Below are 54,490 nucleotides of genomic sequence, written 5' to 3' on the forward strand. Positions count from 1 at the left end.
TCGTCTATTCGCTCAGCGGTGCGATCTGCGGCGTGGCCGGACTGCTGATCGCCTCGCGGCTGAACTCTGCGCAGCCGGCGCTGGGCCAGGGCTACGAGCTGGACGCGATTGCCGCGGTCGTCATCGGCGGCACCTCGCTGTCCGGCGGCACCGGCACCATCCTGGGCACCATCATCGGCGCTTTCATCATGAGCGTGCTGACCAACGGCCTGCGCATCATGAACGTGGCCCAGGAATGGCAGACGGTGGTCACCGGCGTGATCATCATCCTCGCGGTCTATACCGACATCCTGCGCCGGCGTTCGCGCTGAGCTGCCTCATTTCCGGCTTTCGTTCGCTTCGATTCCTACAACGACAGGAGACACCACCATGATGAAGAAAACTGTTTCGCAGCTGGCCCTGGCCATGGCCGCCAGCTTCGCGCTCGCGGGGGTCGCCAGCGCCCAGGAGGTCTACATCCCGCTGATCTCGAAAGGCTTCCAGCACCAGTTCTGGCAGGCGGTGAAGAGCGGCGCCGAGCAGGCCGGCAAGGACTACAAGGTCAAGATCAGCTTCGAGGGCCCCGAGTCCGAAGCGATGGTGGACAAGCAGATCGACATGCTCTCTGCCGCCCTGGCCAAGAAGCCGGCCGCCATCGGCTTTGCCGCACTGGACAGCCAGGCCGCACTGCCGCTGCTGAAGAAGGCCCAGGCCGCGAAGATCCCGGTCATTGCCTTCGACTCCGGCGTGGCCGGCGACATCCCGGTCACCACCGCCAGCACCGACAACAAGGCCGCCGCCTCGCTGGCCGCCGACAAGATGGCCGAGCTGATCGGCAAGGCCGGCGAGGTGGCCGTCGTCGCCCATGACCAGACCAGCCGCACCGGGGTGGACCGGCGCGACGGTTTCGTGGACCGCATCAAGTCCACCTACCCGAACATCAAGGTCGTCAGCGTGCAGTACGGCGGCGGCGACCACCTGAAGTCCACCGAGATTGCCAAGTCCATCCTGCAGGCCTATCCGAACCTGAAAGGCATCTTCGGCACCAACGAGGGTTCGGCCATTGGCGTGGCCAATGGGGTGCGTGAGATGAAGCGCAAGGTCGTGATCGTCGGCTACGACTCGGGCAAGCAGCAGAAGGACGCGATCCGCGACGGCCTGATCGCCGGATCCATCACGCAGAACCCGGTGGGCATTGGCTACAAGACTGTCGAAGCAGCGGTCAAGGCGCTGAAGGGCGAGAAGCTGCCCAAGGTCATCGACACCGGTTTCTACTGGTACGACAAGACCAACCTCAACGACCCGAAGATCGCCGCGGTTCTGTACGACTGAAATCACTCGCCATCGAGGCCTCCCCGGGCCGTGACACCCCACACCGTTCGGGCTGAGCCTGTCGAAGCCAGCGCACATCTCGACGCGGGCACTTCGACAGGCTCAGTGCGAACGGGTTGGAGTTTGCGGCGGACCTGGAGCCCTCATGCATGAACGACGCTGTCATCACTCTCACTCACCAATCAAAGAGGAATCTGAATGAAACTGCTGCGCTACGGCCCCCTGGGCCAGGAAAAACCGGGCCTGCTGGATGCCGATGGGCGCGTGCGGGATCTTTCCGCCGTGGTGACCGACATTGCCGGCGAGGTGCTCACGCCCGCGGGTCTGCAGGAACTGGCTGGGCTGGACATCGCCTCGCTGCCGCTTGTGCCCGGCACGCCGCAGCAAGACCTGCGGCTGGGCGCCTGCGTCGGCAAGGTCGGCAAGTTCATCTGCATCGGGCTGAACTACGCGGATCACGCGGCCGAGTCCGGCGCCAAGGTGCCGGACGAGCCGGTGGTGTTCAACAAGTGGACCAGTGCCATCGTCGGCCCGAACGACGACGTGGAGATCCCGCGCGGCAGCTCGCGCACCGACTGGGAGGTCGAACTCGGCGTGGTGATCGGCAAGGGCGGGCGCTACATCGCCGAGGCCGATGCCATGTCGCACGTCGCCGGCTACTGCGTGGTCAATGACGTCTCCGAGCGCGAGGTGCAGCTGGAACGTGGCGGCGGCCAGTGGGACAAGGGCAAGGGCCACGACACCTTCGGCCCCATCGGCCCCTGGCTGGTGACGGCAGACGAAGTGCCGGACCCGCAGCAGCTCGCGATGTGGCTGGAGGTCGACGGCCGGCGCTTCCAGAACGGCAACACCAGCACGATGGTGTTCGGCGTGAAGAAGCTGGTGAGCTACCTCAGCCAGTTCATGAGCCTGCAGCCGGGCGACATCATCTCCACTGGCACGCCGCCAGGCGTCGGGCTGGGCCAGAAGCCCGTGCCCATCTACCTGAAGGCCGGCCAGACCATGCGCCTCGGCATCCAGGGCCTGGGCGAACAGCAGCAGCGCACCATCCAAGCCTGACGGGCCACGCCATGACCACCATCCGTTCCATGCGCGTGCTCGACGTGCGCTTCCCCACGTCCCAGCACCTGGACGGCTCCGACGCGATGAACCCGGACCCGGACTACTCCGCGGCCTACGTGGTGCTGGAGACGGATCAGCCAGGGCTCGAAGGCCATGGCCTGACCTTCACCATCGGCCGCGGCAACGAGATCTGCTGCGCCGCGATCCGCGCGATGGAACACCTGGTGATCGGGCTGGACCTGGGCTGGATCGCCGAGGACATGGGCCGCTTCTGGCGCCATGTCACCTCCGACAGCCAGCTGCGCTGGATCGGCCCGGACAAGGGCGCGATCCACCTGGCCACCGGCGCGGTGGTGAATGCCGCGTGGGACCTGTGGGCCAAGGCCGAAGGCAAGCCGGTGTGGCAACTGGTGTCCGACATGACGCCCGAGCAGATCGTCAAGCTGATCGACTTCCGCTACATCACCGACTGCATCGCGCCCGACGAAGCGCTGGCGCTGTTGCGCGAGCGTGGCGAAGGCAAGGCCGCGCGCCACGTCGAGCTGCTGGCCAACGGCTACCCCTGCTACACCACCTCGGCCGGCTGGCTGGGTTATGACGACGCGAAGCTGCGCCGCCTGGCGCAGGAGGCGGTGGACGCCGGCTTCTCGCACATCAAGCTGAAGGTGGGCCGGGACCGGGCGGACGACATCCGCCGCGTGCGCATTGCCCGCGAGGTGCTGGGCCCGGACCGCAATCTGATGATCGATGCCAACCAGGTCTGGGACGTCGACCAGGCCATCGACTGGCTGCAGGACCTGGCCTTTGCCAAGCCCTGGTTCATCGAGGAGCCCACCAGCCCGGACGACATCGAGGGCCACCGCCGCATCCGCGAGGCGGTCAAAGGTTCGATGCAGGTGGCGACCGGCGAGATGTGCCAGAACCGCATCATCTTCAAGCAACTGATCATGCGCGGCGCAATCGACGTGGTGCAGATCGACGCCTGCCGCCTCGGCGGCCTGAACGAGGTGCTGGCTGTGATGCTGATGGCCGCCAAGCACGGCCTGAAGGTCTGCCCGCATGCCGGCGGCGTGGGGCTGTGCGAGTACGTGCAGCACCTCTCGATGATCGACTACCTGTGCATTGCCGGCACCAAGGAAGGCCGGGTGATCGAGTTCGTGGACCACCTGCACGAACACTTCGTCGACCCCTGTGTGATCCGCGGCGCGGCCTACCTGCCGCCCACCCGGCCGGGCTATTCGATCGAGATGAAGCCCGAGTCGCTGTCGCACTACACCTTCCGCGGCTGAGAAAAAAAGGAACCTGAATGGACCTGCACCTGCAAGACAAGGTTGTCATCGTCACCGGTGGCGGTGCCGGCATCGGCGGCGCCATCAGCCTCGCGCTGGCCCGCGAAGGCGCGGTGCCCATCATCTTCGGCCGCAGCCCGCTGTTGCCGGAGTTCGCCGCGCGGCTGGACACACTGTGCCCGCGGCACGCCTTCTTCCAGCTCGAACTGGCGGACGACACCGCCTGCGCTGGCGCCGTGGCTGACACGCTGAGCCGCTTCGGCGGCATCGACGCGCTGGTCAACAACGCTGGCGCCAACGACGGCGTGGGCCTGGACGCCGGCCGCGCCGCCTTCATGCGCTCGCTGGAAGCCAATCTCGTGCACTGCTACGTGATGGCGCACCTCTGTGTCGAATCCATCAAGCAGCGCCGCGGGTCCATCGTCAACATCTCGTCCAAGACCGCGCTCACCGGCCAGGGCGGCACCAGCGGCTACGTGGCCGCGAAGGCCGCGCAGCTGGGCCTCACGCGCGAATGGGCGGCGGCACTCGCGCCCTTTGGCGTGCGCGTCAACGCGGTGCTGCCAGCCGAAGTCATGACGCCGCTCTACCAGCGCTGGCTGCAGACCCTGCCCAACCCGGACGACGCGCTGCAGAACATCACCGACCGCATCCCGCTGGGCCACCGCATGACGACCGATCAGGAAATCGCCGACATGGTCGTCTTCCTGCTCTCGGACCGCTCGTCGCACACGACCGGCCAGTGGCTGCACCCGGACGGCGGCTACGTGCACCTGGACCGCGCGCTGGGGAAGATGTGATGCGCCACTGTCTGCTGCTGGACCTGAAAGACGACCCGGCGCTGATCGCCGAGTACGAAGCCCACCACCGCCGCATCTGGCCCGAGGTGGCCATGCACCTGCGCGAGCAAGGCGTGCTGACCATGGAGATCTACCGCCTCGGCACCCGGCTGTGCATGGTCATGGAGACGGACGACGCGGTCTACAACCCCGAGCGCATGGCCCGGGCCCAAGCCGAAGACCCGAAGCTGCGCGAATGGGAAGACCTGATGTGGCGCTTCCAGGCGCCCACGCCGTGGACGCCAACGGGCGAGAAGTGGGTGGCGGCCCAGCGCATCTTCGACTTCTCGGTACAAGGCTGACACGCTGCCTATCTCCTGAACCGTGCCTCCGAGCGATTCCGGGCTCGATTGCTTCGCGATGAAACTCGGCGTGCGCTGAGGAAAAAATCCCCGTTGGCGAATTGGCTCCTTGTATATGATCAACGATCACAAGAGAGCCTGCGGGGAGGACAATGCTTCGATTTGCATATGGCGCAATCATCATTGCGCTGGTGTTTTGCGCTTCCTCGGCATTTGCCGAATCTCCCGATTGTAAAAGTGAGCGTGGCAGTGCCGAGGTTTGCTTCACTTCTGGCGAGATGCGAGTGGATCAGGGGGCGGGAGGCTGGGTTTCTCCAATCAGACCGTTGACAAAGATCGATCTGGCCAAAGATAAGGTTCCGATTGGAAAAGGGTATCCATCTCCGGTTCGGACGTATGAAGGTAATCTACTATATAGGCACTTCGACGATACCGGAAATACTTACGACATTGTGGAGTTTGATCCCGTCTTGCGTCGTTCCACTGTATTGGTCAAGGGGCGAAATAACCCCGGCATCATTGCGATGAATCCAGAATATATGGTGTTGAACGGATCGGGGCACCCGCCGTCCACCCCAGTCGAGGTGATCAAAAGATCAACTGGGCAAGTCGTCAAGCAATTACGGTTGGGGGACCCGGTCTATGCTGGTTATATAGAAAACAAACAGTTGATTGTTCTGCAGTCAATTTCAAGTTATTTTGAAGAGAAGGGGCTGCGATTTACGAGGTTTCAACTGCCTAGCCTCAAGGTTTTGGGTGTTGTGTCGATTTCGGGTAATCGCCTGCTCTCCGTGGGCGATGAAGGGCTTGTCGCGCTAGGGTATCGAGAAGGTGGCCCGCAACTGATATTTTATAACCGAAGTTTGGAAGAATTGGGCCATATAAATATCCCGCCTCCGGTCATGAAATTGAACGCCTCTTGCGAGCCGGCGGGCTTTAAGCGGGAGGGCGATCTCGCCGTGATTTCGGCGAATTGTGGCGAAATCCTTGTGTTGAACTTGGGAAAGTTCGCTGTCGAAAGAGTTTTGCCTCGCTATGCCAACTTCTATTCTCTGGCATTAAGGAATGGGTTGATCTACACCACCACTGACCGGCAGGAAGGTGTTGTTGTCTTTGAAGCAGCCAGCGGAAAAGAATTGGGCCGACTGCCCGTATCTGCGACGAATATTCTGCTGAAGCAAGATGTACTTTTAGCCATGGGTCAATATGTCACCGGATCAAATGAATGGCCCGTTAACCTCTATAAGATAGACGATCAGATCCTGAGAAATGGCATGTGGCGAGAGCAGTCAGTTCTGTCCGCATGCATGGAAGCGGGGAAGATTCTTGATCAGACAGAAGATCTCTATGCCGCCAGTGATCTTTGTAGGAAGAGCGGTATCGATGCGCTGCTTGAAGGCCAAGAAGCGGTGTCTGCAAAGCTGCGTCCGCTTGCGATTGACTATGCGTCTTGGCTCACGAAAACTCTCCACCGCTATGGAGACGGATTGAGGTGGTTGTCAAAGTTGAACGCTGGTCCTGAAAGGGCGAACGATGTCCGCGATGCTTCTTTTAAGAAGGAATTCTTCGAGAGGCCAAAAGCCATTGGTATAGATTCGAAGCAAATTCAGGGTGAATTCTCGACCGCAGTATCACGAGGGCACGCGCGCCTGCCATCGTTGAAGTTTGATTTGGGAAAAAGAACAGATGGTGGGGATCTGTATTTCTTTCCGCGGTATGTCTATCAACCGATTTGGGGCTGCTATCAGAAAGACGAAGGTGTGAAGCTTCAAGTCTATGAGCGGGCGACGTTCAAATTCCTTAAGGAGATCAAAATACAACCGTGTGATGAAATGCAGCAGGACACGGTATTGAGTGTTTCTGAGGACGAGGGTAACGTATACGTTCGTACGACTTTCAGGTACGAGGATAAAAAGAGAAATAACTACTTTGTTGTTTCAAAGAAGGATTGGGTTATCCTCTATGCCAAAGTGTTCGATTCGAGTTTGGATAAGTTCCCCGTCATACAGGGCGTGAACGATGGTGATCTTAACGAGCACCAAGCCTCAGTGGAGACGAATTCATTCTTGGTGAAGCAGCAGTACAAGGGTGAAGGCTCGGGATTCCTCCATTCCTTCTATCGCAAGGGCACGACGCAAGCGGCGGAGCCATTCGTGACGTTTACCGTCAATGAAGGGGGATTTTCATCGCCTGAAATTATGCCTGTGCCGAACTCTGATCGTGTCATTGTCGTTCGTGGCGCCGATGGCAATGGTGGTCGCCCTTTTCAATATTTCGATCCGATCAAGAGCGAGACTAAGACGTTCGCAGTTTTTCCAAGCCCGCACGGCTGGATGATCGATCGATCAGGTTTCTACGTCCATGATGGATCAAACATCTTTGTCTTCGATCTGGTGCAATTTTCTCTTCGGGAAGTTTGGCCTTGCACGATGAGGAGTAATTGCGATGAGGATGAATCGCGGATTTCCGACCTCTATGTGAATGACGGCGAATTGATCATTCGCACTGAAGCCGGCACCTCGTATTTGGTCCCTGTCGGCAAATAGGTTGTCGTCAAGCCGTCCTCCGCAGACGGGCGGCGTTTGTGACGGTGCTTTGTGGCACTCACGCCATGGACGACCGCAGGCGAAAAGTGAGCGCGAGCGGCGTGAGCCGCCAAGGGAGAGTGATCGCCGCCCTGACTGCTCCAGGCTCTTTTTCAGGTCGCTGGTGCGTACATGAACCTGGAACGTGTCGTCGCTTTACCAAAGCAGCGACATGTGCCATGGCACTTCCAAAGCGGACATCACGCTAAAACCGTATCGGATACACGCGCGTCGCCGCTTTTTCCCCCGGTGAGCCAAGAAAATTGTTCGGAATGGCGAATTCGGCAAGTTTTTTGTTCGCAGGCCGAACTCACCCCTCGCCCTCTGGCGCGTCCGCCACCAGGAAGTCCCGCAGCAACCTTGCACTCGGCCCGATGCGCTTGCTGTGCACCAGGAAAATCTCCAGCGATGCGGTTTCCACTTCCGGCAGCACGCGTACCAGTTCGCCCGAGGCGAGCAGCGCTGCGGCGTCGTAGGCGGGCAGGCGGGCGATGCCTTCGCCGGCCAGCACGAAGGCCAGGCGGGAGGCGGCGCTGTCGGTGACGATGTCGCCCTCGACTGGGATCTCGATGGTTTTCCCGTCGTGGCGGGCCGAGAGCGTGCGCTGGGACGGCGGGTAGACCACCCAGCGCTGCTGCGACAGCGCGGCCACCGTGGCGGGCGTGCCGTGGCGGCGCAGGTAGGCCGGCGAGGCGCACAGCATCGTCGGCTCCAGCACCAGGCGGCGGGCGACCAGGTCCGAGTCCGCCAGCGGGCCGGCGCGCACGGCCAGCTCGATGCCGGCCTGCACCAGGTCCACGTTGCTGTCGTTCATCGCCACGTGCAGCCGGATGGACGGGTAGCGCCGGCGGAACGCCAGCAGCGCCGGCAGGATGCGCCGCTGGCCGAAGTGGTGCGAGCAGGTGATGCGCACTTCGCCGCGCGGCTCGGCGCGCAGCAACTCCATGCCGCGGATGCCGTCCTGCGCTTCGTCCAGCATGCGCTCGCAGTGCACGCGGAAAGCTTCGCCCGCGGGCGTGAGGCTGAAGCTGCGCGTGCTGCGCTGCGCCAGCGGCACGCCGAGCTTCGCCTCCAGGCTGGCCACATGGTGGCTCACCACCGCGCGGGTCAGGCCCAGCGCCCGGGCGCCGGCCGAGAAGCTGCCGCTGCGCACGACGGTGGCGAAGACCGCCATCGCGCGAAGCTCGTCCAGGATGGGCGACGGGTGGGTGCTCATGGCTTGATTGTCTTATCTCATAAGACAATCAGTCAACTTCCGCGCGTCTACCGGGAAGGCGCTGCTTTCCTTAATCTTCGTTTCATCCCGGAGCCACCGGGTGCCAACCGAAATAGGAGAGTGTCATGAGTGTCAAGCATGTTCTGTTTGTTGTGACAAACGCAGCGATCATCGGTCCGAACAACCGCGCCACCGGTTTTTTCTTTCCCGAGATCGCACACCCGTTCGAGGTGCTGGACAAGGCCGGCATCGCGGTCGAATACGCCTCGCTGCAAGGTGGCAAGCCGCCGGAAGATGGCTTCGACGGCAGCGATCCGGCTCAAGCCGAGTTCGTGACCAGTGATTCGTACCGCCGCATGGCCCGCAGCCGCAAGCTGTCCGAGGTCGACGTGCTGGACTACGACGCGGTGTTCTTCCCCGGCGGCCTGGGCCCGATGGTGGACATCACCGGCAACCCGCAAGTGCAGGCCGCCGTGCGCCGCGCCTGGGACGGCGGCAAGGTCGTCGCCGCGGTTTGCCACGGGCCTTCCGCGCTGCTCGGCGTGAAGCTGGCGGATGGCACGCCGCTGGTGCGTGGCCGCAAGGTGGCCGGTTTCTCCACTGCAGAGGAAGACGGCTACGCCCGCCCGGACGTGCCCTTCGACCTCGAAACTGCGCTGCGCGAGGAAGGCGGCCTCTACGAGTCAGCCGCGGCGTGGCAGCCCAAGCTGATGGTCGACGGCCGCCTGATCACCGGCCAGAACCCGGCCTCCGGCACGCTGGTCGGCGAGGCCATCGTCGCAGCCCTGAACGGCAAGGCTGTGGCGCGATGAACGCGGTCGTCACCCCCATCGTGATCGTGGCCCGCTGGCAGATGCCGCTGGAGGCTGTGGCCGAGGTGCTGCGCCATGTCGCGGAAGTGCGTGAAGCCACGCTGGCCGAACCGGGTTGCCTGGGCTACGAAGTCTTCGAGGCGACCCCGCAACCTGGCACGGTGCTGCTGCTGGAACACTACCGTGACGACGCGGCACTCCAGGCGCACCGGGCGTCAGCCCACTACCGAGCCGTGGTCGTCGACCGCATCCTGCCGCTGCTGACCCGGCGGCAGGTGGAGATCCTGCGCCCGCATGTGGCGGCCTGAAGCTGCCGGGGTCACCCGTACCGATGAATCACCCGGTACCCATGGTTGGACTCCATCAGCACGTAGCCTTCGCTGCGCCAGGTCAGCGGGCCGTCGACCTGGATGCCCGGCGCCGCCATGCGGGTGCGGGCGACGGTGACGTGGGGCTGGTAGGGGCGCGGTTCCAGGGTGAAGCCGGCCTGGGTGGCGGCGGTGGCGAGTGCGGCGTGCAGGGTTTGCAGTTCTTCCGGGGCGCTGGCGGGCACCAGCACGGCGACGCCGGGGCGGGGCCAGGTTTCGACGTGGGTGAGTGACAGGTCCAGCTGCAGGCGTGGGGCGGGCACGTTGAGCTGGGGCACCAGGTCGCCCACCGCGGCGCGGGGCACGGCGCCGAGGAAGTGCAGCGTGATGTGCAGGTCCTCGCGGCGGTAGACCCGGGCGTCTTCGGGCCAGGTGCCGCGGCGCTGCCAGGCCGTGATGGCGCGGCAAGTGTCTTCGTCAGGCACCAGGGCCAGGAACAGGCGGGCGTCGCTCATGTGAAGGGGCGTTCAGCGTTCAACGTTTCAGGAAATCAATGCCGCCGGGCCGGCCTGCGAGGTGCAACCGGGTTTCCAGCGGCGGGCTCTCGGCCAGCATGCGGCCCTGGCACCACACACCCAGGCGGTGCGCGCGCAGGCGAATGGCTTCGACCGGGTCTTGCGCCTGCAGCAGCACGAAGCTGGCCTCGCGGCCGACGGCCAGGCCGAAGCGGTCTTCCAGGCCCAGCAGCTTCGCCGGGTGGGTTGTCACGGCTTCAAAGCACTGCTGCATCGCCGCCTGGCTGGTCATCTGCGCCACGTGCAGGCCCATGTGGGCGACCTCCAGCATGTCGCCGCTGCCCAGGCTGTACCAGGGGTCCATCACGCAGTCGTGACCGAAGGCGACCGTGAGGCCGGCGGCCATCAGTTCGGGCACGCGGGTCATGCCGCGGCGCTTCGGGTAGCTGTCGTGCCGGCCCTGCAGCGTGATGTTGATCAGCGGGTTGGCGACCACGCCCAGCTGGGCCTCGGCCATCAGCGGGATCAGCTTGGAGACGTAGTAGTTGTCCATGCTGTGCATGGAGGTCAGGTGCGAGCCTGTGACCCGGCCCTGCAGGCCGAGGCGGTGGGTCTCGAAGGCCAGCGTTTCGACGTGGCGCGACAGCGGGTCGTCGCTCTCGTCGCAGTGCATGTCCACCCGCTTGCCCAGCTCGGCGGCCAGCTCGCAGAGCAGCTTCACGCTCAATGCGCCATCGGCCATCGTTCGCTCGAAATGCGGAATGCCGCCGACCACGTCCACGCCGCGGCGCAGCGATTCCTTCAGCAGCGCCATCGCGCCCGGTGCGCGCAGCACGCCGTCCTGCGGGAAGGCGACCAGCTGCAGGTCGAGGTAAGGCGACACGCGGCGCTTGACTTCCAGCAGCGCGTCCACCGCCAGCAGCCGCGGGTCGCACACGTCCACGTGCGTGCGCACCGCCAGCAGGCCCTTGGCGACGGCCCAGTCGCAGTAGGCCAGCGCTCGTTCGACCAAGGCTTCCTGCGTCAGATCGGGCTTCAGCTCGCCCCACAGCGCAATGCCCTCGAGCAGCGTGCCGCTCTGGTTGACGCGCGGCAGGCCGTAGCTGAGCGTCGCGTCCATGTGGAAATGGGCGTCGACAAACGGCGCGCTGAGCAGCATGCCCTGGGCGTCGACGGTCTGCACGGCGGGTGCGCTGGCGGGCGTCAGGTGCGGGCCGAGGTCGGCGATCAGGCCGTCCTGCACAGCCACGCCAATTTGGCGGCGGCCATCGGGCAGGGTGGCGTCGTGGATCAGCAGGTCGAGCATGGGGAAAGGTTATCGCAGTTCAGTGGCCGGGCTGGCGGCGGGCCTGTCACCCGTTCGGGCCAAAGACGCGAGTCAGCAACGCGCGGCCCATCGGGTGCTGCGGCAGCCAGCCGGCGTGCGCCGGGTCGCGCAGCACCATGGCCAGCATGCCGCAGCGCTCATCGCAGGCCTGGCGCAGCAGCTCGGCAGCGCGGTCCACCTCGCCCAGCGCGGCAAGGGGCGCGGCATACAAGGTGGCTTCGCCGGTGGTCGTGCGCGAGCACAGCAGCGCGGCGTCGATGATGTCCAGCGCTGCATCGCGCTGGCCCAGGCGCGCCAGCACGAACGACGAGATGGTCCAGACGTAGGGCGGCGTGTCGTGGCCTTCGATCAGGCGCAACGTGGGCAGGGCCAGTGCCGGCTCCGGCGCCACCATGGCCCGCATGGACAGTGCAAACGCGCCGATCAGCAGCTGGCCCGGGTGGTCGGCCACGGCCGCATCGGCCTCGGCCAGCGCTTCGACGCCGCGACCGGCCTGCACCAGCGCCCGGGACAAGGACATGCGCAGCATCAGCGAATGCGGTGACTGCTGCCGGGCACGGCGCAGCTGTTCGACGGCCAGCGCCGGGCGGTCTGTGAACAGCAGGTGGCGGGCGTGCAGCAGCAGCGTGTCCGGATCGTTGTCGCCGATTTCCAGTGCACGGGCATGGGCCGCCTCGGCATCGGCAAAACGCCAGGCCATGTCCAGCAGGCAGCCGCGGGCGGCGTCCAGGCCGGGGGTGGCGGGGTCGCGCGCCGCAGCGTCGTCCAGCGCCTGCAGGCCTTCGGCCACCGCGGCGTCGGTGTCGGACTGGCCCCAGCCAATCGCGGCGGCGAGCGCGTCGCCCAGTGCCACCGCGGCCGGCGTGTATTCCGGGTGGCTGCGCAGCAGCTCGCGCAGCAGTGCGATGGCCCGGCCCAGAGCCTCGGGCGTGCGCTGCTGGGCCAGCTGGCGGGCGTGAATGTAGGCGTCCAGCGTGTTCGCGGAAGGCTGGGCCGGGCGTGCCGCGGGGCCCGCGGGCAGTGCAGTTTCGCTGCTGAGCCGGTAGCCCGTGCCGTAGACCGATTCGATCTGCCAGCCGTGCGGGGCCAGCGCCTGGCGCAGCCGGCTGATGCAGCGCGCCAGGCTTTCGTCGGACATTTCGCCGCCGCGCCAGGCCACGGCCGCGAAATCGTTTTTCGCGACCACGGCCGGCCGCCGCTGCAGCAGCAGCGACAGCGCAGCCCGCTCTTTGGGCGGCAGGCGAAGCGGCTGCTCGCCCAGGCGGGGGAAACCCGCGGTGTCCAGGGTCAAGGTGTCGGCAGGCATGGCAGGAAAAGTGGCGGGCAGGGCGTGTCCGTCATGATCTGGTCAAGATTGCCACAAGCCGGACTCCTAGCATCCAGGCTTCTTTCTGATTGATTCGGAGCCATTTCATGAAGCGTTCTCTGCAAGTCCTGGGCGCGGTGTTGGTGGGCTGGGGCGTACTGGCTGGCAGCAGCTGGGCGGCTGGCCCTGCTGCCACCAACCTGACCACACCTGCCGCCGCCTCCAAGCAGGCCCTGATCGACACCGGTGCACCCGGTGGCTGGTTCGGCTACTGGGGCTTCGACATCTATACCGAGCAGACCGTGGGCGCCCGCTTCACGGTGCCGGTGGACAGTGATTTCAAGCTCTCGCGCATCGGCATCTGGCTGATGAACAACTCCGACGTCGACCAGGCCAAGATCAAGCTGACCCTGCAGACCGACGCGCTGGACGAAGGCGGCGGCGAAAGCCTGCCCAGCGGCCACAAGCTGGAGCACTGGACCGCACCCGTGGCCACCTTCGGCTGGACCCCCGTGCAGCAGTTCTTCAGCAGCGAAAAGACGCCGCGCCTGAAGGCTGGCCACAGCTACTGGGTGGTGGCCGAGTCCAAGGCCAAGGCGCTGAAGAACGCCGTGTGGGTGACCGCAGCCGAAGGCCTGCTGTTCACCAGCACCACCTACCAGGGCGCCTGGCAGACAGGCGGCGAAGGTGCCGCACTGACGCTGCTCGTCGACGCCAAGCCGGTCGCCCCGAAGTGATGCGCGGCTGAGGCAGGGGTCGCCCGGCCGGGGTGCGCCGGTCCACAATGGGCCATGCCCGCCCCGCCGCCAGCGACTGCCCACGCCCACTCTGAACGGGCGCCGCCTGGCGCTGGGGCTGACCGACCCAGGCCGCATGGCACGTGAAGTGCACCGTGCGGCCAACAGGGCTTCCGCCGCCGACCGGCGCGACCTGCGCCGCCACCCGTTCACCTCTGGAGTCTGCTGATGCCAGCCGTCCCTGCTGTTGCCGCTGCCGCCCCGCCTGTCCCGCCGGACGACACGCTGTTCGACCGCATTCCGCGCGCCGCGCTGCCGACGCTGCTGGCCCGCATGCCCAAGACCGAGCTGCACATCCACATCGAGGGCTCGCTGGAGCCCGAGCTGATCTTCAAGCTCGCCCAGCGCAACCAGGTGGCGCTGCGCTACGCCAGCGTCGAAGCGCTGCGCCAGGCCTATGCCTTCACCGACCTGCAGAGCTTCCTGGACATCTACTACGCCGGCGCCAGCGTGCTGCTGCAGGAGCAGGACTTCTACGACATGGCCTGGGCCTACTTCGAGAAGGCCAAGGCCGACAACGTGGTGCACGCCGAGCTCTTCTTCGACCCGCAGACCCACACCGCCCGCGGCGTGCCCATGGAAACCGTGATGCGCGGCCTGTCACGCGCCTGCAACGACGCGCACGACCAGCTGGGCGTCAGCGGTGCGCTCATCCTGTGTTTCCTGCGCCACCTCAGCGAAGAAGATGCGTTCGCCACGCTGGCAGCAGCAGAGCCCTTCATGGAGCTGTTCATCGGCGTAGGCCTGGACAGCTCCGAGCGCGGCCACCCACCGGAGAAATTCCAGCGCGTGTTCGCCCGCTGCAAGGAACTGGGCCTGCACCGCGTGGCCCATGCTGGCGAAGAAGGCCCGGCCGCATACGTGCGCGACGCGCTGGACCTGCTCGGTGCCCAGCGCATCGACCACGGCGTGCGCAGCATCGACGACCCGGCGCTGATGCGCCGCCTCGCCGCCGAGCAGATCCCGCTCACGGTCTGCCCGTTGTCCAACCTGAAGCTCTGCGTCGTCAACACCCTTGCCGACCACCCGCTGCCGGCGTTGCTCGCCGCTGGCTTGGTCGTCACCATCAACTCAGACGACCCCGCCTACTTCGGCGGCTACCTGAACCAGAACTACCTCGACACCTTCGCCGCCCTGCCGCAACTCGGCCCCCGCGAAGCCTACCTCCTGGCCCGCAACAGCTTCGACGCCAGCTTCGTCAGCGACCTGCGCAAGGAGCGCTGGACGGAGATGCTGGATGCCTTGTTTGTGGAGACTGCGAATTCGGGGGCGTGAGCCTCAAGCAGCTGGCAACTGTGCTTCGGGTAGGTGGGGTGGCGGCGGCCTTCGGGGGCGCGCGCGGTAGGGGTCCGCATGCAGCCTGAGAGCTACCGATCTTGTATCCTCCGCCCAAGCGCACAGCGCAACAAAAAGCAACGGCATCTTTTAAATGTGCACACAGAGGCCGGATTGCCGTTGGTCCGGAGGAGGGAAATCATGAAACTCGCGACACGTGCCCGCTTGGCCCTGGCTTCTGCTGCGGCAGGCCTGTTAGCTTCGTTTGCATTGGTGCAGCCCGCACCGGCGCTCGCTGCCAAGGCGTCCAATCCTGCCACCGGGGTTCAAGCCAGTTGGGCATGGCAGTCACTGGGCGGCAGCATTGGCGTGGCCGGCATGGAGACCTTGGTGGTGGATGGCGCCACTGAGGTTTTTGTAAGTTCGAACGACAGCTGGCATGTCCTGCGCGGCCAGCCCGGGGACCTGTCCAAGGGGCTGTTGCAGGTCTTTGTGTCCGAGCCTATGCATGGCCTCATGAGTCTGGTGTTGGCCAACGGACCGAGTGGCCAGAAACTCGTCCTGGCGGCATTGGGCGACGGCACGTTGGTGATCTACGACGCCGTCACCAAGGCAAAACTCTCGACACAGGCAGGCCGTTGCTACAACCCGAAGCTGGAAGAGGCCGGGCTCAGGGTGCTCAAGGCCGCAGACCTGAACGGCGATGGCGTGGATGAATACATCTCGCTGTGCAACGACGGCAAGTTGGTGGTTGAGGGTCCGGCCTATGCAGGTTGGAGCCTGAAGAGTGTCGGAGGCTACAAGCTGGCCATCGGCCAGATGGACAGCGATGCCGCGATGGAAATCGTGTCTAGCTCGGGTAAGGTGATCGACGCCGACACGCACCAAGTGCAGTGGAACTATTCCAAGGGTTTCGGCGACGTGCTGGCAATCGACTCGGATGGTGACGGTCGCGCTGAGTTGATCTCGATCACGAGTGATCGGCTCAGCGTCTACGATGTGGCGAAGAAGGCTGGGCAGTGGTGGCTTGCCTTGGCGGATGTTGAGGCTGTCGGGCAGGGCGATCTGGATGGCGACGGCGTGCCGGAGGTCCTGGTGGGCAGTGCGCAAGACACCACTGTGCGCGCCTTCAGTCTTGTCGCCAGGAAATCGATCGGATTGATCCAAGCGCCCGAGCCTGGGACGATGGCGATCACCGTGGCGGACGTGAATGGCGATGGCGTCAAGGACCTGCTCTGGAGTTCTGGTGGCAATTCCAGCAGCGGCCCTTATCGCTTGCACCTCGGAGATTGGCAGAGCCAGTCCATTCGCTGGCAAACGGTGGACCTCCATGGACCTTTCATCGGGCCTGTTGTGGGTGATCTGGACGGTGACGGCGTGCCCGAAATCGTGATGGCCTCGACCAGTTCCGATAGCTACGGCGGAGGGCGCCTGGTGGTGTTCGACAGCGACAAGCTGAAAGTGCGGGCCATTTCGGACCCGGTGGGTGTCTCCTTCCAGATCTCAGACATCAAGCTGCGCGATCTCGATGGCACAGGCAGGCTGAAGATCGTGGTCGCGGGTGGCGATGGAATTCAGGGGCAGCTCAGGGCCTACAACTTCAAAGCCAACAACAGCTTCAAGCTCGTGATGAGCAATGTCGATGCCGGTGCGCCAAGCGGCACATTCCGCGCGCTTGAGGTCGCGGACGTCGATGGGGATGGGGCCGTTGAGGTGCTGGTTGCGGGCAATGGCGGGACCGTGGTCGCCTACGATCCCGCCACGGGGCAGCGGCGCTGGAGCATCCAGACCGAAACGTCCGCCACCTTGGATCAACTCTTCGTCAGTGATGTGGATGACGATGGCACCCAGGAGCTGGGCGTGTTGTCTTCGGGAGCTCGCGCGCTGTATTTTTATGACGGCAAGACCCATGCACTGAACGGCTTGGTCGGATGGTCCACACTGAGTTCCGCGGCCTTGTCAGGTACGACGCACCTGGTGACCGGCGGCAGCGACGGCAAGGTGACCGAACTGGCCTATTTCCAGGCCCAGTTTCCCCAGGTGCAGCAGTTCACCGTGCCGGGTGGTGCCGTGAGCGGTTTGGTAGTCGCACCTGGCGGATCCTGGTGGGTGGCTTCTGGTGGCCAGTTGCGCCAGTATGTGGATCAGACGCTCAAGTTTGAGACCGTCAACTACGGCATCGGCCAAGCGCGTCAAAGCGTGGTCAGCGTGCCGGGGCGAAAGATGGTTTTCACCACCAGCCCGCACGGTATTCTCGGTTTCAAGACCAACTTGAACTGAGCCTGGGACTGGCCTTGCAGGCCAGTCGTGTGGGTCTTTGGAGGCCACGCAGCCAAACCGCGTGGCGTTTTCACTTTCAGAACATCGCCTTGAACTGCGCGCCCCACGTCCTCGGCTCGTTCACGAAGCCGGTCAGGTTGTTGAAGTCGATGGCGCCGTTGACGACGACACGGTTGGTGATGTTGCGGCCGAACGCGGCGAGTTCGTACTTGCCGTTGTCCCAGATGTAGCCCAGGCGCAGGCCGCCGGTGGTCAGGGGCTTGCCGGTGAATTCGGGCGATTCGTACAGGAAGAAGTTGACCTTGCTGCGGTAGGTCCAGTCGGTGTAGGCGTAGAACTCGCCGCTGGCTGTGGGGATGCTGTAGCGCAGGTTGGCGTTGGCCACGAATTTCGGGGCCTGCGGCAGCGGGTTGCCGTCGATCGAGTAGCCGGTGGCGCCCTGGGAGTTGGTGATGGTCGGGTCGGTGACCGTGCACTGGGCGCAGCCTGAGACCACCAGGTCCTTGTCCTTGATCTTGGTCACGTTGACACTGCCGCTCAGGCCCAGCAGCAGGTTCTCGCTGAGGTAGGCGTCCAGCGTGAACTCAATGCCCTGGCCCATGGCCTTCTTGGCGCTTTCGAGCACGGTGGAATTACCAGTGGCGCCGCCGACCACGGTCAGCTGCTGGTGCTTCACGTCGTAGTGGAAGACGTCCGCCGTGATGCGAGCACGGCGGTCGAACAGCTCCGACTTCACGCCCACTTCATAGGAGGTGCTGGTTTCCGGTTCAGCCCTGGACAGCGGGTTGAAGGCCGAGGGCGGCAGGATGCTGGCGCCGCGCACGCCGGTGGCCACTCGGCCGTAGAAGTTGGTGTTCTTGTCCATGGCCCAGCTCAGGGCCATGTCGCCGGTGACCTTGCTGCTGGAAACCTCGTCGCTCAGGCCCTGGCTGTCGTCCACGCCGGTGACCGTGCCCGGGTCGGTAGAAAGCTTCTTCTTGTCGTGCGTGTAGCGCAGGCCGGCGCGCAGCGAGAGGTCAGGCGCCAGCGCATAGTTGACCGAGCCGAAGGCCGCGTAGGCGTTGTTGCTCTGCGTGGTGGGAGACGAACTGGTGAAGGCCCCGCCGGCGGTCGAGTCGTAGTTGTACGAGGTCATCCGGAAGGTTTCGCGGAAGAAGTACAGGCCGGCCTGCCAGCTGAGTGGGCCTGGCTTCGTGGACTCCAGCCGCAGTTCCTCGGAGAACTGGCGGTGGCCGCTCAGGCCGTCGGCCGTCTCGCTGGGGAACAGGATCAGCCCGGGACCCGAACTGGGCAGGAAGGACGCGCCGTAGCCGCCGTCCACGTCGCCGCGGCTGTACGAGTGCACCGTCTCCAGGCCGGTGATCGAGTGCAGCTTCACGCCGTCCAGCGCCCAGGTCAGGTGCGCGTTGGCACCGATGCTGGTCAGCTTCTGCTCGTTCTTGCCGTCCAGGTAGACCTTCTTGATGTCGAAATCGTCGACCAGGTCGTTGCTGCCCTTCTGGATGATGTTGGCGCGGAACAGGCGGGCGCTGCCGTTCAGGTCGCGGGCATGCACGTTGAACAGCGCGGTGAAGGGCGTGCCGGCGCCGTAGAGGAACTGGGCGCGGGCGGCGCGGTCGTCATAGCCTTCGAGCTTGTGCGTCTGCTGCAGCTCGGCCGGGGCTTCGTTGGTGACCCAGTCGTCGCGGTGCTGGACCTGCACCGAGAAGCGCGATTGCCACTGGTCCGACAGCGGCGCGTTGACGGCGCCTTCGAGGTTCACCGTGCCATAAGTGCCGTAGCTGATGCTGCCGTAGCCACCGAAACCCTTCTGCGGCTTGACCGAGTCGATCTTGACCACGCCGGCCGGCGTGTTGCGGCCGAACAGCGTGCCCTGTGGGCCGGCCAGCACTTCCACGCCCTCGACGTCGAAGATCGGGAAGCCCTTCAGGATCGGGTTCTCCTGCACCACGTCGTCCAGCACCAGCGAAACCGGCTGCGAGGCGTTGAGGCGGAAGTCGGTGTTGCCGTAGCCGCGGATGTAGAAGCGCGGGAACGCGCGGCCGAAGGACGATTCGATGTTCAGGCTGGGCACACGGCCCGACAGCATGCGCAGGTCCTCGCCGCTGGAGTTCAGCACGTCCAGGGTTTCGCCGCGCAGCGTGGAGACGGCCATCGGTACCGTCATCACGCTTTCGGCGCGGCGCTCGGCCGTCACGGTCACGGTCGTCAGCTTGCCGGCCTCGCCAGGCGCAGGGCTGGCCTCCTGCGCGCGCAGGGCTTGGGCGGGGGCCAGCGCGGCGGCAAGCGCCAGACACAGCGGCGAAAGGCGGGGAATGAAGGTGGGCTTCGATGGCATGGCGGCTTGTGAAGTAGTTGTGCCGCCATGCAAAGCAACGCATATGCCACCGGCGTGCCGCTGGTGGCGCGCTTGCATTCGGTTGCGCTTGTCATCAAGCCGCTCCGGCGGGCGCGGGCTGCTGTTTCAGGGCGCCGGCACGCCGCGCTGCCACTGCGCCCAGTTCGCCACGATGTCGCGCACCAGCGTGCCGCCGACGATGGCCAGGTTCTGCGTGGCCGGCACGAAGCCGCCGGTGGCGCCGGTGGTCGAAGCCAGCAGTGACTGCTGCGCCGTCTGGCCCGGATGCGGTCGGTCGAAATTCGACGCGGTGCGTAGCACGGCCAGGCGTTTCAGGTCGACCTTGCCGGCGGCTGCGGCGCGCTCCAGCGCATTGCGCGTGGCGTTGTCTTCCTGCTGCGTGGTGCAGTAGGTGCCGGCGCCGTCCGTCATCAGCTTGGTCCAGTCGCGGGCATGCTGGCCCAGCTTGTCGCCGTGCCACCAGGTGTCGCCGCCCAGCGTGTCGCACTGGACCACCGCCGGTGGCTGCGCGGCCGGGCCGGTCTTGTACCTGGCGCGGTAGGCCTGGGCCTGCGGGCTGTCCTGCAGCGCCACGCCCTTGCTCAGCGCCAGCGCCTTCTGCAGCAGCGCCTCGTCCACGCGGGCCACTTCGGTGCGGTATTCCAGCTTGGGCTTTTCGCCCGGGCCCTTGGTCAACACGCCGTAGTAGCCGCTCTTCCAGGACTTGGGCATTTCGCGAGCGTCGATCTCGTGCGCAATGCCCACGTCCACCAGCCAGCGCGCCCAGGCGGCGCTGCCCAGCGTGCCCTGCGCCGGGTCGATGCCGGCAATGCCGGCGATCAGGAAATACGTTTGGCGCAGGTCCAGGCGCGGGTCCAGTGTCACGGCCAGCACCGAGGCAGCGGCGTTCGCATGGCCCATGCCGGTGGTCAGCAGGCACACGTCGTCGGCGCTGCAGCGCAGGGCAGGGTAATCGGGCGACAGGCCGGGCACGGTGATGGCCTGGTCCAGCGCGAAGGGCTTGATCCAGGGTTCGGCCTCGGGACCGAACATGCTGATGACCAGCGCCTTGACCTTGCGCGCGCCGCTGTCGGCGCCGGTGATCTTCGTGCTCACCGAGGTCAGCGGCGACTGCCAGGCCTTCAGGAAGGCCAGCGTCACCGCGGCCTCGTTGGCCTCGGCCAGGCCGCTGGCGAACATCGCGCCCACGTCGGCGTCAAACGCTTCGGCGCCGGCCAGGTCGCTCAGGCTGCGAAAGGCGATGTACGGCACCTGGTTCACATAGGCCACGTGGGCGAGGGCCGCGGTCTCCATCTCGAAGGTCTGGGCCTGCAGCGTGTCGAACAGGTAGCGGCGGTACTGTGCATTGGCCAGGAACACCGGGGCCGACACACCGCGGCCGCCCACCAGCAGGCGCGGCTGGGTCTTCATGCAGAGCTTGGGGTCCAGCGAACCGTCAGCTTGTTTCGCGCGCGGGCCGCAGCGCTGCAGGTCCGGCTTCAGGGACTTGGCCACCGCCAGCATCGCCGGGTCCACCGGGTAGTCGAAGCGGTATTCGCCGGCCGGTGCGTTGGCAGCGTTCAGCGCGTAGGTTTCGCGCATGAACAGGCCGGTCTGCACGCTGCTGCCGGCGCCTTGCAGCGCAAACGGCGGCACTGCCTTGCCGTCGGGTTGCGCCAGCTTCAGGCCCAGGCAGGAGACGTCACCCTGCGCGCCGCACGGCGAAGGCAGCTTCTCGTCGCCGTTCCAGAAGACTTCCATCGGCATGGCCCAGCGGTCCGGCACGGTCACGTCGCCGACGTGGTTGGCGGGATTCACGCCGCCGGCAATGCCGCTCATCACCAGCCGCTCGATGCGGAAGTGGTCCAGCATCTGCTGCGTGACCAGCGTCGAGTTGACGATGCTCACGCCGCTCAGCACGACGACCACGCGGTGGCCTTCGAGCTCACCGGTGGTGAAGCGCTTGCCTTCGATGGTCCAGGCCTGCGGCTGCTGCAGCTGGGCGAGCAGCAGGTCGGCCTCGGCGCCGAAGGCCGAGACGATGCCGATGCGCGGCGTGCAGTCGCTCAGGCAGCGCGGGCTGTCCGTGGCAAACGCCGGCGGGCCGGTGAGCGCCAGCAGCGCCGCAGCGGCTGCAGTGCGCATCAGGAGAAGGGGCGAACGGAACAAGGCAGGCATGCGCAAAGGTTCAGGCACGGCAGGGCGCGGCCGTGTGACGCGAGGGGCTGGCGTGGCAAGCAGGCGCCGTACCAGCAGCGGCGACGCAGCGACAATCCGGCACCGCGCGAGCTTATCGGCTGGTGCGGCCGTCCACCATCCTCCCCTTGCGCTGTTTGCTGCCTGTTTCAACTGCCATGGCTTCCTCGACCCGCGGCTCCGGCCTGTCGTCCTTGTCCCGCCTGGTCTATTCGACCGAAGGCGGCCGCACCTGTCCGGACTGCAAGCAGGCGCTGGCTGACTGCCGCTGCGCCGCGCTGAAGGCGGCCGCAGTGCCGGCTGGGGACGGCGTGGTGCGCATCTCGCGCGAAACCAAGGGCCGAGGGGGAAAGGCCGTCTCGCTGGTGCGTGGCGTGCCGCTGAATGCCGAAGACCTTGCCAGGCTGGCCAAGGAGCTGAAGGCGGCCTGCGGCACCGGCGGCACCGTGAAGGACGGCGTGATCGAGATCCAGGGTGACCATGTGGCCCTGTTGATGGAAAAACTCGCTGCCCGAGGCTGGAAGGTCAAGCGGGCGGGAGGCTAGGGATGGAGCACCCGGCTTCGCGGGTACGCGAAGCCACCCTCCGGGAGGGTTGGGCCGGCCGCCTTGGGAGCGGCCCGGCGACGGCCGGCCTGCGCCGCAGTGTGGCCGTGGTCGCGGTCAGCGGAGGATGAGGTACAGCGCGCCCAGCATCAGCGCCCATTTGCCCACGTAGTAGGTGGTGCGTGAGCGGGCTTTCAGCGCCTTGCCGGCCAGGCGGATCTTGTAGCCGTAGAAGAACAGCTTGTTCAGCGCGCCGATGGGTTCGTCGTCGGTGTTGCGCGTGGCAGCCGCGGTCATCACCAGGCGGCCGAACAGGCGGTTGAACCAGCGCATGGGCGCGGTGTGCACAGGGCGCTCCACGTCGCAGAACAGGATCACCCGCTGCTGGTCGGTGGTGTTCTCCGCGTGGTGGATGAAGGTCTCGTCGAACATCACCGCCTCGCCGTCGTGCCAGGCATGGCGCTGGCCGTCGACCTCGATGTAGCAACCGTCCGAGTTGGGCGTGAACAGGCCCAGGTGGTAGCGCAGCGAGCCGGCGTAGGGGTCGCGGTGGCGCACCAGCTTCGCGCCGGGCGGCAGCGAGGCGAACATCGCGGCCTTCACGCTCGGGATCTGCCTGAGCAACTCGACGGTGCGCGGGCACATGGCCTGCGCCGAGGCCATGTCGGTGCCATACCACTTCAGGTAGAAGCGCTTCCAGCCGGTGCGAAAGAAGGAGTTGAAACCGATGTCGGTGTGGCCGGTGGCGGCCTTGATGTAGCCGTCGTGGTTCAGCAGCAGCGCCTCGTCGCGGATCTCCTGCCAGTGCTCGCGCAGCGGCGCCAGTTCGGGGAAGTCCTGCACGGGCAGGTAGGGCGTGGCCGGCACGCGGGAGCTGAGGTACAGCAGCGCGTTGACGGGCGCCAGCAGCACCGTGAAGTCGGTCAGCGCACGCGACAGCTTGAAGCGCACGCGGCCACGGAAATGCGCGTACAGGGCAGAAGTGGCGAAGACGAACAGCAGCCAGTAGCGCAGCGGCGGTAGCCAGAGATGGGCCATGTTGAACGGGCCTGCGAGTCAGGTGCGCGCATCTTAAAAAACGTGGAATTTCCAGAACGACTGTGGGGTTGACCTGAATTGCGCCGGTGCGGCATTTCAGGGCCCGGAGTTGTGCCAGATCAAGGGCTGCGGCGCCAGGCACTGCAAGATCGGTCCACATGACTTTCTTGCTGGCGCCCATGCCCGTCTCCCCGCCCCGGCCATCGCCGCAGCCTGGCCGCGTCACGGCGATCCGCGGCAGTGTGGTGGACGTGCGCTTCGAGACGCAGCTGCCGCCGATCCGGACCCTGCTGCTCGCCGGCGAGCGCGGCGAGATTGCGCTCGAAGTGATGGCGCAGTTGGACGCCTGGCGCGTGCGCTGCGTCGCGCTGACCTCCACCCAGGGTCTGGCGCGCCACATGCCTGTGCGGGACACCGGCGAGCCGCTGCAGGCCCCGGTCGGGCCCGGCATCGTCTCGCGCATGTTCGACGTGTTCGGCCAGGCCATCGACCGCCTGCCACCGCCATCGAATGTGCAGCCCAGGTCGGTGCACCGCGCGCCGCCGCCCTTGGGCAGCCAATCGACACGCTCGGTGGTGTTCGAGACCGGCATCAAGGCCATTGACGTGCTGCTGCCGCTGGAGACCGGCGGCAAGGCCGGGCTGTTCGGTGGTGCCGGCGTGGGCAAGACGGTGCTGCTGACCGAGCTGATCCACAACATGGTGGGCCACCACGACGGCGTGAGCATCTTCTGCGGCATTGGCGAGCGCTGCCGGGAGGGCGAGGAGCTCTATCACGACATGCGCGAGGCCGGTGTGCTGCCCAACATGGTGATGGTCTTCGGCCAGATGAACGAACCGCCCGGTGCGCGCTTCCGGGTCGGCCATGCGGCGCTGACGATGGCGGAGTACTTCCGCGACGACGAGCACCGCGACGTGCTGCTGCTGGTCGACAACATCTTCCGCTTCATCCAGGCCGGCTCCGAGGTTTCCGGGCTGATGGGACAGATGCCTTCGCGCCTGGGCTACCAGCCGACGATGGGCACCGAGCTGTCGGAGCTGGAGGAGCGCATTGCCAACACCGCCACCGGCGCCATCACCTCCATCCAGGCGGTCTACGTGCCGGCAGACGACTTCACCGACCCGGCGGCAGTGCACACCTTCTCGCACCTGTCGGCCTCCATCGTGCTCTCGCGCAAGCGGGCCAGCGAGGGCCTGTACCCAGCGATCGATCCGCTGCAGTCCAACTCGAAGATGGCCACGCCCGGCATCGTGGGCGCCGAACACTACCGGCTGGCACAGGAGATCCGGCGCACGCTGGCGCAATACGCCGAGCTGAAGGACATCATCGCGATGCTGGGGCTGGAGCAGCTGTCTTCCGAGGACCGCAAGGTGGTGGCCCGGGCGCGCCGGCTCGAACGCTTCCTGACCCAGCCCTTCTTCACCACCGAGCAGTTCACCGGCATCGCCGGCAAGACCGTGGGCCTGAAGGACGCGCTGGACGGCTGCGAGCGCATCCTGCGCGATGAGTTCAAGGACCATCCGGAAAGCGCGCTCTACATGATTGGCCGCATCGCCGAGGCCAAGGGCCAGCCGGTCACGGTGCAAGCCTTGCCGGCGGAGGATGCGCATGCTGCCTGAACCCATGCGGCTGGAAGTGCTGCTGCCGTCGCGCGTGCTGCTGTCCAAAAGCGGCGTGACCCGCATCGTCGCCGAGACGGCGCAGGGCTGCTTCGGCATCCTGCCGCGCCGGCGGGACTGCGTGGCCGCGCTCACGCCGGGCATCTTCACGTTCGAGACGCCGGCAGACGGCGAGGTCTTTGTCGCGGTGGACGAGGGCGTGCTGCTGAAAGCCGGGCCCGAGGTCCGCGTCTCGGTGCGCCGCGCCATGCTGGGCCGTGACCTGGGCCAGCTGCGCGCCGCCGTAGAGCACGAGTTCCGGGCCCAGGACGAGGAAGCCCTGCAACTTCGCACGCTGATGGCCAAGCTGGAGACCGCCTGCCTGACGCGGCTCTCCGGCCTGCAGGGGCTTGCCCGTGGCCGCTGATCGCGACAAGTCCCTGGCGGCGCAAGTGGGGGCGAAGGCAGATCGCAAACGCCGCGCCCGGCGCAGCGGTGAGCCGGGCGTCTGGACCGGGCTGGGCGCCATGGGCCTGATCGGCTGGTCCGTCGTGGTGCCCACGCTGCTCGGCGCGGCCCTGGGCATCTGGCTGGACGCGCACGATCCCGGGCGGCACCGCTGGACCCTGGCCTTGTTGGTGGCCGGCCTGGTGCTGGGCTGCGCCAATGCCTGGCACTGGGTGGCCCAGGCCGACCGCGCAATGCGCAAGGAAAACGAGGACCGATGCGATGCCGATGAATGAGGCCTGGACATGGCCGTGGTTGGCGCTGGCCGGCCTGGCTGGCCTGGTGATGGGCGGCTGCTTCTTCGGCAGCCTGTGGTGGACGGTGCAGCGCACGCTGAGCGCCCGGCGCCCTGCGCTGCAGCACCTGGCCGGCTGGCTGCTGCGCATGTTCCTCACCCCGCTGGGCTTCTACCTGGTGGGTGCCGGCCACTGGCAGCGGCTGCTGGCCGCCCTGGTGGGTTTCCTGGTCGCCCGCTTCATCGCGGTCCGGCTGACGCGGCCAGGCCCGCACGGCATCGGCCACGAAGCGCTGGAGGCACGCCATGCGGCTCAGCCCTGACGAATGGATCTTCTGGCTGCACGGCTTCTTCAAGCTGAATGCCACCATCGTCTTCACCTGGCTGCTGATGCTGGTGCTCACGCTGGGCGCCTGGCTGGTGACGCGCCGGCTGAGCCGCGGGCTGCAGCGCTCGCGCTGGCAGAACCTGCTGGAGATCGTCGTGCTGGGCATCGTGCAGCAGATCGAGCAGGTCGGCCTGCGCCAGCCGCGGCGCTACCTGGCCTTCCTGGGCACTCTGTTCTTGTTCGTGGCCGCCGCGGCCCTGTTCACCATCCTGCCCGGCTACGAGCCGCCAACCGGCTCGCTGTCGACCACGCTGGCGCTGGCCTTGTGCGTCTTCGTGGCGGTGCCGCTCTACGGCATTCGCGACCAGGGCCTGCGCGGCTACCTCAAGTCCTACCTCGAACCGACCGCGCTGATGCTGCCGTTCAACATCATCAGCGAGGTCTCGCGCACCCTGGCACTGGCGGTGCGCCTGTTCGGCAACATGATGAGCGGCGCGATGATCATCGCCATCCTGCTGACCATCACCCCCTTCCTGTTCCCTGTCCTGATGACGGCCCTGGGGCTGCTCACCGGCATGGTGCAGGCCTACATCTTCAGCATCCTCGCCGCGGTCTATGTGGCTGCAGCAACCCAAGCCGGCGAGGCATCGCCCAAGGAGAACGACCCATGGACAGCATGACCATCATCGCGGTGGCCTCCATCGTCATCGCCGGACTGACCACCGGCTTCGGCTGCATGGGCCCGGCCTTCGCCGAGGGCCGTGCAGTGGCCACTGCGCTGACGGCGCTGGCGCAGCAGCCGGATGCCTCCTCGACCATCACACGCACGCTGTTCGTCGGCCTGGCGATGATCGAGTCCACCGCGATCTATTGCTTCGTGGTCTCGATGATCCTGATCTTCGCCAACCCGTTCTGGAACACCGCGATCGCCCATGTCGCCGGGAAGTGAGCCATGCTGATCGACTGGTTCACCGTGGGCGCCCAGGCGCTCAATTTCGTGATCCTGGTGGCATTGCTCAGGCGCTTCCTCTACCAGCCTGTGCTGGACGCGGTGGACGCGCGCGAGGCGCAGATCGCCACGCAGATCGCCGACGCCAAGGCCATCGCCCAGCAGGCCCAGGCGCAGCAGGACAGCTTTGCGCAGAAGAGCGCCGCGTTCGAGCGTGACCGGGCCGAACTGCTGGCGCAGGCCAGGCGCGAGGCCGACGCCGAGCAGGCCCGGCTGATCGCCGCCGCGCGCCAGGCCGCCGATGCGTTGAGCGCGCGCCGGCTCGACGCGCTGCGCGAGCAGGCCGCCACGCTGGAAGCCGAGCTGCGCGACGGCGCCAGCCGCGAGGTCTTCGCCATCTCCCGCAAGGTGCTCGCCGATTTGGCCTCGACCGAACTCGAAGCGCTGGCCACCCGCGCCTTCGTGCAGCGGCTGCATGCGCTGGACGCGGCCGACCGGCAGGCGCTCGCCGCCGCGCTGGCCGTGCCCACGGCGGCACCCCGGCTGAACAGCGCCTTCGCGCTTCCGGAGGCCCAGCGCGCCGAGATCCAGGCCGCATTGACCGAGACCTTGGGCGCCGTCACCGGGCTGCAGTTCGTCGTCGCGCCAGACCTCGTCTGCGGCCTCGAGCTGGTGGCCGGCGGCCAGAAGCTTTCATGGAGCATTGCGCAGCACCTGGACGGCATCGCACAGGTGTTCGCCGAGCTGCTGGCCCGCCAACAGCAGGGCGCGCGGCCGGAGGCAGCCGGGGCGGTGCAAGCCCAGGGCGCCGCATGAACCCGCCGGGCCGCCCCAAGGGCGAAACCGAAGCGCGTCAGCGCGAAGGTAGTCCAGTGAATGCCGAAACCAACGCACCGCAGCGCGCGGTCCAGCGGCTGTTCGCCGCCATGGCCGAGGCCAGGACGGAGCACGCCCCGGTGCTGGGCCTGAGCGAGGTCGGCACCGTCACGCACGTGGCCGCGGGCGTGGCCAGGGTCACGGGCCTGCCGAATGTCGCGTTCGACGAACTGGTCCGCTTCCCCGGGGAGGTCTACGGCATCGCGTTCGACATCGACGAAGACGGCGTGGGCGTGGTGCTGCTGGACGCGTACTGGCGCCTGCGCGCAGGCGATCCGGTCGAGCGCACGGGCCGCGTGATGGACGTGGCCGTGGGCGAGGGCTTGCTGGGCCGCGTCATCGACCCGCTGTGCCGGCCGCTGGATGCCCTGGGGCCGGTGCGCGCCAGCAGCCGGCTGCCCGTGGAGCGGCCCGCCGCGCCCATCATGGAACGCGCGGCGGTGAGCATGCCGCTGCAGACCGGCGTCAAGGTCGTCGACGCGCTGATTCCCGTGGGCCGCGGCCAGCGCGAGCTGATCCTCGGCGACCGCCAGACGGGCAAGACGGCGATTGCCATCGACGCCATCCTGAACCAGCGCGGCAAGAACGTGCTGTGCGTGTACTGCGCGATTCGTCAGCGGGCCTCGGCGGTGGCCAAGGCGGTGGCCACGCTGCGCGAGCATGGGGCGCTGGACTACACGGTGGTGCTTGTCTGCGAAGGCCAGCAGGCGCCGGGGTTGGCCTACATCGCGCCGTATGCCGCCACCAGCATTGCCGAGCACTTCATGGAAGCCGGGCGGGATGTGCTGATCGTCTACGACGACCTCACCCAGCACGCCCGCGCGTACCGTGAACTGTCGCTGCTGCTGCAGCGGCCGCCCGGCCGCGAAGCTTTCCCTGGCGACATCTTCTACCTTCACGCCCGGCTGCTGGAACGCGCCACCCACCTCAGCGCAGAGCGCGGCGGCGGCTCGCTCACGGCCTTGCCCATCGTCGAGACCGAGGCGCAGGACATGTCGGCCTACATCCCGACCAACCTGATCTCCATCACCGATGGGCAGATCTGCCTGTCGCCGCGGCTGTTCGAGCTGGGCGTGCTGCCGGCGGTCGACGTGGGCCAGTCGGTCTCGCGGGTCGGCGGCAAGGCACAGCTGGGCAGCTTGCGCGCCGTGGCCGGCGACCTCAAGCTGGCCTACGCACAGTTCGAGGAGCTGGAGGCTTTCTCGAAGTTCGGCGCCCGCCTGGACGAACGCAGCCAGCAGGTGATTGCACACGGGCAGCGCATCCGGGCCTGCCTGAAGCAGGCGCAGGCCGATCCTTTGTCGGTGCCCGAGCAGGTGCTGATCCTGGGCGCCCTGAGCGCAGGGCTTTTCGACACCGTGCCGCTGGCCCGCATGGCCGAGGCCGAGCAGGCCGTGCGGCACGCGGTGGCGGCCATGCCGCCTGCGCTGATCGCAGGCCTGGCGCAGGCCGGCAAGCTGGGCGAGGGCGACGCCGCCGCGCTGGTCGCCCTCGCACGCTCGGCCCTGCGGCCCTTCGCCGAAGCGGCGCCGTGACGGACTCGACCGCAGCGCTGCGCCACCAGATGGGCGCTGCCAGCGACCTGCAGTCCGTCGTGCGGACCATGCGGGCGCTGGCCGCCGCGAGCATCCGCCAGTACGAACAGGCCGTGCTGGCGCTGGCCGACTACCGCCTCACCGTGAACCAGGGCCTGGGCGCGTGCCTGCGGCAGATGCAGTCCTTTGAAGCTGCTGCGCCGGCGCGGCCCGGCCGCGAGGCAGCGGCGACAGGCTTGGTCGTGTTCGGCTCCGACCAGGGCCTGGTGGGGCAGTTCAACGAGGTGCTGGTCGAGCGTGTGCTGCAGGCGCTGCGGTCGGCGCCTGGTGGCTGTCCGGTCTGGGTGGTGGGTGAGCGGGCCAGGGCCTTGCTGGTGGATGCAGGCGCATCCGTCGTCGGCTCGCAGCCGGTGCCCGCTTCGGTACAGGGCATCGCGCCGCTGGTCGAGCGCCTGCTGCTGGCCACCGAGTCGCATCCGGGCCAGGTCGCATCGTCCCGCATCCGGCTTTTCTTCAACCGGATGCGGGCGGCTTCTGCAGTCGAGCCCGCGGAAGAGACCCTGCTGCCGCTGGATGACGCCTGGCGCGCCGGACTGCAGCGGCAAGCCTGGCCCGCCCGGCGCCAGCCCGAGTTGATAGTCGACGGCGCCCCGGTGCTGCGGGTGTTGATTCGCCAGCACCTGTTCATTTCGCTTTTCCAAGCCTGCGCCGAGTCCCTGGCAAGCGAAAACGCCAGCCGGCTGGCCGCGATGGAGCGGGCCGACAGGAACATCGAGGAACTGCTGGCCGGCCTGCGCGCCAGCTTCCACAAGCAGCGGCAGGACGCGATCGACGAAGAGCTGTTCGACCTGACCGCGGCTTTCGCTGCGCTGCAAGGCGGCGCCCGCTGAATCGTCGCCTCAGGCGACGACCTCAGCAGTGCCGGCACTCCGGTGGCCGTGCGCCGCTGCGCCCATGTCTTGGCGGCAGCCTGTCAGCCTGGCATCCGCAGGGACGAGGGCTGTGTTCGGGGGCGGCGAAAGCGCTATGCCCTTGTGCCGATGCCAGCGCGGCCGCCACGCCTTAAGCTACGCCTGACCCGCTTGCCTCATCGGAGAACCGCATGGCTGACGAAGTTGCGCCGTACACGCCCTACAACACCTTCAACAGCCGCCGGGCGCAGATGTTCCCGGCGCTGACCGATGCCGAGATCGAGCGCGTCGGCCGCTTCGGCACCGTGCAGCACTACGCGCCCGGCAGCTGCCTGTTCACCGCGGGCGAGCCGGGCCCAGGCATGTTCGTGGTGCTGGCCGGCACCGTGGCCATCACCCAGCGCGACGGCCTGGGCCGCGTCACGCCCATCCTGTCGCAGGACCGCGGGCAGTTCCTGGCCGAGGTGGGCCAGCTGTCCGGCCGCCCGTCGCTGGTGGACGGCCATGCCGAGACGCCTGTCGAGGTGCTGCTGATCCCGCCGGACCAGTTGCGCGCGCTCATCATTGCCGAGGCCGACCTCGGCGAGCGCATGGTGCGCGCGCTGATCCTGCGACGCGTCTCGCTGATCGAATCCGGCGGCAGCGGGCCGGTGCTGATCGGCGCGCCGAATTCGCCGGACGTGCTGCGCCTGCAAAGCTTCCTGAGCCGCAACGGCCAGCCGCACCATGTGGTGGACCCCGAGCAGGACGAGACCGCCAAGGCGCTGGCCGTGCAATACGACGCCAAGGCCAGCGATGTGGTGGCCGTCTGCCCCAGCGGCGCGGTGCTGGTCAACCCCAACGAAGGCGCGCTGGCGCGTTGCGCAGGCATGGTCAGCACCGAGGAGTTCGACGAGGTGTTCGACGTGGCGGTGGTGGGCGCCGGTCCGGCAGGCCTGTCGACGGCGGTGTATGCCGCCTCCGAAGGCTTGCGCGTGGCGGTGCTGGACTGCAGGGCCTACGGCGGCCAGGCAGGTGCCAGCGCACGCATCGAGAATTACCTCGGTTTCCCCACCGGCATCACCGGCCAGGCGCTGGCCGGGCGGGCCTATGTGCAGGCGCAGAAGTTCGGCGCGGAGATGCTCATTCCGTCCGAAGTGGCCTCGCTGGACTGCACGCGCGACCAGCCCGGCGGCGGCCTGTCCATCCTGCTCACCGACGGCCGGCGGCTGTGCGCCCGCACCGTGGTGATTGCCAGCGGCGCGCGCTACAAACGGCCTGCGGTGCCGCGCCTCGAAGAGTTCGAAGGCCGCGGCATTTCCTACTGGGCCTCGGCGCTGGAGGCGCGCATCTGCGCCAAGACCGAGGTCGCGCTGGTGGGTGGCGGCAATTCCGCCGGCCAGGCCGCCGTGTTCCTGTCGCAGCATGCCTCGCGCGTGCGAATGCTGGTGCGCGGGCCCAGCCTGGGGGCCACCATGTCGCGCTACCTGATCGACCGCATCGAAGCCACGCCCAACATCGAGCTGCTGACCCGCACCGAGATCACCGAGCTGCATGGCGACCACCGCACCGGCCTGGAGGCCACCAGCTGGCGCCGGCGCAATGGCGGCGAGGTCGAAACCCATCCGGTGCGCAACGTCTTCCTGTTCGTCGGCGCCGAACCCGAAACGCGCTGGCTGGCAGGCTGCGACGTGAAGCTGGACCGGCATGGCTTTGTGCTCACCGGCCAGGGCACTGTCTGCAAGATCAGCGGCCATGTGCCCTCGGCGCTGGAGTCCAGCATTCCCGGCGTGTTCGCGGTGGGGGATGTGCGCGCCGGCTCGGTCAAGCGCGTGGGCGGGGCGATTGGCGAAGGCGCCGCGGTGGTCGCGGCCATCCACCAGTACCTGTCCGCCACGCAGGCCATGGCCTGACTCGAGGCCTCAGCGCGCTTCGCGCCGCTGCTCGCGCAGCATGAACAGGTACAGGCTTTCGACCTTCTCGCGGGCCCACGGCGTCTTGCGCAGGAACTTCAGGCTGGAGCCGATGCTCGGGTCCAGCGCGAAGCAGCGCACCGGCACCTGCTCGGCCAGGCCTTCCCAGCCGAAGTAGGCGACCAGGGCCTGCAGCATGGCCTCCAGCGTCAGGCCATGCAGCGGGTTCTTGGGCTGGCCGGGCGGCTTGCTCGGGGGCTGGTCGGGCGGTGCGGCGGGTGCGTCTGACATGCGCCGATTCTCGCAGCCTGCTCAGCTCAGCCCGCCGTAGCGCTCGGTGCGGATGCTGGAGGCCGGCACGCCCAGGTCCACCAGCGCTGCGGCCACCGTCTCGACAAAACCGGTGGCGCCGCACACGTACACGTCCTGCGGCTGCCGGCCCCAGCGCTGCAGCGCCGCGGCCAGCGCGGCGCGGTCCAGCCGCTGCGAAAAGTCGCCGGGGCGGCGAGCCGGTTCGCGTGTGGTCACCGCGGTGAAGTGCAAGCGGGTGTCCTGCGCGGCCATCATGGCCAGTTCGTCGCGGTAGACCAGTTCATCCCAAGTCCTGGCGCTGTAGAGCAGCAGCGTGTCGACCGGTGCCCGGGTGGCCGCGCGGTGGCGCAGCATCGCCATCAGCGGCGCAATGCCGGAGCCACCGGCCACCAGCAGCAGCGGTCCCGGCTGGCTGGCGCGCCAGACGAAATGGCCGCCGATGGGCCCGCGCAGTTCCAGCACGTCGCCGGCAACCGTCACCTCGTGGAAATAGGGCGAGACCTCGCCGTTGTCCAGCCGCTCGATCAGCAGCTCCAGCCGCGCTGCACCGGGTGCCGAGGCAATGGAGTAGCTGCGCCGTGCCTCGTAGCCGTCTTCTGCGACCAACCTGATGTCCACATGCTGGCCCGCCTGGTGCGGCGGCAGCGGGCTGTTCAGGAACAGGCTGAGCGCGCGCGGTCCGTGGCGCTGCACTTCGTCGACCGTCGCTTCGAGCCAGGGCGAAGCCGCAGGGGTTGGTACTGCGCTCACGGATCGTCCGAGAAGCGCTGCTCGCGCCATGGGTCGCCATACATGTGGTACCCGCGCAGCTCCCAGAAACCGGCTTCGTCACGCTCGGTGAACTTCAGGCCGTTGACCCACTTCGCGCTTTTCCAGAAGTACAGGTGCGGCACCAGCAGGCGCGCCGGCCCGCCGTGCTCGGGCGCCAGCGGCTCCCCGCCGAAGTGGGTGGCGATCATCGCCTTGCCGCCCACCACGTCGGCCAGCGGCACGTTGGTCGTGTAGTCGTCGAAGGACTGGGCGAGCAGGAAGGGCGTGGGCGGCGTGATGCCGGCCGCGGCGAACAGGTCGTCCAGCGTCACGCCTTGCCAGGCGGTGTTGAACTTGGACCAGGTCGTCACGCAGTGGATGTCGCCTTTCCATTCGGTCTGCGGCAGGGCCTGGAATTCGTCCCAGGTCCAGCTGGCCAGCGGCCGGGCGCCATGCTTCAAGGTGAAGCGCCAGCTCGCCAGGTCCACGCGCGGGGTGGGGCCGAAGGACAGCACCGGGAAATCCGGCGTCAGGTGCTGCCCGGGCGGCAGGCGCTTGGCCGTTTCGGCGCTGGGCCGCATGCCGAAGAATCCACGGGTGGCCATGGCAAGTCCTTTGTCCGGTCAGGAGGTGGAAGTGAGGCGACTGTGCCCTGGCATGGCGAGCCTGTCCACCGCGGAAGGCAGGGCCGCGGATCGGCCATCAGGGCGAGGTCAGCCCATGCTGCGCGTGCCACTCGGCAAGCGACATCGGCGGGTATTCATCGTAGCGCGGGTCGCCCGGCAGGCCTTCCACCGGAACCCACGCGGGCTTGGAACCCAGCATCAGGTGCACATGCGAGGGTGGCTGGGGCAGCGGCGTGTCGATGGCGCTGGCATGCGGGTGCACCAGGTCCGGCCAGGTCGGGTCGTAAAGCCACAGCGCGCTGCCGCAGCGCACGCAGAAGTGGCGCTGGCCGGTGCTCTCTTCGGTGTTGCCGTCGCGCTCGATGAGGGCGCGGTACACCCGCAGGTAGCGCCTGCCCGTGACCTTCAGCGTGCCGAAGTCCGCCCCGAGGTTGATCGCAAACCCGCCGCCACCAGCGGTCTTGCGGCAGATCGTGCAATAGCAGCGCATGAACGGCACCGGCTGCGCCGACCGGACCGAGAACTTGACACTGCCGCAGTGGCAGCTGCCTTCGAGTTGCATGGGGTTTCCTCGCGCGAAGGATGGAACTGTTCGCTGGGCAGATCGCGTGCCCGGTGGCCGGTCCCTAATGTAGGCGTTGCGTCACCGGACGGGGCGGGGGATAGTCAAGGCTGTCGACAAGCGGGAGGTCACCATGTTTCTGCCTTGGTTCGTGCTCTGGGCGCCGCAGTACCATTTTCCCTGGAGCGGCGCCGTGGCTCAGCAGATCGAGCCCAACCTCAGCGCGTTCTTCAATGGCATTGCACCGCAGTCCGGCGACAAGGACATTGAGCGCCAGGCGTTTGATGTCGCCTCTTACGGCAAGCAGTTGGGCTGGTTGACCGAGGTCGTGCTGGGCCAGCTTGGCCGGGCTGGGGTCGATGCGGACGCTGTCGAAGACGCCCTCAAAGGGCTGGAGGACACACACCAAAAGATCGAAGCCCTGAAGCTGCGCAAGCTCAAGGCCGACATGGATCGCATCGGCGTGTTGTTGGAGACGATGAAGCGGGACCGGCCGAAGGAATATGCGTTGCTTGCCAGGCGGCTGCAGGATCAGGCGTGACGGCTGGCGAGCCGACGGAAGATGCAGCGTTCTACGACGCACTGGCGCCGCTCTACCACCTGGTCTATCCGGACTGGCCCGCGAGTGTGCGGCGCCAGGGCGAGCAGCTTTCGGCGCTGATGCAGCGTGAGTGGCCGCGGGCCACGCCGCAGCGCCGGGTGCTGGACCTTGCTTGCGGCATTGGCACGCAGGCGCTGGGGCTGGCGCAGCAAGGCCACGCGGTGACGGCGTCCGACCTGTCGCCCGGCGCGGTGGCGCGGGCGCGCGAGGAGGCCGCGAAACAGGGCCTGGACATTGCGTTTTCGGTGGCCGACATGCGCCAGGCCCACACCCATCACGGCGGCGGGTTCGACGCCGTGCTGTGCGCCGACAACTCGCTGCCGCACCTGCTCACCGAAGCCGACCTGCGTCAGGCGCTGCAGCAAATGCACGACTGCCTTTCACCCGGCGGCGGGTGTGTCATCAGCCTGCGCGATTACGCCGCCGAGCCCCGCGGCCGCGGCATCGTCAAGCCCTACGGCGTGCGCGAGCAGGACGGCAAACGCTTCCTGCTGTTTCAGGTCTGGGACTTCGAGTCGCGCCCCGCTGGCGCTGATGGCGCGCCACAAGCCGACCTCTGCCACATCGCCTTTTTCTTCGTCGAGGAAGACCAAGCCAGCCAGACGGTGCAGACCCATGTGATGCGCTCGGTCTACCACGCGGTGAGCATCGACACGCTGCTGCAACTGATGCGGGCGGTGGGCTTCCTCGATGTGCGGCGTCTGGATGATGTGTTCTACCAGCCGGTGCTGGTGGGGTTGCGCATGGGCTGAGGTCCCTGCGGGTCTCTCGACCCGGTTGCCAAGCCGTCCTGGCTCAGGCGCTGATCGCCGGGCTGGGCGCGTACTTGTCGCCCACCTGTTCGCGCAGCGGATGGGTGTCGTAGACGATGTGCATCTGCGCGATGCGCGCGCTGCCAGGGCGGAAGCTGAACACGTCCACGCAGGTGAAGTCGACCAGGCGGCCGTCGCTCAGCGTCCAGTCGTAGCGGAAGTAGGCGGCCACGCGCAGCGTGTCGTCGGCCAGCTGCACCGAGGCAAACAGGTCGATCAGCGTGATCACGCTCTGGCTGGAGGCCGAGGCGAGCTTGGGGAAAAAGTCCCGCGCGGCCATGGTGCCCAGGAAGGGCGAATGCACCAAACCGTCGTCCTCGAAGCTGGCGATGAGCCCCGCGGTGTCGCTGGCATGCAGGTGGCGCAGGTAGCTGCGCACGGTGTTCAGGGCGATGTCGCTCATGGCGTGCTCCGGGGTGGTGGTTCGGTGCCGCCATGGTTCCAGGCAGCGGGCAGCCGGGCAAGCCAGAATGGCGGCTGATCCATCAACGGCTTTTATGAATCTGCGCTACCTGCACTACCTCCGGCTGGTCATTGCGCACGGCAGCTTCGCCGCTGCGGCGCAGGCGGCCGGCGTATCGCAACCAGCGGTCAGCCACGGCATGCGCCAGCTGCAACGGCATTTCGGCGCGCCCTTGTTCACCCGGTCCGGGCGCGTGCTGGTGCCAACCGGGGTGGCGCTGCAAGCGGCGTCCCGCAGCACCGACATTGCCGAGCAGTTGACGGCGCTGACGCAGGCCGCGCATCCTGCTGCGAGCAAGCGTGACCTGCTGCGTGTCGGCCTCACGCCTTCGGCCGCGCTGGTCTGCGGCCCGGTGCTGTACGCACTCTGGTGCGATGGGCGTCCACCACGCCGGCTGGACCTGGCCAGCGCCGATGAAGGGCGCCTGCTGGCACGCCTGTCTGCCGGCGAGCTGGACCTGGTGATTTCGCCACGCCCACGCGCCTGGGCTGGCGTCGGCCTGGCCTGCGAGCCGCTGTACCAGATCACCCCGCAGGCTTACGCCCGCCGGCAGCACCCTTTGGCCAAAGCGCGTTCGCTCACCGAACTGCAGGCCGCTCCGTGGGCCATCGTCGGCCCCAGCGTGGCGGGGCCGGTGGACGTGCTGCAAGAAGCCTTTGCGGTGCGCCGCATGCCGCCCCCGCGCGTGGTCGCCTCCTGTCCCGACTACGCCTGCCTGCTGCAACTGATGACCCACGCCGACCTGCTCGCCGTGCTGCCCCACCCAGCCCTGCTGGCCAGCAGCCCACCCGGCCAGATCGTCCCGCTGCGCCTGCAGGAAGCACTGCCTCGCTATGAGATGCACTTGTTTGCACCGGCACGTTCACGCCGCCGTTGGGAGGCGTTGCTCACGGCATTGCGCCAGAGCCTGGCCGTGACGGATGACGACGCGAAAGCGCCCCCGCCGAGGGCAGGTTGACGCGTGGAGAATCAGGCCATGCAAGCGCAACCCGCCACGCCCATGGAATTCCTCCGCTTCAGCGCTCCTGATCCCGACGCGCTGGCAATCGGCATCGAGGAGACCCGCGCCAAGTTTGCGGCGGCGCGGCTGGCTGGGGACATGCTTGCCACGGTCGAACACGCAGCGGATCTCGGCAGCATGCTGACCACGGCAAGGCGGGAAAGCGAAGCGCTTGAACTGATGCAAACCTTGCTTGCTGAAGCCGAGGCCCAAGCCGCGCACGAGCCCGCCGGCTGGTTCTTCAATGCCTACGCGACCGCGCTGCAGTACTGCGACAGGCGAGACGAAGCGAATGGCGTGTTTGCCAATGCCCTTGCCCTGTGCCGCCGCAACGGCTGGGCACGCCTGCAGTCCTTCGTGCTGCAGCATTGGGGTCGCGGCTTGGTGGAGCAGCAGCGTTTCGACGAGGCGCAGGCCTGCTTCATGGAAGCGCTGGATCTGCGGATTCAGCTCAACGACCCTCGCCAGGCCTCGACGCGAAGAGCGTTGGAGGCGTTGGCGGAACTGCGGGCACGACGCGCATGAGCCGCTACGACAGCCATGGCAACGAAGCTGAATTCCAACCGGGATCAGATGATCAGGTGCTGCGCAATCTGGTCGGTATTGATTCTCCCGACGACATGGATGAGCTGGAGCTTGGACTGCTCGGACAGCTGTACGAGGACGTGTTGGTTCAGCAATTGCCAGACAGGCGCTTGTTGGTCGAGGATCTGAAGACCTGGCACCGGCTTTGGCTGGGGAATGTCTACGCATGGGCAGGGCAGGAGCGCTCGGTGAACCTGAGCAAAGGCGATTTCCTGTTTGCGCCCGCAGTTCAGGTGCAGCGGCTGCTCGCGGTGTTCGAGAAGGACTGCCTGTCGCGCTGGACGCCATGCCGCGATTTGGCGGAGGAGGCGCTGATCGAGGCCATCGCGGTGACCCATGTTGAATTCATCCTGATCCACCCCTTCCGGGAGGGAAATGGACGCTTGTCACGCCTGCTGGCGGACGTGATGGCGGCGCAGGGCGGGCACGGTCCGCTGGACTACAGCAGTTGGGAAGCCGAGAAGGCTGCGTACATTGGCGCCATTCATGCCGGGCTTGCCGGCAACTACGGCCCGATGTGCCGATGCGTGGCAGCGGCCATGGGCAGCAGCGAGGCAGATCTCAACGGGCCAGCGTGATGTGGGCGAAACGCCGCGAGGGCTTGCGCAGCTTCTCCTCCAGCGCGGCCACGCTCTGTCCCGTTTCCACTGCGGTGGAGCTGGCCACGGCCCGGCGTACAGCCTGTGGGCTCGGCTTCTTGCGGGGCTGAGGGGGAAGCTTGGGAGGCGATGACATGGTGTGTCCTCAGTTTAACCAAGTGGTGCCCGCCGCGGCGGAATGGCGCCACTGGACGAAGGTTCAACTCGTCACAGCCCAGCAAGCCACATCCTGCTCGCCCCGCAGTTCCAGCGGCGGCATCTCTTTCGCGCACTGGTCGAACGCCAGTGGGCAGCGGGTGCGGAAGGGGCAGCCGCTGGGGCGGTCGATGGGGGAGGGGAGTTCGCCCTTGAGGATGATGCGTTCTCGGCGCAGCGCAGGGTCGACCGTGGGCGTGGCGGAGAGCAGGGCGCGGGTGTAGGGGTGGCGCGGGCTGTCGAAGACGGCGTCGCGCGGGCCGCGTTCGACGCAGCGGCCGAGGTACATCACCATCACGTCGTCGGCCACGTGGCGGACCACGCCGAGGTCGTGCGAGATGAAGATGTAGGCCACGCCGAGTTGCTGCTGCAGGTCGGCCAGCAGGTTCAGCACCTGGGCGCGGATGGACACGTCCAGCGCCGAGACCGGCTCGTCCAGCACCAGCACGCGCGGCTTGAGCATCAGCGCGCGGGCAATGGCAATGCGCTGGCGCTGGCCGCCGGAGAACATGTGCGGGTAGCGCTGGAAATGCTCCTCGCGCAGGCCGACCCGTTTCATCATCGCGCGGGCGTCCGCTTCGCGGGATTTCGCGTCCCCGAGGTCGTTGACCAGCAGCGGTTCGGTCAGCGCATCGCCCACGGTCTGGCGCGGGTTCAGCGAGCCGTAGGGGTTCTGGAAGACGATCTGGATTTGGCGGCGCAGCGTGCGGCGCTGGGCCTCGTCGGCTTCGGTCACGTCGGTGCCGTCGATCAGCAGTTGCCCGGCGGTGGGCGACTCGATCATGGTCAGCAGCCGCGCCAGCGTGGACTTGCCGCAGCCGGACTCGCCGACCACGGCCAGCGTGCGGCCGGCCTGCACCGAGAAGCTGACGCCGTCGAGCGCGTGCACGGTCGCCGGCGCCTTGAACAGACCGCGGTTGACCGGATAAAAACGCCGCAAATCGCGCGCCTCCAGTACAGGAGCCCCTCGTCCGACGAGTACGTCGGCCGATCCCCCGAGGGGATGCGGGCCGGCTTGGGAGCGGCCCGGCGCTCGGCCCGCTTGGGTTGAAGCAGAGGCGGTCATGCAGGCATCTCGTGGGGCACGCCGCGGTCCAGCGGGCGGAAGCACAGCGCGCGGCCCAGCGCCTCGGGAGCGGGGCCGGGCGCCGCGGCGCGGCAGCGTTCGTTGGCAAAGGCGCAGCGCGGCTCGAACAGGCAGCCGGGCGGGCGGTCGCCCTGGCCGGGCACCATGCCGTCGATGGCTTCGAGCCGGCTGCCGGTGGCGCGCTCGGGCAGCGCGGCCAGCAGCGCGGCGGTGTAGGGGTGGTGCGGGTCCTGGAACAGCGCGTCGGCGTTTTGCGTTTCGACCGGGCGGCCGGCGTATTGCACGACCACGCGGTCAGCCGCCTCGGCGACCACGCCCAGGTCATGCGTGATCAGCACCAGGGCCATGCCGGTCTCGCGGCGAAGGCGCTGCAGCAGGTCCATGATCTGCGCCTGGATGGTGACGTCCAGCGCCGTGGTCGGCTCGTCGGCGATCAACAGCCGTGGCTTGCAGGCCAGCGCCATCGCGATCATCACGCGCTGGCACATGCCGCCGGACAGCTGGTGCGGGAAGGCGCGGGCGCGGCGCTGCGGGTCCGGGATGCCGACAAGGTCCAGCAGCTCGATCACACGGGCCTTGCGCGCGGCGCGGTCCAGCTCGGTGTGCGCGGCCAGCGCTTCGGCGATCTGCCAGCCGACCGTGAAACACGGGTTCAGCGAGCTCATCGGCTCCTGGAACACCATCGCCACGTCCTTGCCGATGAGGGTGCGGCGCTGCCTGGGCGTGAGCTTGAGCAGGTCCTGGCCGTCGAACACCATGCGCTCGGCGGTGATGGTGGCCGTCCACGGCAGCAGGCCCATGATGGCCAGCATCGCGACCGACTTGCCGGAGCCCGATTCGCCAACGATGGCCAGCAGTTCGTTCGGCGCGACCTGCAGGTTCACGCCATCGACCGCACGGAAAGCGCCGCCGCGGGTGGCGAAGCTGACGGTCAGGCCTTGGATGTCCAGTAGGGGAGCAGTTGTCATGGTCAGGACCTCCGCATCTTCGGGTCCAGCGCGTCGCGCACGCCGTCGCCGGCCAGGTTGATCGAGACCACGGTGATCAGGATCGCCAGGCCGGGCAGCGTGACCAGCCATGGCTCGGAGCGGATGAATTCGCGGGCGTCGGCCAGCATCGTGCCCCACTCGGCCGTGGGCGGCTGTGCGCCCAGGCCGAGGAAGCCGAGCGCGGCGGCTTCCAGGATCGCGTCGGACACGCCGAGCGCGGCCTGCACGATCAGCGGCGCCAGGCAGTTCGGCAGCACGGTCTTGAACATCAGGCGCCACTTGCCCACGCCGGCCACGCGCGCGGCGGTGACGTAGTCCTTGCCCAGTTCCGTCTGCGCCGAGGCGCGCAGCAGCCGCACGTAGCGCGGCAGGTAGACGATGGTGACCGCGACGATGGTGTTGATCAGGCTGGGGCCGAGCACCGCCACGACCAGGATCGCCAGCACCAGGCTGGGCACGGCCATGATCAGATCCATCACGCGGGTGATGACCACGTCCACCGTCTGGCCCAGCTTGCCGTCGAACGAGACGCAGGCCAGGCCCAGCAGCACGCCAATGACAAAGGAAACGCCCATCACCGACAGGCCGATGAACAGCGAGATGCGTGCGCCGAAGATCAGGCGCGTGAGCATGTCGCGGCCCAGGCTGTCGGTGCCCAGCAAGAACTGCCGGCTGCCGCCTTCGGCCCAGGCGGGCGCGGCACGCACGGCTTCGCGGAACTGCTGGTCGGGTGCATAAGGTGCCACCCACTCGGCGAACACGGCCAGCAGAACGACCACCACGACGATCACCAGGCCCAGCATCGCGCCGCGGTTTTCGGAGAATGACAGCCAGAACTGGCGCGCGGCCGAGGGTGGCGCGCTGGTCTTGGGAACAGGAGAAACAGCCATTTCAGCCATGACGAATTCGCGGGTTGATCAGGCCGTAAGTCAGGTCGACCACCAGGTTCACCAGGATCACCACGCCGGAGATCAGCATCACGCCGCCTTGCAGCGCCGGGTAGTCGCGGCGAGCGATGGACTCGATCAGCCACTTGCCGATGCCCGGCCACGAGAAGATGGTCTCGGTCAGCACCGCGCCGGCCATCAGCGCGCCGACCTGCAGGCCGATTACCGTGACAACGGGGATCAGCGCATTGCGCAGCGCGTGCAGGCCGACCACGCGCCAGGCCGGCAGGCCCTTGGCACGCGCGGTGCGCACGTAGTCCTCGTTCAGCACTTCCAGCATCGCAGAGCGGGTCATGCGGGCGATGACGGCCAGCGGCACGGTGCCCAGCACGATGCCGGGCAGCACCAGGTGGTGCAGCGCGTCCAGCACCGCGCCTGGCTGGCCGGAGAGCCAGGCGTCGATCACCATGAAGCCGGTGACCGGTTCGAAGTAGAAGTTGATCAGGTCGATGCGGCCGGAGACAGGCGTGAGCCCCCAGCGCTCGCCGACGAACATGATCAGCAGCAGGCCCCACCAGAAGATGGGCATGGAGTAGCCGGTGACCGACAGGCTCATCAGCGTCTGGTCGAAGATGGTGCCGCGCTTGGCCGCTGCGATGGTGCCGGCCGGCAGGCCGATCAGCGCGGCGAACAGCATCGCGAAGATGCTCAGCTCCAGCGTGGCCGGGAACAGCGCCAGGAACTCGGTCAGCACCTTCTGGTTGGTGGCCAGCGAGGTGCCGAAGTCGCCGTGCAGCAGCTGCACGAAGTAGTCCCAGAACTGCTTCCAGATCGGCTGGTCCAGCCCCAGCTCATGGCGGAAGAAGGCCAGCCGCTCGGCACTGATGCCGCGCTCGCCGACCCGCACTTCGACAGGGTCGCCCGGCACCAGCCGGATGGCCACGAAGGTGACGAACATCAGGGCGATGAAGGTCGGCACCGTGAGCGCCAGGCGGCGCCAGAGAAAACGGAACATGCGTGAGTTTGCTTGGGGACTTACCAGACGTCGCTGCGCGTCAGCAGGAACCAGTTGCCGCGGGTCAGCTGGTAGACGCTGACGGCACCATAACGCTGTTCGCCATCGGCACCAAAGCGCATGCTGCTGGTCACCGGGGCCAGTGGGTCCAGGGTCTTCAGCGTCTCGACCAGCGTCTTGCCGTCGACGCTGTGGGCCTTGCGGATGGCCGAGAGCAGCACGTGCACGGCGTCATAGGCGTAATGGGCCGCGTAGACCGGGTCGTGCTTGAACTCGGTGCGGAAGTTGTTCAGGAAGACCTTGCCGCCGAGGAACTCACCGGCCGCGACGATGGGCGAGGTGGCGTAGATGTTGCCGATCTCGGGGTTGATCTTGAGCAGGCCTTCGGTCTTGATGGTGTCGCCACCGACGATGCTGATGTTGTGCAGCCCGGCAGCCAGCAGCTGGTCGGCCAGCGCGATGGTCTGGAAGTCGGCCAGTGTGGTGACCAGCACATCCACCTTGTTGTCCTTGATGCCGGCCACCAGCTTGGCGAACTCGGTGGTCTTGTCGTCCAGCGACATGGTCAGGCCGACGGTCTTGTTGCGCGTTTTCAGCTGGCCCAGGGCCAGCTCGGCCAGGCCCTTGCCGTAAGGCGTCGCGTCATCGACCACCGCATAGACGTGCTGGCCCGGCAGCTGCGCGGCGAACGAGCCCATGGCCTTGGACTGCAGCGCGTCGCTGGCGACCAGGCGGAAGGTCGTCGGCAGGCCCATCTTGGTGTATTCGGGCTTGGTCGAGATGGCCAGCTGCGGAATCATCTTCTCGGCATACAGCGGTGCTGCGGCCATGCTGACGCCGGAATTCAGGTGCCCGATCACCGCGACCACGCCCGCGTCGATCAGCGTCTTGGCGGCCTGCTTGCCGGCTTCGGCATCGGCCTTGTCGTCGGCCGCAACGACTTCCAGCTTGATCACCTTGCCGTCGATCTTGAAGCCTTCCTTGTTCAGCTCCTCGACCGCCATCTTCGTGCCGTCCAGCATGTCCTGGCCCAGGTCCTTCAGCGGCCCGGACAGGGGTTGGGCGACGCCGATCTTGATCGTGTCGGGCAGCGGGTGGCACGCGCTCAGCATGCCGGCCAGGCACAGCGTGGCCAGGACCGCCAGGGAAGGATGACGACGGAGGTTCATTGTGGGCTGCGGTGGGGTGGGTAAAACCGTGGCGCCGCCGCGCTGCTTGGGCGCGGCGATGCGCACCGGCCGGGCACTTGGGCGCCCCTGACCTGCCGCTTCGCGTCAGGCCCCTCGAGGGGGTCAAGAAAACTCGGGGACGGCCCTTCGTTTTCTTGTGAGCTGGGTGCGCCGGCCGGCCAGGCGGGCTCGCGCTACTTCAGCGAGACGCCGTTGAATTCATGTGTGTTGAACGGGCTCTGCTTGTAGCCCGTGACCTGCTTGCGCATCACCTCGTAGACCACCGAGTGGGCGATCTTGAAGTCCGGCGCCTCCTCGTGTTCGATGACCTGCATTTCCTTGTACAGCTTGGTGCGCTCCTTCATGTCCGCGGTGGCGCGGGCCTTCAGCAGCTTCTCGTCGAAGGGCTTGAAGCACCACTTCGAGAGGTTCTGGCCACCCGGGCGGGCGGCGTCGCAGCCGTGCAGGAAGAAGAAGTTGTCGGGGTCGCCGTTGTCGCCGTTCCAGCCCAGCATGCCGGTCTGGTGCTCGCCCTGCTGCAGGCGCTTGCGGTACTCGCCCCATTCGAAGGTGACCAGCTTGGCGTTCACGCCGATCTTGGCCAGGTCGGCCTGCATCATCTCGGCCACGCGCTTGGCGTTCGGGTTGTACGGGCGCTGCACCGGCATGTACCAGAGGTCCAGCTCGATGGGCGTCTTGACGCCGGCCTTGGCCAGCAGGGCCTTGGCCTTGGTCGGGTCGTACGGCCAGTCCTTGACCGCGTCGTTGTAGGCCGGAATGGTCGGCGGGATCAGGTTGACGGCTGGGGCGCCGGCGCCGAGGTAGACGTCCTTCAGGATCGCCGCCTTGTCGATGGCCATCGTCAGCGCCTGGCGGACTTCCTTCTTGTCCAGCGGCGGCTTCTGGGTGTTGAAGGCCCAGTAGGCGATGTTCAGACCGGGCTGGCTGATGACGTTCAGCGTGGCGTCCTTCTGCATCTCCGGCAGGTCGGCAGGGCGCGGGTAAGCGCTCAGGTGGCACTCGCCGGCCTTGATCTTGGAGTAGCGCGCGGTCGGGTCGGTGGTGATGGCGTAGACCAGGTCGTCGACTTCCGCCTTCTCGCCGAAGTAGGCCTTGTTGGCCTTGTAGCGGATCACCGCGTCCTTCTGGTAAGTGACGAAGGAGAACGGGCCGGTGCCGACGGGGATCTGGTCGAACTGTTCCTTCTTGTTGGCCTTGGCCAGGAAGTCGGCGTATTGGGCCGAGTAGATCGCGGCGAAATCCATCGCCAGGTTGGCCAGCATGGTCACGTTGGCCGTCTTCAGCGTCATCTTGACGGTGTAGTCGTCCAGCTTTTCCAGCGCGACCAGGTCGTCCTTCAGGCCCATGTCGGCGAAGTAGTCGTACTTGCCGCCGGAGACTTTCGCGTAGGGGTGGTCCGCTTTCCACTGGCGCTCGAAGCTCCAGAGCACGTCGTCGGCATTGAAGTCGCGCGTGGGGGTGAAGCCGTTCACGCCGCTGTGGAACTTCACGCCCTTGCGCAGCTTGAAGGTGAAGACCTTGCCGTCGGCCGACACGGTCCAGCTCTCGGCCAGGCCGGGCTCGACGTTGGTGGTGCCGCGGGCGAAGTGCGTCAGGCGGTCATAGACAGGACGGGCCGCGTCGAAGCTGGTGCCGGTGGTGTTCAGTGCCGGCGTGAAGTTCTCGGGCGAACCTTCGGAGCAATACACCAGGGTCTTTGCGCTGGCGGCGCTGCCGCAGGCGGCGAGCAAGGCCAGGGCGAGGGTGGACAGCAGCTGAGGGGCAGGTGCACGCATGCAGGGGTCTCCGGGGGACGGGGTCACCGTCGCGAGAGTTGATCGGGTCGTCGGATGGACGGGGCGGCGTCAAGGCAGCGGATGGTACGGCCGGCAGCCTGACGCGCGGATTCTGGCTTGCTCGGGATTTTCCTCTAGCTTTGCGCTCGCTCACCGACACCTTGGTCGACCTGTCCAGGCGAGCAAGTTTCAGGCCGGCGTTCAGCCAGCGTTCATTCAGCGTCCGGCGGCCAGTCGCCGGGCCGCTGGAAAGCCGGGTTGCGCAGCGCGTGCACGAAGTGGTCGCGCCAGGCGCCGTCGATGAACAGGTAGTCTCGCGACAGCCCTTCCACCTCGAAGCCCAGCCGGGCCAGCACCGACAGGCTGTGGAGGTTTTCCGGCCGCACCGCCGCCTGCACCCGGTGCAGGTTGACTCGCGGCGAGAACATCTCGGCCAGTCCGGCCTGCAGCGCTTCGTGCATCAGGCCGCTGCCCTGGTGGGCCTCGTCGAGCGCATAACCCAGCATGCAGCTGTGGAAAGCGCCGCGGGCGACCTGGTTGAAATGCACGCTGCCGATCACCCGGGTCGGTGCCTCGCGCGGCAGCAGCCAGTAGCGAAAGCCCTGGCCAGCCGAAAACGCATTCAGCCCTTCCTGGATGCGCGCCGCCTGCGCCTCGGCCGTGAAAAAGGCCTCCGGCGTCGGTGGATCCCAGCGCGAGAAGTGCGCCCGGTTGCGCCGGTAAAGCTCGGCCACGGCCTCGGCCAAGGCGGGGTCACCGGCGCTCAGCAGCAGGCGCGGCGTGGTCAGGACGGGTTTGGCAGCAGACAGCAACATGGCCGCCCAATCTATCCCAGATCGGGCGGCCGCCGCGAGACGCGGGCAGGGGCGTCTTCCCTGGCGTGTCTTCAGGCGGTGGCGCTGGTTGCCTCCAGCGCCTGCGCCAGCCGCGGCGCTTCCGGACCGAAAGCGTAGACGTCCATGCCCATGTGGCCGTAGGTCACGCTGTCGTGCAGCCGCAGCCCGGCGGGCGCGTCGCCCGCGGCACCGGCGGCCACGAACCAGGGCAGCAGGTGCTCGTCGGTCGGGTGCATGAAAGCCGCATGCGGGGCCTGGCGGCGGTAGTCGGTCAGCGCGGCCCAGTCGGCGGCCTGGGCTTGCTGCTGGAACCAGCCGCGGAAGGCGACGCTTTCCTCGCGTTCGGGCGCATCCAGCGTGCGGGCGCCGCCGCCAAACAGCCGCAGGTTGTGCGTGATCGCGCCGCTGCCCATCACCAGCACGCCCTCGGCCGCCAGCGGTTGCAGCGCGTGGCCGAGTTTCAGCAGTTGTGCCGGCGTCCAGTTGGGCGGCCAGGCCAGCGGCAGGATGGGCACGTCGCCGTCCGGATACATCGAGCGCAGCGGCGTCCAGATGCCGTGGTCCAGCCCGCCTTCGTCGACGAGGTGCACCGGCAGGCCGGCGTCCTTCAGCAGCGCTTGCACCCGCTGGGCCAGCGCCGGGGCGCCGGCAGCCGGGTAGCGCAGGTCGAACAGCGCCTGCGGGAAACCGCCGAAGTCGTGCACGGCTTCGTGCCGGGGCGCAGCCATCAGCACCGGCTCACGCGTCAGCGAGTGGGCAGAGACGGCCAGGATGGCCTTGGGCCTGCCGAAGGCGGCGTCGATGGCCGGGCCGAGCCGGGCCCAGAAGGCGCCAGCGGCGCCCGGTTCCAGCGCCGTCATCGGTGAGCCGTGGGAAATGTAGAGGCTGGGCAGGGTGTGCGACATGATGACCCCATTGCAGCAGTCCGCACGCCCCTGGTCGTTCGATTGGCTTGCACGCTGCGTTCATTCCTGCCGCGAACGATCGTGTACCGTCGCGGCCATGCCCGACACGTCACCCGTCTCGCCCGCCGCTCCGGCCGCGGTTTCCCCGTCGATCTGGCGCCTGGCCGCCCGGCAGATGCTGCGCGACTTCGCCGCCGGCGAGCTGCGGCTGGTGCTGGTGGCGGTGGTGCTGGCGGTCGCGGCGCTCAGCGCCGTGGGCTTTTTTGCCGACCGGCTGCAGGCCGGCCTGAAGCGGGACGCGGCCCAGCTGCTGGGCGGTGACCTGGTGATCAACAGCGATCACCCGCTGCCGCCGGAATACGTGCAGCAGGCGCAGAAGCAGGGCCTGGTGGCGGCCCACACGGCACAGTTCCCCAGCATGGCCCGCGCGCCGGACAGCCTGGGCGGCGCCAGCCGGCTGGTTGCCGTCAAGGCCGTGAGCCAGGGTTATCCGCTGCGCGGCGCCTTGAGCCTGCAGCAGACCGCCAACAGTCCCGCACAGCCTGGCCCGGGCATGCCGGCCGCCGGCCAGGTGTTCGTGGACCCGGCGCTGGCCGAGGCGCTGGCGCTGAAGGTGGGCGACCCGCTGCTGCTGGGCGACGCGCAGCTGCGCATTGCCGCGCTGATCGCGCTGGAGCCTGATCGTGGCACCGGTTTCCTCAGCTTTGCGCCACGCGTGATGCTCAACGAGGCGGACCTGCCGGCCACCGGGCTGGTGCAGCCGGCCAGCCGCATCACCTACCGCACGCTGCTGGTGGCGCCGCTGGGCAAGGAGAAGCTGCTGGCGCCCTACACCGAGTGGGCGCAGCAGGCGCTGAAGGACCAGGGCCAGCGTGGCACGCGGCTCGAATCCCTCAACTCCGGCCGGCCCGAAATGCGGCAGACGCTGGACCGGGCCGACAAGTTCCTGAACCTGGTTGCGCTGCTGGCGGCCTTGCTGGCCGCCGTGGCGGTGGCGATTGCCGCACGCGACTTCGCCCAGCGCCACCTGGACGACTGCGCAATGCTGCGCGTGCTCGGCCTGTCGCAGCGGCAGATCGCCGGCATCTATGCGCTGGAGTTCGGCGCACTGGCGGTCATGGCCAGCCTGCTGGGCGTGCTGGCAGGCCTGGCGCTGCATGGCTTGTTCGTCAACCTGCTGGGCAGCCTGGTGCCGGCCTCGCTGCCGCCACCGGGCTGGGCGCCGGCCGCCTTTGGCATGGGCGTGGGCATCACGTTGATGCTGGGCTTTGGCCTGCCGCCGGTGCTGCAGCTGGCGCGCGTGCCGCCGCTGCGCGTCATTCGCCGCGAGCTGGGCAGCATCAAACCGCTGTCGTTGGGCGTGCTGCTGGCGGCGGGTGGCGCGTTTGCCGCGCTGCTGATGGGCGTGGCGCGGGACCTCACGCTGGGCCTGATCGCGGTCGGCGGCTTTGCCGCGGCGGTTGGCGTGTTTGCGCTGCTGGCCTGGCTGTCGGTGCTGGCGCTGCGGCGGCTGGTGCCCGAGAGCCGCGCGCCGCGCTGGCTGGTGCTGGCCACGCGGCAGGTCGCGGCACGGCCGGCCTTTGCGGTGCTGCAGGTCTCGTCGCTGGCCGTGGGCCTGATGGCGCTGGCGCTGCTGGTGCTGCTGCGCACCGACCTGATCAGCAGCTGGCGCCAGTCCACGCCGCCGGACGCGCCAAACCGCTTTGTCATCAACATCGTGCCCGAGCAGGCCGATGCCTTCCGCCAGCAGTTGGTGAAAGAAGGCGTGACCGGTGGCGACTGGTACCCGATGGTGCGCGGCCGGCTGACGACGATCAACGGCGAGCCGATTGCCCAGCGCCTGGCGCAGCGCGAGGACGCGCGCCGCTCGGTCGAGCGCGAGCTCAACCTCAGCTACTCGCTGCAGATGCCGGCGCACAACCAGCTCGCTGGCGGCCAATGGACCGCTGGCGAGGCCGACGGCCTCAGCGTCGAAGAAGGCCTGGCCAAGAACCTGGGCCTGAAGCTGGGCGACGTGCTGCATTTCGACATTGGCGGCCAGCCACGCGAAGGCAAGGTCACCAGCCTGCGCAAGGTCGACTGGACTTCGATGCGCGCCAACTTCTTCGTGATGTTCCCGGTGGCCGACATGCCGGACCTGCCCACCACCTTCATCTCCGCCTTCCGCGCCCCGGCCACGCCCGGTTTCGACAACCGCCTGACCCACGGATTCCCGAACATCACCGCCATCGACATCTCGGCCACGCTGGCCCAGCTGCAGCAGGTGCTGGACCAGGTGATCCAGGCGGTCGAATACCTGTTCGTCTTCACCGTCGCCGCCGGCCTGGCCGTGCTGTTCGCCGCACTCAGCGCCACCCGCGAGCAACGCGCGCGCGAGTACGCGGTGATGCGCGCCTGCGGTGCCAGCGGCCGCCTGCTGGCCCAGGTGCAGCGGGCTGAACTGCTGGGCGTGGGCGCGCTGGCGGGGGTGCTGGCCTCGCTCGGCGCGATGGCCGTCGGCTGGGCCCTGGCCCGCTTCGCCTTCGACTTCACCTGGACCGCCGCGCCCTGGGTGCCCCTGGTCGGCGGCGCCGTGGGCGCCTTGCTGGCGCTGGCGGCGGGCTGGTGGGGGTTGAGGGAGTTGCTGCGGCGGCCGGTGATGGAGACGTTGAGAAGGGCGGGGTTGCTGTGATGGTCGAAGCTCACGTTGTGCGTGTCTGCCTTTTGACGCTGCAACGCGAATGCAACACAATATCCAGATGAAGACCTCCATCCTTCCCCAAGTTCGCGTCGAGCCAAAGCTCCGCGCTGACCTTGAGTCCGTACTCCGAGAGGGTGAGACGCTCTCGGAATTTGTCGAGGCATCGGTCCGCAAGGCGGTCGATTTCCGGCGTGTGCAGGATGATTTTTACGCTCGCGGCGAGGCGTCCTGGCAGGACTACCAACGCACGGGAGAGGCGCACCCCGTCGATGACGTACTGGCCGAATTGAGGGCCATGACCGAAGCCAGACGCAAGCAGCTTGGCCTGTGAGCTACTTGGTTGAATTGAGTGCGTCCGCCAGGTTGGACTTGATCCGCCTCCACGAACACCTTCTCAGTCGCGCTGAAACTCACGAGGACATCGAGGCGGCTCAGCACGCGATCACCGCCATCGGAGAAGCTGTTTCGGCCCAGCTGAAAACCAATCCGTTCATTTGCCGCAAGGCGACAGCAGGCGGCCGCCGGCGTGAACTGGTCATCCCGTTCGGCCGCACCGGCTATGTCGCCCTCTTCGAAGTCATCCCGACGGGGGAGGAGGCGCAGGCCAAGGTGCTCGTGTTGGCCGTCCGCCATCAACGAGAAGAGGACTATCACTGAGCGATCGGGCTACAGCCGCGCCAGCAAGTCCGCGTTTTTCGCGCTGAACTCCTCGGCCGTCAGCACACCGGCGGCGTGCAACTCGGCGAGCTTTTGCAGGGTCGCAAGGATGTCGGTGGGCGACGAGCTTGAATTGCCGAATGAGGCCGGCGCAGCGTTGGCGGGCGGCGGTGCCATGTTGCCCGCGTCGTAAGCCGCCTGCGTTTGCGGTGGCGCCATGCCGTTGATCGACACCACGGGCAGGCTGTTCAGCGGCACCGTGCCGTACTGGCTGCTGCAGGTCATGGTGCCGTCCGCGGCTTGCTGCTGCGAGAAGCCGCCGATCTGGTGGTCCAGCGTGTCGTAGATGGTGACGGTGCCGCCGACGTCCACCGCCAGGCGCCTGGCCTGGGCGAAGTAGGCATAACGCGCGCCGTTCTGGCTGCCGGTGCTGTTCGGGAAACGCAGGCTGGGGCCCCACCAATCGGGTGGCGGGGGCGCGAACAGGTTGCCAGTCGATGCATCGCCGTTGTCCGGCGATTCGCCGGACGGACCCCAGCCCACCGCGGGCGTCGGCGCGCCCTGGGTCTGCGACTGGAAGCTGCCGGCCTGTATCAGGCCGGGCTGGTTGGCGACCACGTTGGACAGTTCGCTGCAGAGGTTGTCGACCCTGCCCTTGAGGTGGTTGTTGAACATGTCCGACACCATGGTCATGCCGCCACGCATCCACTGGCCGGAGCCGGCGAACTCGCCGTGGTTGAACTGCGCCATGCCGCCGTTGCCGCGCACCACGGCGTCCAGCATGTGCATCACCGCGTCCTGGCTGAAGCCGTGTCGCTGGGCGATGTCTTGAATGGCCTGCTGGCCGGCGGGGGAAAGGTGTCGCATCGCGCGGAGCCTCGAATTGGCACGCCTGGTGGCGCAAGAAAGAAAACGGCAAACCGGCCGGGAGGGGCCGCTGGGCGCCAATGGTAGAGGCCCTCGTGGCAAACGGTAACGTCAGCGAGACGGGCGCTGTGCCATGTGCATGCACATCAAGCAGGGGAGAGACAGCGCGCCCGGTCTTGGTGACCATGGGCTTTCTTCAATTTTCTCCAAGCAAGGAACCATGTGATGCACCTTTCACCTGCTTTTGCCTCGCGGGTGGCTGCTGTTCGGCTGCTGCTGGGCGCATCGACTGTCTGTCTCGCCGCGCTCGCCAACCCTGCCCTGGCCGCCGCGTCCTACACCTTCACGATCCTGCCCACGCTGGGCGGCGACTTCGAGCGGGCCACCGCCATGGCCCAGAACGGCTGGGTGGCCGGCGCTTCGGGCAATCCGTCCGGCTTTTCCAATGCCACGGTGTGGCAGCAGAAGCTGGCGGTGGACTTCGGGCCGGACGAGTTGCGCAACAGCGGCGCCAACGGCCTCAACGAGACCGGCGATGTCGTCGGCTATGGCGAATACAACGCGCAAACCGCCGGCATCTGGTGGCACGGCAGCGCCGACAACTACACGGTACTGCCGCCGCTGCCCACCGGCCGCATCTCGTATGCCGCCGACGTCAATGCGGGTGGCGAGGTGGTCGGCTATGCGGAGTACACGCCAGGCCGTTCGCACGCCACCTTGTGGCGCAACGGCAGCCCGCTGGACCTGGGTACGCTGGGCGGCGAGGAAAGTGCGGCGACCGCCATCAACGATGCCGGCGTGGTGGCTGGCTGGGCCATCACCGCCGATGGCTTCCAGCATGCTGCGCGCTGGACCGACGGTGTGCTCGCCGACATGGGCACGCTGCCCGGTGGCCATTTCAGCGAGGCGGTCGCGCTCAACGAGAGCGGACAGATGGCCGGCATCTCCGATCATGACGGCGGCAAGGTGCACGCGGCCTTGTGGAGCGGTGGCACGGTGACCGATCTCGGTACCCTCGGCGGCGGCATCAGCCAGGCCAAGGCGCTCAACAACCTGGGCACGGTGGTCGGCTGGGCCTACACCGCCTCCGAGCGCTACCCGCATGCCGCCATCTGGACCGCGGGCCAGATCGCCGACCTGAACCAGTTGGTGGAACCGGCCGTGCTGGCGCTGGGCTGGCGGTTGCGCCAGGCCATGGCGGTCAACGATGCGGGCTTGATCGCCGGTGAGTCCTACAACGTCTTCACCGGGCTGACCAAGGTGTTCCTGCTCACGCCCAAGCCCTGAAGCCCGGGCCCGTCAGGCGTTCACCACCATCAAGCGTTCGCCGGCAGGCGGAAGCGGCCGACGAGCTGGGTCAGCTGTTCGGCCTGTTGCTTCATGCTTTCAGCCGCCGCGGCGGACTCCTCCACCAGCGCAGCGTTCTGCTGCGTCATCTGGTCCAGGTGCGTGACGGCGCCATTGACCTGGCTGATGCCCTGGCTCTGCTCGGCGGTGGCGGTGGTGATCTCGCCAATGATGTGGCTCACGCGTTGCACCGAGGTGACGATCTCGGTCATTGTGCGGCCGGCGTCGCTGACCAGTCGGGCGCCACCGTCGACCTTCTCGACCGAGCTGCCGATCAGGCTCTTGATCTCGCGTGCAGCGCCGGCCGAGCGCTGGGCCAGGTTGCGCACCTCACCGGCCACCACCGCAAAGCCGCGGCCTTGTTCGCCGGCGCGGGCGGCTTCCACGGCCGCGTTCAGCGCCAGGATGTTGGTCTGGAAGGCGATGCCGTCGATCACGCCGATGATGTCGGCGATCTTCTTCGAGCTGGCGCTGATGGCGCTCATGGTGGCCACCACCTCGCCGACCACAGTGCCGCCGCGCGCGGCCACTTCGGCGGCGGTGGCGGCCAGCTGGTTGGCCTGCTGGGCCGACGCGGCGGACTGGCGCACGGTGACCGTCAGCTGTTCCATCGAGGCGGCGGTTTCCTGCAGGCTGGAGGCGGTCTGCTCGGTGCGGGCGCTCAGGTCGTGGTTGCCGGTGGCGATCTCGCTGCTCGCGGTGCCAATGCTGTCGGTGGTCGTGCGCACCTGGCTGACCAGATCACGCAGGTTGTCGGTCATGGTGCCCAGCGCGCGCATCAGGAAGGCGACCTCGTCGCGGCCATCGGCCTGCACCTGCACCCGCAGGTCACCACCGGCAACCTGGCCGGCGACGTCTGCGGCGCGGGCCAGCGGGCGGGTGATGGAAACGGTGAGCAGCCAGGCGAAGCAGGCGCCCAGGCCCAGGGCCACCAGGCCCAGCAGGCCCATCAGCCACTGGCTTTGCGTGGCCAGCGCGTCGCTCTCGGCGGCCAGCGTGTCGATGTGCTGGTGCTGATGGTCGATCAGCGCCTGCATCTTCTCCATGTAGACCTTGGCAGCGGGGCGGAACTCGTTGGCCAGCAGCTGCTCGGCCAGTTCGGAATTGCCCTCGCGCTTGGCCGCGCCAACCTTGTCGCGTGCCGCGATGTACTTCTTGCGCTCGGCGTACACGCCTTCCAGCAGGCTGCTTTCCTCGGCCGTCTTCGGCATGGCCTCCAGCAGCTTGGCGATCTCGGTGCCACGCGCGGTGGTGATCTTCACTTCCGGCGCGAACTGCGCTTCCAGCGTCGTGTCGGCGCTCTTGGCAATCGCGGTGTAGCGCATCACGCCGACGGCGATGTTGCGGTACCACTCCTCGAACATGCGCTCCTTGGCCAACGGCGTTTCCATCGTCGCGCGCATCGAGGCTTCCAGCGCCTGCAGGCGCCAGATGCCGGTCAGCGCCATCGCCGCGATCAGGCTCAGCACGATGGCGAATCCCCCACCCAGCCGGGCCCCCAGCTTCCATCGGTTCAAGGACATGGCGAAACAAAGCCTTTCTAAATTCGAGTTCAGATGGGGTATCGGCAAGGCGTCG

General features: G+C 67.3%; 55 protein-coding genes (1 of these 55 cut by a window edge). 32 read left to right on the forward strand and 23 right to left on the reverse strand.

Going from position 1 to position 54,490, the window contains the following annotated elements; translation table 11 throughout:
- The 7 genes from ACAH41_RS07495 to ACAH41_RS07525 form a co-directional block, all read left to right on the forward strand.
- A protein-coding gene (locus ACAH41_RS07495) for an ABC transporter permease (RefSeq protein WP_325649251.1) crosses the window boundary here: on the forward strand, positions 1-311 show its final stretch. It extends 712 nt beyond the left edge of the window; 311 of the gene's 1,023 nt are visible here — the last part of the coding sequence; the start codon falls outside the window, past its left edge; it ends in the stop codon at positions 309-311.
- Positions 312-405: 94 nt separating this feature from the next.
- Positions 406-1,311: an ABC transporter substrate-binding protein gene (locus tag ACAH41_RS07500; protein ID WP_325649426.1), complete on the forward strand. Its 906-nt coding sequence runs from the start codon at positions 406-408 to the stop codon at positions 1,309-1,311.
- Positions 1,312-1,509: 198 nt separating this feature from the next.
- Complete coding sequence (locus ACAH41_RS07505; protein ID WP_325649252.1) at positions 1,510-2,370, forward strand: ureidoglycolate lyase; 861 nt, start codon at positions 1,510-1,512, stop codon at positions 2,368-2,370.
- Positions 2,371-2,381: 11 nt separating this feature from the next.
- Positions 2,382-3,662: an L-fuconate dehydratase gene (locus tag ACAH41_RS07510; RefSeq protein ID WP_325649253.1), complete on the forward strand. Its 1,281-nt coding sequence runs from the start codon at positions 2,382-2,384 to the stop codon at positions 3,660-3,662.
- Positions 3,663-3,679: 17 nt separating this feature from the next.
- Complete coding sequence (locus tag ACAH41_RS07515; RefSeq protein ID WP_325649255.1) at positions 3,680-4,462, forward strand: SDR family oxidoreductase; 783 nt, start codon at positions 3,680-3,682, stop codon at positions 4,460-4,462.
- Positions 4,462-4,803: an L-rhamnose mutarotase gene (locus tag ACAH41_RS07520; RefSeq protein ID WP_325649257.1), complete on the forward strand. Its 342-nt coding sequence runs from the start codon at positions 4,462-4,464 to the stop codon at positions 4,801-4,803. The genes ACAH41_RS07515 and ACAH41_RS07520 overlap by 1 nt, the downstream gene beginning before the upstream one ends.
- Before the next feature lie 152 nt (positions 4,804-4,955).
- Complete coding sequence (locus ACAH41_RS07525) at positions 4,956-7,349, forward strand: hypothetical protein (RefSeq protein ID WP_325649259.1); 2,394 nt, start codon at positions 4,956-4,958, stop codon at positions 7,347-7,349.
- A 349-nt stretch (positions 7,350-7,698) separates the two neighbouring features.
- Here ACAH41_RS07525 and ACAH41_RS07530 read toward each other — a convergent pair whose 3' ends face one another.
- Positions 7,699-8,604, reverse strand: coding sequence for a LysR family transcriptional regulator (locus ACAH41_RS07530; RefSeq protein ID WP_325649261.1), 906 nt, complete (start codon positions 8,602-8,604; stop codon positions 7,699-7,701).
- Between the two features lie 125 nt (positions 8,605-8,729).
- Here ACAH41_RS07530 and ACAH41_RS07535 point away from each other — a divergent pair, with 125 nt between their 5' ends.
- Both ACAH41_RS07535 and ACAH41_RS07540 read left to right on the forward strand, forming a co-directional pair.
- Entirely contained in the window at positions 8,730-9,416 is a 687-nt protein-coding gene (locus ACAH41_RS07535) for a type 1 glutamine amidotransferase domain-containing protein (protein ID WP_325649263.1), read from the forward strand.
- Positions 9,413-9,724 (forward strand): putative quinol monooxygenase, encoded by a 312-nt coding sequence (locus ACAH41_RS07540; RefSeq protein ID WP_325649265.1) that lies wholly within the window; start codon positions 9,413-9,415, stop codon positions 9,722-9,724. Before ACAH41_RS07535 ends, ACAH41_RS07540 begins: the two co-directional genes overlap by 4 nt.
- Positions 9,725-9,735: 11 nt before the next feature.
- On the opposite strand, the gene thpR is transcribed toward ACAH41_RS07540, so the two are convergent.
- From thpR to ACAH41_RS07555, 3 genes are read right to left on the reverse strand one after another with little or no spacing between them, the layout of a single operon-like run.
- The gene (gene thpR, locus ACAH41_RS07545) at positions 9,736-10,239 is read right to left on the reverse strand and encodes an RNA 2',3'-cyclic phosphodiesterase (RefSeq protein ID WP_325649267.1); all 504 of its coding nucleotides are present in this window, start codon (positions 10,237-10,239) and stop codon (positions 9,736-9,738) included.
- A 19-nt stretch (positions 10,240-10,258) separates the two neighbouring features.
- Positions 10,259-11,545: an amidohydrolase family protein gene (locus tag ACAH41_RS07550; RefSeq protein ID WP_325649269.1), complete on the reverse strand. Its 1,287-nt coding sequence runs from the start codon at positions 11,543-11,545 to the stop codon at positions 10,259-10,261.
- A 46-nt stretch (positions 11,546-11,591) separates the two neighbouring features.
- A complete protein-coding gene (locus tag ACAH41_RS07555) occupies positions 11,592-12,872 on the reverse strand; it encodes a winged helix-turn-helix domain-containing protein (protein WP_325649270.1) in 1,281 nt (426 codons plus the stop codon).
- A gap of 107 nt (positions 12,873-12,979) precedes the next feature.
- Between ACAH41_RS07555 and ACAH41_RS07560 the strand changes: the two genes are divergently transcribed.
- The 3 genes from ACAH41_RS07560 (at position 12,980) to ACAH41_RS07570 (ending at position 17,224) form a co-directional block, all read left to right on the forward strand.
- Positions 12,980-13,609, forward strand: coding sequence for a hypothetical protein (locus ACAH41_RS07560; RefSeq protein ID WP_325649272.1), 630 nt, complete (start codon positions 12,980-12,982; stop codon positions 13,607-13,609).
- 228 nt (positions 13,610-13,837) lie between these two features.
- On the forward strand, positions 13,838-14,944 hold the full coding sequence (locus ACAH41_RS07565; protein WP_325649274.1) for an adenosine deaminase: 1,107 nt from the start codon (positions 13,838-13,840) through the stop codon (positions 14,942-14,944).
- A 201-nt stretch (positions 14,945-15,145) separates the two neighbouring features.
- Positions 15,146-17,224 (forward strand): VCBS repeat-containing protein, encoded by a 2,079-nt coding sequence (locus ACAH41_RS07570; RefSeq protein WP_325649276.1) that lies wholly within the window; start codon positions 15,146-15,148, stop codon positions 17,222-17,224.
- A gap of 76 nt (positions 17,225-17,300) precedes the next feature.
- Here the strand turns inward: ACAH41_RS07570 and ACAH41_RS07575 are convergent, their stop codons facing one another.
- Complete coding sequence (locus tag ACAH41_RS07575; RefSeq protein ID WP_325649277.1) at positions 17,301-19,562, reverse strand: TonB-dependent receptor domain-containing protein; 2,262 nt, start codon at positions 19,560-19,562, stop codon at positions 17,301-17,303.
- A 126-nt stretch (positions 19,563-19,688) separates the two neighbouring features.
- Positions 19,689-21,740, reverse strand: a complete 2,052-nt coding sequence (locus ACAH41_RS07580; RefSeq protein WP_325649279.1) for a hypothetical protein — start codon at positions 21,738-21,740, stop codon at positions 19,689-19,691.
- A 176-nt stretch (positions 21,741-21,916) separates the two neighbouring features.
- Between ACAH41_RS07580 and ACAH41_RS07585 the strand changes: the two genes are divergently transcribed.
- Positions 21,917-22,303, forward strand: a complete 387-nt coding sequence (locus ACAH41_RS07585; RefSeq protein WP_325649281.1) for a translation initiation factor Sui1 — start codon at positions 21,917-21,919, stop codon at positions 22,301-22,303.
- 117 nt (positions 22,304-22,420) lie between these two features.
- Here ACAH41_RS07585 and ACAH41_RS07590 read toward each other — a convergent pair whose 3' ends face one another.
- Complete coding sequence (locus ACAH41_RS07590; RefSeq protein ID WP_325649428.1) at positions 22,421-23,317, reverse strand: aspartyl/asparaginyl beta-hydroxylase domain-containing protein; 897 nt, start codon at positions 23,315-23,317, stop codon at positions 22,421-22,423.
- 203 nt (positions 23,318-23,520) lie between these two features.
- On the opposite strand from ACAH41_RS07590, the gene atpD reads away from it, so the two are divergent.
- From atpD to ACAH41_RS07640, 10 genes are all read left to right on the forward strand, one after another.
- A complete protein-coding gene (gene atpD, locus ACAH41_RS07595) occupies positions 23,521-24,960 on the forward strand; it encodes a F0F1 ATP synthase subunit beta (protein ID WP_349256497.1) in 1,440 nt (479 codons plus the stop codon).
- Positions 24,950-25,366, forward strand: a complete 417-nt coding sequence (locus ACAH41_RS07600; RefSeq protein WP_325649284.1) for a F0F1 ATP synthase subunit epsilon — start codon at positions 24,950-24,952, stop codon at positions 25,364-25,366. Before atpD ends, ACAH41_RS07600 begins: the two co-directional genes overlap by 11 nt.
- Positions 25,356-25,682, forward strand: coding sequence for an AtpZ/AtpI family protein (locus ACAH41_RS07605; protein WP_325649285.1), 327 nt, complete (start codon positions 25,356-25,358; stop codon positions 25,680-25,682). The genes ACAH41_RS07600 and ACAH41_RS07605 overlap by 11 nt, the downstream gene beginning before the upstream one ends.
- On the forward strand, positions 25,669-26,004 hold the full coding sequence (locus tag ACAH41_RS07610; protein ID WP_325649287.1) for an ATP synthase subunit I: 336 nt from the start codon (positions 25,669-25,671) through the stop codon (positions 26,002-26,004). The genes ACAH41_RS07605 and ACAH41_RS07610 overlap by 14 nt, the downstream gene beginning before the upstream one ends.
- Positions 25,988-26,689, forward strand: a complete 702-nt coding sequence (locus ACAH41_RS07615; RefSeq protein ID WP_325649288.1) for a F0F1 ATP synthase subunit A — start codon at positions 25,988-25,990, stop codon at positions 26,687-26,689. The genes ACAH41_RS07610 and ACAH41_RS07615 overlap by 17 nt, the downstream gene beginning before the upstream one ends.
- A complete protein-coding gene (locus tag ACAH41_RS07620; protein WP_141288412.1) occupies positions 26,677-26,958 on the forward strand; it encodes a F0F1 ATP synthase subunit C in 282 nt (93 codons plus the stop codon). Before ACAH41_RS07615 ends, ACAH41_RS07620 begins: the two co-directional genes overlap by 13 nt.
- A 3-nt stretch (positions 26,959-26,961) precedes the next feature.
- Entirely contained in the window at positions 26,962-27,774 is an 813-nt protein-coding gene (locus ACAH41_RS07625) for a F0F1 ATP synthase subunit B (RefSeq protein ID WP_325649291.1), read from the forward strand.
- On the forward strand, positions 27,771-29,369 hold the full coding sequence (locus tag ACAH41_RS07630) for an alternate F1F0 ATPase, F1 subunit alpha (protein ID WP_370538239.1): 1,599 nt from the start codon (positions 27,771-27,773) through the stop codon (positions 29,367-29,369). The genes ACAH41_RS07625 and ACAH41_RS07630 overlap by 4 nt, the downstream gene beginning before the upstream one ends.
- On the forward strand, positions 29,366-30,259 hold the full coding sequence (locus tag ACAH41_RS07635; protein ID WP_325649293.1) for a F0F1 ATP synthase subunit gamma: 894 nt from the start codon (positions 29,366-29,368) through the stop codon (positions 30,257-30,259). Before ACAH41_RS07630 ends, ACAH41_RS07635 begins: the two co-directional genes overlap by 4 nt.
- Before the next feature lie 212 nt (positions 30,260-30,471).
- The gene (locus ACAH41_RS07640; protein WP_325649295.1) at positions 30,472-32,172 is read left to right on the forward strand and encodes an FAD-dependent oxidoreductase; all 1,701 of its coding nucleotides are present in this window, start codon (positions 30,472-30,474) and stop codon (positions 32,170-32,172) included.
- Between the two features lie 9 nt (positions 32,173-32,181).
- On the opposite strand, the gene ACAH41_RS07645 is transcribed toward ACAH41_RS07640, so the two are convergent.
- The 4 genes from ACAH41_RS07645 to ACAH41_RS07660 all read right to left on the reverse strand — a co-directional run bounded on the left by ACAH41_RS07645 (position 32,182) and on the right by ACAH41_RS07660 (position 34,422).
- Positions 32,182-32,463, reverse strand: coding sequence for a VF530 family DNA-binding protein (locus ACAH41_RS07645; protein ID WP_141289042.1), 282 nt, complete (start codon positions 32,461-32,463; stop codon positions 32,182-32,184).
- 21 nt (positions 32,464-32,484) lie between these two features.
- Positions 32,485-33,234, reverse strand: a complete 750-nt coding sequence (locus ACAH41_RS07650) for a ferredoxin reductase (protein ID WP_325649298.1) — start codon at positions 33,232-33,234, stop codon at positions 32,485-32,487.
- Positions 33,231-33,839 carry a sulfite oxidase-like oxidoreductase gene (locus tag ACAH41_RS07655; RefSeq protein ID WP_325649300.1) on the reverse strand — a complete coding sequence of 203 codons (609 nt, stop codon included), beginning with the start codon at positions 33,837-33,839 and terminating at the stop codon, positions 33,231-33,233. Before ACAH41_RS07655 ends, ACAH41_RS07650 begins: the two co-directional genes overlap by 4 nt.
- A gap of 97 nt (positions 33,840-33,936) precedes the next feature.
- Positions 33,937-34,422 carry a GFA family protein gene (locus tag ACAH41_RS07660; protein ID WP_325649302.1) on the reverse strand — a complete coding sequence of 162 codons (486 nt, stop codon included), beginning with the start codon at positions 34,420-34,422 and terminating at the stop codon, positions 33,937-33,939.
- Positions 34,423-34,555: 133 nt separating this feature from the next.
- Here ACAH41_RS07660 and ACAH41_RS07665 point away from each other — a divergent pair, with 133 nt between their 5' ends.
- Positions 34,556-34,963 carry a hypothetical protein gene (locus ACAH41_RS07665; RefSeq protein ID WP_325649304.1) on the forward strand — a complete coding sequence of 136 codons (408 nt, stop codon included), beginning with the start codon at positions 34,556-34,558 and terminating at the stop codon, positions 34,961-34,963.
- Complete coding sequence (locus ACAH41_RS07670) at positions 34,960-35,775, forward strand: class I SAM-dependent methyltransferase (protein ID WP_325649306.1); 816 nt, start codon at positions 34,960-34,962, stop codon at positions 35,773-35,775. Before ACAH41_RS07665 ends, ACAH41_RS07670 begins: the two co-directional genes overlap by 4 nt.
- A 43-nt stretch (positions 35,776-35,818) precedes the next feature.
- Here ACAH41_RS07670 and ACAH41_RS07675 read toward each other — a convergent pair whose 3' ends face one another.
- A complete protein-coding gene (locus ACAH41_RS07675; RefSeq protein ID WP_325649308.1) occupies positions 35,819-36,238 on the reverse strand; it encodes a nuclear transport factor 2 family protein in 420 nt (139 codons plus the stop codon).
- Positions 36,239-36,332: 94 nt separating this feature from the next.
- Between ACAH41_RS07675 and ACAH41_RS07680 the strand changes: the two genes are divergently transcribed.
- Genes ACAH41_RS07680 through ACAH41_RS07690 form a run of 3 tightly spaced genes read left to right on the forward strand, consistent with a single transcriptional unit; the run spans position 36,333 to position 38,461 of the window.
- A complete protein-coding gene (locus ACAH41_RS07680; RefSeq protein WP_325649310.1) occupies positions 36,333-37,256 on the forward strand; it encodes a LysR family transcriptional regulator in 924 nt (307 codons plus the stop codon).
- 18 nt (positions 37,257-37,274) lie between these two features.
- Positions 37,275-37,823, forward strand: a complete 549-nt coding sequence (locus ACAH41_RS07685; protein WP_370538240.1) for a hypothetical protein — start codon at positions 37,275-37,277, stop codon at positions 37,821-37,823.
- On the forward strand, positions 37,820-38,461 hold the full coding sequence (locus ACAH41_RS07690) for a Fic family protein (protein WP_325649314.1): 642 nt from the start codon (positions 37,820-37,822) through the stop codon (positions 38,459-38,461). The genes ACAH41_RS07685 and ACAH41_RS07690 overlap by 4 nt, the downstream gene beginning before the upstream one ends.
- Here the strand turns inward: ACAH41_RS07690 and ACAH41_RS07695 are convergent.
- From ACAH41_RS07695 to ACAH41_RS07735, 9 genes are all read right to left on the reverse strand, one after another.
- Positions 38,445-38,618 (reverse strand): hypothetical protein, encoded by a 174-nt coding sequence (locus ACAH41_RS07695; RefSeq protein WP_325649316.1) that lies wholly within the window; start codon positions 38,616-38,618, stop codon positions 38,445-38,447. The genes ACAH41_RS07690 and ACAH41_RS07695 overlap by 17 nt on opposite strands.
- A gap of 63 nt (positions 38,619-38,681) precedes the next feature.
- The gene (locus ACAH41_RS07700) at positions 38,682-39,632 is read right to left on the reverse strand and encodes a dipeptide ABC transporter ATP-binding protein (protein ID WP_325649431.1); all 951 of its coding nucleotides are present in this window, start codon (positions 39,630-39,632) and stop codon (positions 38,682-38,684) included.
- A gap of 107 nt (positions 39,633-39,739) precedes the next feature.
- Positions 39,740-40,732 carry an ABC transporter ATP-binding protein gene (locus ACAH41_RS07705; protein WP_325649318.1) on the reverse strand — a complete coding sequence of 331 codons (993 nt, stop codon included), beginning with the start codon at positions 40,730-40,732 and terminating at the stop codon, positions 39,740-39,742.
- Between the two features lie 2 nt (positions 40,733-40,734).
- Positions 40,735-41,652, reverse strand: a complete 918-nt coding sequence (locus ACAH41_RS07710; protein WP_325649320.1) for an ABC transporter permease subunit — start codon at positions 41,650-41,652, stop codon at positions 40,735-40,737.
- Complete coding sequence (locus tag ACAH41_RS07715; RefSeq protein ID WP_325649322.1) at positions 41,645-42,655, reverse strand: ABC transporter permease subunit; 1,011 nt, start codon at positions 42,653-42,655, stop codon at positions 41,645-41,647. Before ACAH41_RS07715 ends, ACAH41_RS07710 begins: the two co-directional genes overlap by 8 nt.
- A gap of 20 nt (positions 42,656-42,675) precedes the next feature.
- Positions 42,676-43,824 carry a branched-chain amino acid ABC transporter substrate-binding protein gene (locus ACAH41_RS07720; RefSeq protein ID WP_325649324.1) on the reverse strand — a complete coding sequence of 383 codons (1,149 nt, stop codon included), beginning with the start codon at positions 43,822-43,824 and terminating at the stop codon, positions 42,676-42,678.
- Positions 43,825-44,018: 194 nt separating this feature from the next.
- Positions 44,019-45,620 (reverse strand): ABC transporter substrate-binding protein, encoded by a 1,602-nt coding sequence (locus tag ACAH41_RS07725; RefSeq protein WP_325649326.1) that lies wholly within the window; start codon positions 45,618-45,620, stop codon positions 44,019-44,021.
- Positions 45,621-45,832: 212 nt separating this feature from the next.
- Positions 45,833-46,435 carry a GNAT family N-acetyltransferase gene (locus tag ACAH41_RS07730; RefSeq protein ID WP_325649328.1) on the reverse strand — a complete coding sequence of 201 codons (603 nt, stop codon included), beginning with the start codon at positions 46,433-46,435 and terminating at the stop codon, positions 45,833-45,835.
- Between the two features lie 71 nt (positions 46,436-46,506).
- Positions 46,507-47,361 (reverse strand): class III extradiol ring-cleavage dioxygenase, encoded by an 855-nt coding sequence (locus ACAH41_RS07735; RefSeq protein ID WP_325649330.1) that lies wholly within the window; start codon positions 47,359-47,361, stop codon positions 46,507-46,509.
- A gap of 97 nt (positions 47,362-47,458) precedes the next feature.
- On the opposite strand from ACAH41_RS07735, the gene ACAH41_RS07740 reads away from it, so the two are divergent.
- The 3 genes from ACAH41_RS07740 (at position 47,459) to ACAH41_RS07750 (ending at position 50,698) form a co-directional block, all read left to right on the forward strand.
- Positions 47,459-50,032 (forward strand): FtsX-like permease family protein, encoded by a 2,574-nt coding sequence (locus ACAH41_RS07740; protein WP_325649333.1) that lies wholly within the window; start codon positions 47,459-47,461, stop codon positions 50,030-50,032.
- Positions 50,033-50,099: 67 nt separating this feature from the next.
- Entirely contained in the window at positions 50,100-50,372 is a 273-nt protein-coding gene (locus ACAH41_RS07745) for a YlcI/YnfO family protein (RefSeq protein ID WP_325649335.1), read from the forward strand.
- Complete coding sequence (locus ACAH41_RS07750; RefSeq protein ID WP_325649337.1) at positions 50,369-50,698, forward strand: type II toxin-antitoxin system RelE/ParE family toxin; 330 nt, start codon at positions 50,369-50,371, stop codon at positions 50,696-50,698. Before ACAH41_RS07745 ends, ACAH41_RS07750 begins: the two co-directional genes overlap by 4 nt.
- A 9-nt stretch (positions 50,699-50,707) precedes the next feature.
- Here ACAH41_RS07750 and ACAH41_RS07755 read toward each other — a convergent pair whose 3' ends face one another.
- Positions 50,708-51,565, reverse strand: coding sequence for an SHOCT domain-containing protein (locus tag ACAH41_RS07755; protein ID WP_325649342.1), 858 nt, complete (start codon positions 51,563-51,565; stop codon positions 50,708-50,710).
- A gap of 225 nt (positions 51,566-51,790) precedes the next feature.
- Here ACAH41_RS07755 and ACAH41_RS07760 point away from each other — a divergent pair, with 225 nt between their 5' ends.
- On the forward strand, positions 51,791-52,852 hold the full coding sequence (locus tag ACAH41_RS07760) for a hypothetical protein (RefSeq protein WP_325649344.1): 1,062 nt from the start codon (positions 51,791-51,793) through the stop codon (positions 52,850-52,852).
- A 29-nt stretch (positions 52,853-52,881) separates the two neighbouring features.
- Here ACAH41_RS07760 and ACAH41_RS07765 read toward each other — a convergent pair whose 3' ends face one another.
- The gene (locus ACAH41_RS07765) at positions 52,882-54,435 is read right to left on the reverse strand and encodes a methyl-accepting chemotaxis protein (protein ID WP_325649346.1); all 1,554 of its coding nucleotides are present in this window, start codon (positions 54,433-54,435) and stop codon (positions 52,882-52,884) included.
- Positions 54,436-54,490 lie beyond the last annotated feature (55 nt).

The sequence above is a fragment of the Ideonella sp. genome, from assembly GCF_041287625.1.
GTDB lineage: Bacteria > Pseudomonadota > Gammaproteobacteria > Burkholderiales > Burkholderiaceae_C > Ideonella.

Excerpts from the sequence above, each read along its gene's own strand:
- ACAH41_RS07500 (WP_325649426.1), top strand. The coding sequence starts at position 406 with ATGGCCGCCAGCTTCGCGCTCGCGGGGGTCGCCAGCGCCCAGGAGGTC.
- ACAH41_RS07505 (WP_325649252.1), top strand. The coding sequence starts at position 1,510 with ATGAAACTGCTGCGCTACGGCCCCCTGGGCCAGGAAAAACCGGGCCTG.
- ACAH41_RS07510 (WP_325649253.1), top strand. The coding sequence starts at position 2,382 with ATGACCACCATCCGTTCCATGCGCGTGCTCGACGTGCGCTTCCCCACG.
- ACAH41_RS07515 (WP_325649255.1), top strand. The coding sequence starts at position 3,680 with ATGGACCTGCACCTGCAAGACAAGGTTGTCATCGTCACCGGTGGCGGT.
- ACAH41_RS07520 (WP_325649257.1), top strand. The coding sequence starts at position 4,462 with ATGCGCCACTGTCTGCTGCTGGACCTGAAAGACGACCCGGCGCTGATC.
- ACAH41_RS07525 (WP_325649259.1), top strand. The coding sequence starts at position 4,956 with ATGCTTCGATTTGCATATGGCGCAATCATCATTGCGCTGGTGTTTTGC.
- ACAH41_RS07530 (WP_325649261.1), bottom strand. The coding sequence starts at position 8,604 with ATGAGCACCCACCCGTCGCCCATCCTGGACGAGCTTCGCGCGATGGCG.
- ACAH41_RS07535 (WP_325649263.1), top strand. The coding sequence starts at position 8,730 with ATGAGTGTCAAGCATGTTCTGTTTGTTGTGACAAACGCAGCGATCATC.
- ACAH41_RS07540 (WP_325649265.1), top strand. The coding sequence starts at position 9,413 with ATGAACGCGGTCGTCACCCCCATCGTGATCGTGGCCCGCTGGCAGATG.
- thpR (WP_325649267.1), bottom strand. The coding sequence starts at position 10,239 with ATGAGCGACGCCCGCCTGTTCCTGGCCCTGGTGCCTGACGAAGACACT.
- ACAH41_RS07550 (WP_325649269.1), bottom strand. The coding sequence starts at position 11,545 with ATGCTCGACCTGCTGATCCACGACGCCACCCTGCCCGATGGCCGCCGC.
- ACAH41_RS07555 (WP_325649270.1), bottom strand. The coding sequence starts at position 12,872 with ATGCCTGCCGACACCTTGACCCTGGACACCGCGGGTTTCCCCCGCCTG.
- ACAH41_RS07560 (WP_325649272.1), top strand. The coding sequence starts at position 12,980 with ATGAAGCGTTCTCTGCAAGTCCTGGGCGCGGTGTTGGTGGGCTGGGGC.
- ACAH41_RS07565 (WP_325649274.1), top strand. The coding sequence starts at position 13,838 with ATGCCAGCCGTCCCTGCTGTTGCCGCTGCCGCCCCGCCTGTCCCGCCG.
- ACAH41_RS07570 (WP_325649276.1), top strand. The coding sequence starts at position 15,146 with ATGAAACTCGCGACACGTGCCCGCTTGGCCCTGGCTTCTGCTGCGGCA.
- ACAH41_RS07575 (WP_325649277.1), bottom strand. The coding sequence starts at position 19,562 with ATGCCATCGAAGCCCACCTTCATTCCCCGCCTTTCGCCGCTGTGTCTG.
- ACAH41_RS07580 (WP_325649279.1), bottom strand. The coding sequence starts at position 21,740 with ATGCCTGCCTTGTTCCGTTCGCCCCTTCTCCTGATGCGCACTGCAGCC.
- ACAH41_RS07585 (WP_325649281.1), top strand. The coding sequence starts at position 21,917 with ATGGCTTCCTCGACCCGCGGCTCCGGCCTGTCGTCCTTGTCCCGCCTG.
- atpD (WP_349256497.1), top strand. The coding sequence starts at position 23,521 with ATGCCCGTCTCCCCGCCCCGGCCATCGCCGCAGCCTGGCCGCGTCACG.
- ACAH41_RS07600 (WP_325649284.1), top strand. The coding sequence starts at position 24,950 with ATGCTGCCTGAACCCATGCGGCTGGAAGTGCTGCTGCCGTCGCGCGTG.
- ACAH41_RS07610 (WP_325649287.1), top strand. The coding sequence starts at position 25,669 with ATGCCGATGAATGAGGCCTGGACATGGCCGTGGTTGGCGCTGGCCGGC.
- ACAH41_RS07615 (WP_325649288.1), top strand. The coding sequence starts at position 25,988 with ATGCGGCTCAGCCCTGACGAATGGATCTTCTGGCTGCACGGCTTCTTC.
- ACAH41_RS07620 (WP_141288412.1), top strand. The coding sequence starts at position 26,677 with ATGGACAGCATGACCATCATCGCGGTGGCCTCCATCGTCATCGCCGGA.
- ACAH41_RS07625 (WP_325649291.1), top strand. The coding sequence starts at position 26,962 with ATGCTGATCGACTGGTTCACCGTGGGCGCCCAGGCGCTCAATTTCGTG.
- ACAH41_RS07630 (WP_370538239.1), top strand. The coding sequence starts at position 27,771 with ATGAACCCGCCGGGCCGCCCCAAGGGCGAAACCGAAGCGCGTCAGCGC.
- ACAH41_RS07640 (WP_325649295.1), top strand. The coding sequence starts at position 30,472 with ATGGCTGACGAAGTTGCGCCGTACACGCCCTACAACACCTTCAACAGC.
- ACAH41_RS07645 (WP_141289042.1), bottom strand. The coding sequence starts at position 32,463 with ATGTCAGACGCACCCGCCGCACCGCCCGACCAGCCCCCGAGCAAGCCG.
- ACAH41_RS07655 (WP_325649300.1), bottom strand. The coding sequence starts at position 33,839 with ATGGCCACCCGTGGATTCTTCGGCATGCGGCCCAGCGCCGAAACGGCC.
- ACAH41_RS07660 (WP_325649302.1), bottom strand. The coding sequence starts at position 34,422 with ATGCAACTCGAAGGCAGCTGCCACTGCGGCAGTGTCAAGTTCTCGGTC.
- ACAH41_RS07665 (WP_325649304.1), top strand. The coding sequence starts at position 34,556 with ATGTTTCTGCCTTGGTTCGTGCTCTGGGCGCCGCAGTACCATTTTCCC.
- ACAH41_RS07675 (WP_325649308.1), bottom strand. The coding sequence starts at position 36,238 with ATGAGCGACATCGCCCTGAACACCGTGCGCAGCTACCTGCGCCACCTG.
- ACAH41_RS07680 (WP_325649310.1), top strand. The coding sequence starts at position 36,333 with ATGAATCTGCGCTACCTGCACTACCTCCGGCTGGTCATTGCGCACGGC.
- ACAH41_RS07685 (WP_370538240.1), top strand. The coding sequence starts at position 37,275 with ATGCAAGCGCAACCCGCCACGCCCATGGAATTCCTCCGCTTCAGCGCT.
- ACAH41_RS07690 (WP_325649314.1), top strand. The coding sequence starts at position 37,820 with ATGAGCCGCTACGACAGCCATGGCAACGAAGCTGAATTCCAACCGGGA.
- ACAH41_RS07695 (WP_325649316.1), bottom strand. The coding sequence starts at position 38,618 with ATGTCATCGCCTCCCAAGCTTCCCCCTCAGCCCCGCAAGAAGCCGAGC.
- ACAH41_RS07705 (WP_325649318.1), bottom strand. The coding sequence starts at position 40,732 with ATGACAACTGCTCCCCTACTGGACATCCAAGGCCTGACCGTCAGCTTC.
- ACAH41_RS07710 (WP_325649320.1), bottom strand. The coding sequence starts at position 41,652 with ATGGCTGAAATGGCTGTTTCTCCTGTTCCCAAGACCAGCGCGCCACCC.
- ACAH41_RS07715 (WP_325649322.1), bottom strand. The coding sequence starts at position 42,655 with ATGTTCCGTTTTCTCTGGCGCCGCCTGGCGCTCACGGTGCCGACCTTC.
- ACAH41_RS07720 (WP_325649324.1), bottom strand. The coding sequence starts at position 43,824 with ATGAACCTCCGTCGTCATCCTTCCCTGGCGGTCCTGGCCACGCTGTGC.
- ACAH41_RS07725 (WP_325649326.1), bottom strand. The coding sequence starts at position 45,620 with ATGCGTGCACCTGCCCCTCAGCTGCTGTCCACCCTCGCCCTGGCCTTG.
- ACAH41_RS07730 (WP_325649328.1), bottom strand. The coding sequence starts at position 46,435 with ATGTTGCTGTCTGCTGCCAAACCCGTCCTGACCACGCCGCGCCTGCTG.
- ACAH41_RS07735 (WP_325649330.1), bottom strand. The coding sequence starts at position 47,361 with ATGTCGCACACCCTGCCCAGCCTCTACATTTCCCACGGCTCACCGATG.
- ACAH41_RS07740 (WP_325649333.1), top strand. The coding sequence starts at position 47,459 with ATGCCCGACACGTCACCCGTCTCGCCCGCCGCTCCGGCCGCGGTTTCC.
- ACAH41_RS07745 (WP_325649335.1), top strand. The coding sequence starts at position 50,100 with ATGAAGACCTCCATCCTTCCCCAAGTTCGCGTCGAGCCAAAGCTCCGC.
- ACAH41_RS07755 (WP_325649342.1), bottom strand. The coding sequence starts at position 51,565 with ATGCGACACCTTTCCCCCGCCGGCCAGCAGGCCATTCAAGACATCGCC.
- ACAH41_RS07760 (WP_325649344.1), top strand. The coding sequence starts at position 51,791 with ATGCACCTTTCACCTGCTTTTGCCTCGCGGGTGGCTGCTGTTCGGCTG.
- ACAH41_RS07765 (WP_325649346.1), bottom strand. The coding sequence starts at position 54,435 with ATGTCCTTGAACCGATGGAAGCTGGGGGCCCGGCTGGGTGGGGGATTC.